This window comes from Enterococcus sp. 22-H-5-01, from assembly GCF_050310005.1.
Lineage (GTDB): Bacteria > Bacillota > Bacilli > Lactobacillales > Enterococcaceae > Enterococcus_A > Enterococcus_A hailinensis.
The window spans coordinates 2,005,343-2,063,013 of record NZ_CP189993.1 but is presented as its reverse complement, the minus strand read 5'-3'; the positions used below and the strand labels follow the sequence as shown (position 1 = coordinate 2,063,013).

46 protein-coding genes and 2 pseudogenes (1 of these 48 cut by a window edge) are annotated in these 57,671 nt (G+C 36.6%); 2 read left to right on the top strand and 46 right to left on the bottom strand.

Going from position 1 to position 57,671, the window contains the following annotated elements; translation table 11 throughout:
- From ACQKTA_RS10430 to ACQKTA_RS10395, 8 genes are all read right to left on the bottom strand, one after another.
- Positions 1-8,465 carry the 5' portion of a Cna B-type domain-containing protein gene (locus ACQKTA_RS10430; RefSeq protein WP_427813678.1) on the bottom strand. The gene continues 232 nt to the left of window position 1, outside the view, so only the first 8,465 of its 8,697 coding nucleotides appear in the window; its start codon is at positions 8,463-8,465; its stop codon lies beyond the left edge, outside the window.
- 232 nt (positions 8,466-8,697) lie between these two features.
- A complete protein-coding gene (locus tag ACQKTA_RS10425; RefSeq protein WP_427813677.1) occupies positions 8,698-9,603 on the bottom strand; it encodes a magnesium transporter CorA family protein in 906 nt (301 codons plus the stop codon).
- A 221-nt stretch (positions 9,604-9,824) separates the two neighbouring features.
- Positions 9,825-10,676 carry a PRD domain-containing protein gene (locus ACQKTA_RS10420; protein ID WP_427813676.1) on the bottom strand — a complete coding sequence of 284 codons (852 nt, stop codon included), beginning with the start codon at positions 10,674-10,676 and terminating at the stop codon, positions 9,825-9,827.
- A gap of 20 nt (positions 10,677-10,696) precedes the next feature.
- Positions 10,697-12,160, bottom strand: coding sequence for a glycoside hydrolase family 1 protein (locus tag ACQKTA_RS10415; RefSeq protein ID WP_427813675.1), 1,464 nt, complete (start codon positions 12,158-12,160; stop codon positions 10,697-10,699).
- Between the two features lie 43 nt (positions 12,161-12,203).
- Entirely contained in the window at positions 12,204-14,033 is a 1,830-nt protein-coding gene (locus tag ACQKTA_RS10410; protein WP_427813674.1) for a beta-glucoside-specific PTS transporter subunit IIABC, read from the bottom strand.
- A gap of 285 nt (positions 14,034-14,318) precedes the next feature.
- Positions 14,319-14,531 carry a DUF2922 domain-containing protein gene (locus ACQKTA_RS10405; RefSeq protein WP_332654372.1) on the bottom strand — a complete coding sequence of 71 codons (213 nt, stop codon included), beginning with the start codon at positions 14,529-14,531 and terminating at the stop codon, positions 14,319-14,321.
- A 20-nt stretch (positions 14,532-14,551) separates the two neighbouring features.
- Positions 14,552-14,752, bottom strand: a complete 201-nt coding sequence (locus tag ACQKTA_RS10400; RefSeq protein WP_332654370.1) for a hypothetical protein — start codon at positions 14,750-14,752, stop codon at positions 14,552-14,554.
- Between the two features lie 78 nt (positions 14,753-14,830).
- Positions 14,831-15,325 (bottom strand): helix-turn-helix domain-containing protein, encoded by a 495-nt coding sequence (locus ACQKTA_RS10395; protein ID WP_427813673.1) that lies wholly within the window; start codon positions 15,323-15,325, stop codon positions 14,831-14,833.
- Between the two features lie 254 nt (positions 15,326-15,579).
- Here ACQKTA_RS10395 and ACQKTA_RS10390 point away from each other — a divergent pair, with 254 nt between their 5' ends.
- A complete protein-coding gene (locus ACQKTA_RS10390; RefSeq protein WP_427813672.1) occupies positions 15,580-16,443 on the top strand; it encodes a GH25 family lysozyme in 864 nt (287 codons plus the stop codon).
- A 156-nt stretch (positions 16,444-16,599) separates the two neighbouring features.
- Here the strand turns inward: ACQKTA_RS10390 and ACQKTA_RS10385 are convergent, their stop codons facing one another.
- The 13 genes from ACQKTA_RS10385 to ACQKTA_RS10325 form a co-directional block, all read right to left on the bottom strand.
- Positions 16,600-17,184 carry a YczE/YyaS/YitT family protein gene (locus ACQKTA_RS10385; protein WP_427813671.1) on the bottom strand — a complete coding sequence of 195 codons (585 nt, stop codon included), beginning with the start codon at positions 17,182-17,184 and terminating at the stop codon, positions 16,600-16,602.
- Between the two features lie 31 nt (positions 17,185-17,215).
- Positions 17,216-19,111, bottom strand: a complete 1,896-nt coding sequence (locus tag ACQKTA_RS10380) for a BglG family transcription antiterminator (RefSeq protein ID WP_427813670.1) — start codon at positions 19,109-19,111, stop codon at positions 17,216-17,218.
- A gap of 54 nt (positions 19,112-19,165) precedes the next feature.
- The gene (locus ACQKTA_RS10375) at positions 19,166-20,608 is read right to left on the bottom strand and encodes a glycoside hydrolase family 1 protein (RefSeq protein ID WP_427813669.1); all 1,443 of its coding nucleotides are present in this window, start codon (positions 20,606-20,608) and stop codon (positions 19,166-19,168) included.
- 24 nt (positions 20,609-20,632) lie between these two features.
- Complete coding sequence (locus ACQKTA_RS10370) at positions 20,633-20,974, bottom strand: PTS lactose/cellobiose transporter subunit IIA (protein WP_427813668.1); 342 nt, start codon at positions 20,972-20,974, stop codon at positions 20,633-20,635.
- A 33-nt stretch (positions 20,975-21,007) separates the two neighbouring features.
- Positions 21,008-22,270 (bottom strand): PTS sugar transporter subunit IIC, encoded by a 1,263-nt coding sequence (locus ACQKTA_RS10365; protein ID WP_427813667.1) that lies wholly within the window; start codon positions 22,268-22,270, stop codon positions 21,008-21,010.
- Positions 22,271-22,273: 3 nt separating this feature from the next.
- A complete protein-coding gene (locus tag ACQKTA_RS10360; RefSeq protein ID WP_427814549.1) occupies positions 22,274-22,579 on the bottom strand; it encodes a PTS sugar transporter subunit IIB in 306 nt (101 codons plus the stop codon).
- Positions 22,580-22,831: 252 nt separating this feature from the next.
- Positions 22,832-23,146 carry a hypothetical protein gene (locus tag ACQKTA_RS10355; RefSeq protein WP_427813666.1) on the bottom strand — a complete coding sequence of 105 codons (315 nt, stop codon included), beginning with the start codon at positions 23,144-23,146 and terminating at the stop codon, positions 22,832-22,834.
- Between the two features lie 51 nt (positions 23,147-23,197).
- Positions 23,198-23,797, bottom strand: a complete 600-nt coding sequence (locus ACQKTA_RS10350; protein ID WP_427813665.1) for an alpha/beta hydrolase — start codon at positions 23,795-23,797, stop codon at positions 23,198-23,200.
- 94 nt (positions 23,798-23,891) lie between these two features.
- Positions 23,892-24,458, bottom strand: a complete 567-nt coding sequence (locus ACQKTA_RS10345; protein ID WP_427813664.1) for a VanZ family protein — start codon at positions 24,456-24,458, stop codon at positions 23,892-23,894.
- Positions 24,459-24,669: 211 nt separating this feature from the next.
- Complete coding sequence (locus ACQKTA_RS10340; protein ID WP_427813663.1) at positions 24,670-24,900, bottom strand: hypothetical protein; 231 nt, start codon at positions 24,898-24,900, stop codon at positions 24,670-24,672.
- A gap of 44 nt (positions 24,901-24,944) precedes the next feature.
- Positions 24,945-25,568, bottom strand: a complete 624-nt coding sequence (locus ACQKTA_RS10335; protein WP_427813662.1) for a hypothetical protein — start codon at positions 25,566-25,568, stop codon at positions 24,945-24,947.
- 33 nt (positions 25,569-25,601) lie between these two features.
- The gene (locus ACQKTA_RS10330) at positions 25,602-26,132 is read right to left on the bottom strand and encodes a hypothetical protein (protein ID WP_427813661.1); all 531 of its coding nucleotides are present in this window, start codon (positions 26,130-26,132) and stop codon (positions 25,602-25,604) included.
- Between the two features lie 13 nt (positions 26,133-26,145).
- The gene (locus ACQKTA_RS10325) at positions 26,146-28,311 is read right to left on the bottom strand and encodes a hypothetical protein (protein WP_427813660.1); all 2,166 of its coding nucleotides are present in this window, start codon (positions 28,309-28,311) and stop codon (positions 26,146-26,148) included.
- A 601-nt stretch (positions 28,312-28,912) separates the two neighbouring features.
- Here ACQKTA_RS10325 and ACQKTA_RS10320 point away from each other — a divergent pair.
- A complete protein-coding gene (locus ACQKTA_RS10320; protein WP_427813659.1) occupies positions 28,913-29,386 on the top strand; it encodes a DUF2922 domain-containing protein in 474 nt (157 codons plus the stop codon).
- Between the two features lie 32 nt (positions 29,387-29,418).
- On the opposite strand, the gene mgsA is transcribed toward ACQKTA_RS10320, so the two are convergent.
- From mgsA to ACQKTA_RS10195, 25 genes and pseudogenes are all read right to left on the bottom strand, one after another.
- Positions 29,419-29,844: a methylglyoxal synthase gene (gene mgsA / locus ACQKTA_RS10315; protein WP_427813658.1), complete on the bottom strand. Its 426-nt coding sequence runs from the start codon at positions 29,842-29,844 to the stop codon at positions 29,419-29,421.
- A 73-nt stretch (positions 29,845-29,917) separates the two neighbouring features.
- Positions 29,918-30,790, bottom strand: coding sequence for a UTP--glucose-1-phosphate uridylyltransferase GalU (gene galU / locus ACQKTA_RS10310; protein WP_427813657.1), 873 nt, complete (start codon positions 30,788-30,790; stop codon positions 29,918-29,920).
- Between the two features lie 78 nt (positions 30,791-30,868).
- Positions 30,869-31,939, bottom strand: a complete 1,071-nt coding sequence (locus ACQKTA_RS10305; RefSeq protein ID WP_427813656.1) for an acyltransferase family protein — start codon at positions 31,937-31,939, stop codon at positions 30,869-30,871.
- A pseudogene (locus ACQKTA_RS10300) lies at positions 31,923-32,074 on the bottom strand (UTP--glucose-1-phosphate uridylyltransferase); the annotation flags it as partial. The pseudogene ACQKTA_RS10300 and the gene ACQKTA_RS10305, both read right to left, overlap by 17 nt.
- A gap of 25 nt (positions 32,075-32,099) precedes the next feature.
- Positions 32,100-32,260, bottom strand: a pseudogene (locus ACQKTA_RS10295) (UDP-glucose 6-dehydrogenase); the annotation flags it as partial.
- A gap of 20 nt (positions 32,261-32,280) precedes the next feature.
- Positions 32,281-33,006, bottom strand: coding sequence for a 7-cyano-7-deazaguanine synthase (locus ACQKTA_RS10290; RefSeq protein ID WP_427813655.1), 726 nt, complete (start codon positions 33,004-33,006; stop codon positions 32,281-32,283).
- 753 nt (positions 33,007-33,759) lie between these two features.
- Positions 33,760-35,202 (bottom strand): flippase, encoded by a 1,443-nt coding sequence (locus ACQKTA_RS10285; protein WP_427813654.1) that lies wholly within the window; start codon positions 35,200-35,202, stop codon positions 33,760-33,762.
- Between the two features lie 8 nt (positions 35,203-35,210).
- Entirely contained in the window at positions 35,211-36,275 is a 1,065-nt protein-coding gene (locus ACQKTA_RS10280) for a sugar-transfer associated ATP-grasp domain-containing protein (RefSeq protein WP_427813653.1), read from the bottom strand.
- A gap of 83 nt (positions 36,276-36,358) precedes the next feature.
- On the bottom strand, positions 36,359-37,309 hold the full coding sequence (locus tag ACQKTA_RS10275) for an ATP-grasp fold amidoligase family protein (RefSeq protein ID WP_427813652.1): 951 nt from the start codon (positions 37,307-37,309) through the stop codon (positions 36,359-36,361).
- The gene (locus tag ACQKTA_RS10270) at positions 37,309-38,475 is read right to left on the bottom strand and encodes a nucleotide sugar dehydrogenase (protein WP_427813651.1); all 1,167 of its coding nucleotides are present in this window, start codon (positions 38,473-38,475) and stop codon (positions 37,309-37,311) included. Before ACQKTA_RS10270 ends, ACQKTA_RS10275 begins: the two co-directional genes overlap by 1 nt.
- A gap of 87 nt (positions 38,476-38,562) precedes the next feature.
- Positions 38,563-39,510, bottom strand: a complete 948-nt coding sequence (locus ACQKTA_RS10265) for an NAD-dependent epimerase/dehydratase family protein (protein ID WP_427813650.1) — start codon at positions 39,508-39,510, stop codon at positions 38,563-38,565.
- A gap of 47 nt (positions 39,511-39,557) precedes the next feature.
- Positions 39,558-40,484 carry a glycosyltransferase family 2 protein gene (locus ACQKTA_RS10260; RefSeq protein WP_427813649.1) on the bottom strand — a complete coding sequence of 309 codons (927 nt, stop codon included), beginning with the start codon at positions 40,482-40,484 and terminating at the stop codon, positions 39,558-39,560.
- Positions 40,485-40,495: 11 nt separating this feature from the next.
- Positions 40,496-41,590, bottom strand: coding sequence for an EpsG family protein (locus ACQKTA_RS10255; protein ID WP_427813648.1), 1,095 nt, complete (start codon positions 41,588-41,590; stop codon positions 40,496-40,498).
- An 8-nt stretch (positions 41,591-41,598) separates the two neighbouring features.
- Positions 41,599-42,561 (bottom strand): glycosyltransferase family 2 protein, encoded by a 963-nt coding sequence (locus tag ACQKTA_RS10250; protein ID WP_427813647.1) that lies wholly within the window; start codon positions 42,559-42,561, stop codon positions 41,599-41,601.
- A gap of 16 nt (positions 42,562-42,577) precedes the next feature.
- On the bottom strand, positions 42,578-43,477 hold the full coding sequence (locus tag ACQKTA_RS10245) for a glycosyltransferase (RefSeq protein WP_427813646.1): 900 nt from the start codon (positions 43,475-43,477) through the stop codon (positions 42,578-42,580).
- Entirely contained in the window at positions 43,474-43,695 is a 222-nt protein-coding gene (locus ACQKTA_RS10240; RefSeq protein WP_427813645.1) for a hypothetical protein, read from the bottom strand. The genes ACQKTA_RS10245 and ACQKTA_RS10240 overlap by 4 nt, the downstream gene beginning before the upstream one ends.
- Before the next feature lie 14 nt (positions 43,696-43,709).
- Positions 43,710-44,426 (bottom strand): sugar transferase, encoded by a 717-nt coding sequence (locus tag ACQKTA_RS10235; RefSeq protein WP_427813644.1) that lies wholly within the window; start codon positions 44,424-44,426, stop codon positions 43,710-43,712.
- Positions 44,427-44,447: 21 nt separating this feature from the next.
- Positions 44,448-45,215 (bottom strand): tyrosine-protein phosphatase, encoded by a 768-nt coding sequence (locus tag ACQKTA_RS10230; RefSeq protein WP_427813643.1) that lies wholly within the window; start codon positions 45,213-45,215, stop codon positions 44,448-44,450.
- 6 nt (positions 45,216-45,221) lie between these two features.
- The gene (locus ACQKTA_RS10225) at positions 45,222-45,983 is read right to left on the bottom strand and encodes a CpsD/CapB family tyrosine-protein kinase (protein WP_427813642.1); all 762 of its coding nucleotides are present in this window, start codon (positions 45,981-45,983) and stop codon (positions 45,222-45,224) included.
- A gap of 32 nt (positions 45,984-46,015) precedes the next feature.
- Complete coding sequence (locus tag ACQKTA_RS10220; RefSeq protein ID WP_427813641.1) at positions 46,016-46,816, bottom strand: YveK family protein; 801 nt, start codon at positions 46,814-46,816, stop codon at positions 46,016-46,018.
- Between the two features lie 15 nt (positions 46,817-46,831).
- Positions 46,832-47,677, bottom strand: a complete 846-nt coding sequence (locus ACQKTA_RS10215; RefSeq protein ID WP_427813640.1) for a hypothetical protein — start codon at positions 47,675-47,677, stop codon at positions 46,832-46,834.
- 15 nt (positions 47,678-47,692) lie between these two features.
- On the bottom strand, positions 47,693-48,295 hold the full coding sequence (locus ACQKTA_RS10210) for a class D sortase (protein WP_427814548.1): 603 nt from the start codon (positions 48,293-48,295) through the stop codon (positions 47,693-47,695).
- A 73-nt stretch (positions 48,296-48,368) separates the two neighbouring features.
- Complete coding sequence (locus ACQKTA_RS10205; protein WP_427813639.1) at positions 48,369-49,034, bottom strand: hypothetical protein; 666 nt, start codon at positions 49,032-49,034, stop codon at positions 48,369-48,371.
- Positions 49,035-49,758: 724 nt separating this feature from the next.
- On the bottom strand, positions 49,759-53,106 hold the full coding sequence (locus tag ACQKTA_RS10200; RefSeq protein ID WP_427813638.1) for a SpaA isopeptide-forming pilin-related protein: 3,348 nt from the start codon (positions 53,104-53,106) through the stop codon (positions 49,759-49,761).
- Positions 53,107-53,109: 3 nt separating this feature from the next.
- Positions 53,110-57,666, bottom strand: a complete 4,557-nt coding sequence (locus ACQKTA_RS10195) for a SpaA isopeptide-forming pilin-related protein (protein WP_427813637.1) — start codon at positions 57,664-57,666, stop codon at positions 53,110-53,112.
- Positions 57,667-57,671: the final 5 nt, after the last annotated feature.

Below are 57,671 nucleotides of genomic sequence, written 5' to 3'. Positions count from 1 at the left end.
TTGGGTAGCCCACCTTGCTCATCATCACTGATTTTCAACGTATTGATCAAGTCATAACCATCGATCGTACGTTCATAACCTTCGACTGTCGCTTCATCTATTTTATAGACATAGGCTTTGCCATTCGCATCTTTTATTGGCAGATTTTCAAATTTATAACGCCAATTCGTTGCTCGACCAACAACTTTTTCTGCGATTTTTTCATCATTTTGGAAAAGATACACAGTAATCGTATTTGGTCGTAACCTTGCGACATCGTCATTATCTTCCCATGTTTTCTGACCAGAAATATTTTTAGTGATCAATGTATTTTTTACATCCATCCCTGTTTCAGTCGGTCGATAATTCGGAATAACGCGATTGCCGGATTCATCTCTCAAGACTTCTTTCACTGAATACGTATAGGCTTTACCACTTGCATCGTATTCAATCAAGTCTTTGAAAGTATAGCGCCAGTTTTTTTCAGCAGTCGTCTCAGCAAAAACATTGTTCCCATCAGTGTCTTCGTAGACTTTACCATTTTGATACAATTGGACTTTAATCGATTCTGGTCTTGATTGATAAAGATTCTCTTGATCGTCCCATGATTTTTGTCCGCTGACTTCAATGGTATTCAATGAATTTGTGATCAACGCTGTCGAATTGTCATCAAAGTATTCTACGTTATCCGTGTAATTTTTCAAATTATCTGTCATTACTTCTTGGACAGTATATTCATATGCCTTACCATCTTTATCGAATTCAAGTAATCCATTAAATTCTGTTGCCCAGCCATTTGCTTCATTGAGCTCAGAAATGACTTCTTTTCCATCAGCATCTTTATATACTTCTTTATCTTGATACAGTTGGACTTTGATGCTTTCTGGTCGCGTTTGATAGGCATTCGATTGATCGTCCCATTCTTTTGTAACAACCTTTTTGATTGTCTGTAAAGTGTTCGTGATCACTGCTGTCGTAGTATTATCTTCCGGATCGTCGACTTTATTCGTATAATTTTTCAAGTTGTCCGTCATTACTTCTTCAACTGTGTACTTATATGCTTCGCCATTTGCATCGAATTCGGCTAATTCAGTGAATTTCGCCGTCCAATTATTTTCTTCATTCAGTTCGACGATTCCCGTTTTCCCATTCGGATACGTATAATCGAAACCATTTTGTTTCAATTGGACTTTGATCGATTCAGGACGCACCGCTAATTTATTACTTTGGTCGTCCCACTCTTTCGTGACTTCTTTTTCAATCAATTGAAGTTCATTTTTGATGGCCATTCCATTCTCAAACGATTGGTAATTCTTCAAGTAATCTGTTTGGATCTCTTTGACTGAATAGTTATATGCCTTTCCATCTGGATCAACTTCTGGCAGACCTTCAAAGCGGTACTTCCACTCACCTTTTTCATCTGCAGTTACTAGTTGAGTCACTTCTTTTCCGTCTGGATCTTCAAATGCCTTATCATTTTGATACAGTTGAACTTCGATTTGCGTTGGGCGGACTTGATAGCTATTATCACTGTCTTCCCAAGTCTTCATACCTTCTACGCTTGTTAGACGATACGTATTCGTCACCGTCAAATGCTGCGCATTTGCAGTGTAGTCAGGTTGGACGTTAGTTTCTTCGACTGTATACGTGTAAAGCTTTCCTTCTTTATCTTTTTCTGGGAGATTATAGAAGGTGTAGCTCCAATCATTTTTAGCTTCTTCAAGCGTAATCTGATAGTCTTCACCTTGACGATTTCGAATCATTTCGCCATTTTGTAATAACTGTAGTGTCACATCTTTACGCAAGTCGCTGCAGTACCCTTGGTCTTGCCAAACCTTATTGACCGTGATATCTGTTACTGACAGCGTATTGGTGATTTGTAATGAACCATCTTCTACGATGTAATCTGGACTAAGAATATCGTTCGGGTTGATAGCGATTTCGCGTACAAAGTAATTCATTAAGACGCCGTTTTTATTTCGTGCAGGTAATCCTGTGATATTCAACGTCCAAGTCCCAGTGTCATTGACTGGCTGGGTGATAACAAATTGTCCTAGACCGTTGTCATTTAGATCCGTTGTTACGAATGGTGCGGCATTTGCTGCTTCCGTTCCTTCTGCATAAGCATACAGTTGGAAACGAATCGCATTTGGTCGTGTGAAGAAATTATCCTCTTGATCGTCCCAGGTCTTGTGGACTTCGATCTCGACTTTATTAACTGAGTTCGTCAATATTCCTTCATTTTCTGCCACAAAATCTTTATCTGTTAAATAGACTTCTTCACCTTCTGAGTAGTGAAGATTTTCTTTCACTCCATAGATTGCTTCATTACCATCTGGTGTAACCGTTGGGAGATCTGTGAAACGATAGTCCCAACGACTAGCAGTCGTATTTCCTGTAATTTCCTGTGTCGTTTTGACTGTATCCGCTGCATCGACAAAAACTTCTTTGAATGGCTTGAATTGCCCATCGGCCATTTTGATCATCAATTCTAGTTCTAGATACTCCGGTCGCAAACCATAAAAGTTATTTGTGTCGTTCCAATGCTTCGTTCCAGTGATTTCTTTCGTCAGTAAACGATTGGTTAATTCTTTTTGGTCATTTTTTCCTTCGTAACCTGCGACTTGTGTTTCACGGATCGCATAGTCGATCGTCTTACCTTTAGCATCGTACCTTGGCAAATCACTAAATGTGTAGCGATACTGATCTGCATTAGCTGGATCTTTTTCCATTGTTGCAGTCACGGCCTGACCATTTTTTAGTACAACTTGATACTCATCTTGGCTATCCAATCTTGAAACCAATGTAACCACTAAATTATCAGGACGGATGCCATATTTGTTGCCATTGTCTTCCCATATCTTCGTTGCTGTAAAATCTCTTACAACTAATGTATTTTTTAGATTCATCGATGCTTGATCATTTTCTTGTACTACTTCAGAAGTGTAATTATCTGAGAACGCGACTTCTTTTACCGTATAAACATAATCATTACCGTTCTCATCGGCTTTTGGCAGATTCGTGAACTGATATGTCCATTGGTTTTTATTCTCAGGATTCTCATTACTTGATGTTACATCGATTGGTTTGCCGTACTCTTCATTATTTTGCAGTAACTGGACTTTGATTGGTTGACGTGTAGCGTATTGATTTTCTTGGTCATCCCAAGTTTTTGTGCCCTCAAGATCCACTGTTATTAACGTATTCTTTAAGTTAAAGGTGTAATGTGGAAAACCATCTTCTACAGTCAATACTTTATCGATAGAAGAATCATACCCGGCAGAACCGACGAACTCTTCAGTCACCGTATATTCATACTTATTTCCTTGAACATCAGTATACGGTAAGTCTGTTCTTCTTGCTTGCCAGCCATTTTCTGCTGTAAGCTCGATTGTTTCTTTTATTTCAGCTTCGGCAGCATCCGCAGTTTTACCCTCAAGGGTTAAAATTAGCTTAGCCGGCAATTTAATATTGTCAGTACCGATCCATTCTTTTTCAAAATACATATTTGTTTTGACGCGATTCGTCATTTGAATCGTTGGTATCACATAGTCCTCATCAGCTGGCTCTTCTGTTGTATTACCCAGTGCGATCCGACCGCTTTCAAAGACCGTAAAGACTTGTTTTCCATCAACGATATACTCTTGATTCGCTTTCGTTGCAACTTCTTCGATTTGATATTGACCGGGGCTTAAGGCACCAATCGTCAGATTTCCATTTGCATCAGTGAGATAAGTTTTCTCTATCTCTTTAGATCCTAAGTTTATTAGTCTAAACTCGATATTCTCCAGATTTTTTGAACTCAATTCTTTCTCATCGGTCAACATTTGGCCTGTTTTTTGTAATTTGATCGTCCCTGTAACTGGGAAATTACTGATATTAGCGACTAAATCACCATCATCATTGACTGTGACTGCCCCAGCAACCTGTTCCCAACCAGTGATTTGATCTTGTTCTACTACTCGATATGAATACTCGTTTCCATCCACGTCTTTCTTAGGTAGATTTTTAAACTCATATTTGAACTCATTTCCTGCAGTTGCATAAACAGTGTCGACTGGTGAGTAATCCTGATCATTTTGAGTTTTGCGTTGCAATTCGATCGTCACACCAGGGTAAGAAACGGCATTTTCTGTCTCCCAAATTTTTTGACCTGTTAAATTAATTGTTTCACCAGGAAAATTCTTAACAGCTAGATAAGTATTCCCACTATCATCTTCCCTTAATTCAACACCTTTACTTGCAGCATCTGCCTCATCACCTAAAATGATCGTACCTGAGCTATCGATTTTAATTTGGATCGCTGTCGCTGGAGTACCAAAACGAGATACCGTGTTGGATGGGCTGCGTGATTCATACAACCAATAGGTTCCACGAGGAATCAGTCGAACTTGAGCTTTCCCTTGATCTTCACCGTCACCTTCAGTGATGGCTTGTCTAATAGCCAGTGGACTACGGTTAGCATCTAATAATTTGAAAGTAGCACCATTTAACGCTTCACCTGTCTCAGCATCTAATTTTCTCAATGATACATTGAAGTTTCTGGCAGAACCAGTTACCCAGCTACCATTACCTTCTACTCCTGTATTGCTGTCTCCCGGAGCAGTCGTTGTTGCAGTACCTTCAATTTTGATCGTGTTTTTCACTTTCGTATTGTCACCATAGCCGACAACATTTACTCGATAATTGATAATCAATGGTTCTGTGATCTTCAGATCTTCTTTAAATGTGATCGTAAAACCATCAAGATTAGATGGACTCGTATCATATTCAAGGAAATAATCGACATTTCGAATCAATTCGCGTTCTGTATCTGCTACCCAATTATCGTCTACTTGCTGTTCTTTCGCGTAATAGATTTTTAGAGAGTTCGTTACTAATTGCGTTACTTGTACGCCCTCTTCGACATCTAATGTATCCGTGATTTTAGTGTTTTCATACGTTAGGCGGTTCCCATTTAGTACGACTGAGTAGTCTACATGAGCAACATCCGTACTAGATGCTGCATAACCGACACCACCTTTACGATTTGGTGTCGCTGCCCAAGAAAATGAAACTTTGGCATCGTTATCATCTTTAATTATCTTTCCGTCATTTCCAAATGTATACTCGGTAGTAGCCGTATTTAAATAATATGGTTGAATTTCACCAGTCAACTCTGTGGTAATTTTCATTCGTACGGGGTGGTCAATCGTTAATTGATGGTCTTTATTTAACGTATAAACTAGTTCACCATCTTGGAAAGTCAATTTACCATTTTCTTTGAATTGCTCCGTCATGTCCCCATTAACTTCTTTAGATGTGTCAACAACTTTTCGACCACTAGTATCATATTTCAATGCTTGAAAGACTACATGGCTCCATAAATCAGCTGTATTAAGACTTTGTTTGCTAGTTGCTACCTGCTCCTTACCATTTTCATCGGTACTGCCCGCTTGCAGAGGATCTTTGATGACTAAAGATTTCAATGTCTCCCCATAGGCATTAAAATCAAGAGTCCATTCTATCTTTTTGTCTTGGAAGTTTCCGACTCCTGATTTTGACTCGGCACTCCAAATCCTATCAGGAATGTTTCCATTAGAACTGCTCTTGCCCCAGTCTTCGCCTTCAGAGCTAAACAAATAGGCCGTATTAGTGAAATCATTGCCTGTTTTTTTATTTAAAGGAGTTGTCAATAATGGCTCTCCCTCAACTGTTCCAAAAACTTCTGTATTAAAGACATATTGCGTGTTGTGATTTATCGCAACATCATGGTCGATATTTTCAGTAAATCTAATCATAACACGTTGCGGATCCGCTTGCCCTCGACCAGTATTTTTATTCTCACTATCGATCAAAATGATCTCATACTGATTCTTATCTAAACTAGGTATTGAAATATCATTTTTTAGAGCCGCAAGTAATCGTTCCTCGTATTGGCTCTGGCTAAGTTCGCCTTCGTAATATGCAAAAGAAGCTGGCATAAAACCCTCAGGCAACACGTCGATCACATAACTGTCTTTAGTAATCGGGTTGATATTACTATAAACTGTGATACCAAATGCTACATTCTTTTCATTATAATCAATTGACTTTGTTTCTTTGACAATATTCGGGAAAGTATCTGTTTTTCCAGAATTAATTCCCATCATTTCTGCTGAGTTACTGATTTTAAAGGCGTAAGCATCGCTAGGACGATTGGGGATATCCTCCTTTTCCACCATTAATGTATAGGTGATAGTAATAGTACCAGTGATAGCTGTTTTAAATTGGATTTTAATTTGTCCATCTAATTCTTGGACCCAACTATAGTCAGTACCCTCAGTTAATGTATTAGTTCCATCTGTCACCGAAAAAGCATCTGCTTTCGGTATGACCATAGTACTTGTAATAAAGTCACCATTTGCGTTAATCCAACCAGCTTTTGGTATATCCATGATATAGACTGGATTATTACTATTTGCTGGGATCGTCAATTTTTGCTCATTCATCGTGATAGTATAACTTCCAAGCACATTTCCATTTTCATCGACTTTTGATGTACCTTGCTTTTGGAGCCACCCGGATTGCTTGACTGTCACAGTTTCTTCAGCTGTAATTTCCTTTAAACGAGTATCTTCTGTTAGATCTTTCAAAGTTACGTTATTCACATATTTGATATCACCTGCAGAAATATTTTGACCAGCATCTGTTGTTGCCGTTGTGTTGAAATTTGCTTTGAATACACCGGCAAATGTTTCTCCGTCTTTTCTTGTGATCGTTGCTTTCCAACCTTTTAAATCGTTGTCATTTTTTTGTTCATCGTCCCAATGAACAGCAGTTACTTTAACAGTGTATTCATCTGTATTTAATTTCTGACCGTCACCATCAATAAATTCCATCTGATCCAATTGAGCCTGTGTTAAAGTATGTGTTTTTGGGTTTTTTGGCAATGTATCTGACAGCTCTAACCCGGCAACTTGATTCCCTTCAGTATTGGCAATTACTGTCCAAGCAATATCTTTAAAAATAATATTTCCTTTATTATCTACTTCCGTATTCGGCAAGTTTCCTTCTTTGCTCAAGCTCATATCCTTTTGTAAACTAGGAAGTTCGATTTCACTCCGTGTTTCGTCATTTATTGGGATCTTTATAAGCGTATCTTCATCACCATAATTCCCTAAGGCATTTAGGTAAATGGTTGCTGTTCCATAACTGTCACTCGTATAGATAAGACTTTCTGAAAAGACCATCGTCATATAGCCATCACTTGACATTGTATAAAATCCAATAGTTTCAGATCGACCATTGACGATTCCTTTGATTGGTTGAGGTGTAGCTGTGGCTAAGAAAGAGACACCATTATTATTTAATTTCAATGTATAAAATGAACCTGCAGTAACAGGATTAAGATCAACTAGTTCAGCACCTTCTTCTGCCGGAAGTAATCCATCCAGCGCCCAAGAGAAAGTGATTTCCTGACCGTCTTTATTTGGGATGATTTCTCCATCTTCATCACCATTGATTTGAATCTCAGTAATGATCGTATTCCCTTTTACTTCCTCTAGACCTACAGTCATCTGATGATTATCATCACTGAACATTGACTTTAACTCATCGATACTTGTTAGATAAAATTTAGACTCTATATTATCCCAATCATGCCCTGCTGCACTTGGAATAGCTGTGATAACCAAATCATTGACACATTTTGCGTATGTTTCATTGACGATTGGCCCGTCCAGTTCTTTTAACTTAACGATAACAAAACTAACTTTCTTATCTTCACGGCCATCTGTATTGATTGTGTACGTATCACCTGATTTCGTAACTGTGACACCATTCACCATTGACCCATCAAGCGGCAACGCTGTTCCGATCGTATTCAGATCTAAAACATATAATGGATCTTGAATATCATATTCTAGAGAATTGATGTTTTCAATCATATAAACCTCTACATACGTGTCTGCATCTTGGTGCATAGTTCCAGTAATATCTAATGAGAACGTCACTTCTTTAATCTCATGTAGCACTCCCTTAGTGGTGGACGAATCAGGAGAGTGACTGAACTTCCCTGCATTGATAACCGTTTGTGCTTCCGCTAAATTTCCCTCAATCTTCTGTTCTTTAGCTGAATCAAGATTAGGTAAATAGCGAACGTTTTGCATCGCAAAAGTAGAATTATAACCTTCCGTCGAATGTTCACCATTCAAATCTATTTCTTCTAAAGCACGAGATTCACGTGATTGGTTATTTTCTGTCGTTTCTTCCGGTGGGGAATTCGATGATTGATCCGTTTCTATTTCATCTTCTACTATTTCATCCGATTCTTCTGGCGATAATGTTACAGAATCATCTTCTGAGACAGAAGAATCATTTGACTGCGAAGAGGATGGCTCAGATTCTTGTCTGATACTAGTTGTTGTCTCTGTCGCACTCAGTTCATTGGCAATTACGTTCAAAGGTAACGACTGAAGCAAGATTGTTAAAGTCGCGAAAAAAGTTAAAAATTTACTTTTTTTCATCTTTCATTTCCCCATTTCATATTAATAAAGTTTATTTATAGTTAAATTTTAACATCCATTTATTTTAATATCGAAATTTAAACTATTTTTTGTTTTTTTTGACTATTTAGAATCATCTAAAAATTTAAAATAAATTAATTTTATTATTTATGATAAATAGTGGTCTTGGGAGTCTACATAAAAAAAGAACCTCTATTCATTTACTTAAATGAATAGAGGTTCTTTTTTTAGTTCAACGCATCAATTTTCGGAAGACATATGCCAGTGCGAACCACAGTACGACGCTGACACCGATCGTGATCATCCAACCAGAAGCATTGTTTTCTAATGGCAGCGGCATGTTCATCCCAAAGAATCCAGTAATGATCGTCGGGATCGTCAATAAGACAGATAGAACAGTCAAGATCCGCATCGTATCGTTCAGATTATTGTTCAAGACATTGTTATAGGTGCCGGATAATTGCTGCAAGATTTGTGAAGACAATTTGGTCATTTCGACTAATTGCTGAGCTTCGATCATCACATCATCCAAGCCTTCTTTTTCTTCATCGGTCAGACGGCGATAAATGCCATGCGTTTTGATTTGTTGCACTAACAAGACATTTTGCCGAGAAGCCGTCACAAAATAGACGATCCCAGTCTCTAAGTCTGACAGTAATAATAAGTTTTGTTTGGTAGTTTTTTGTTTTAACAATTGGCTGATGCGCTTGCGGTCGCGATCCATCCCTTCAACAAATGGGAAATACTCGTCTGAGATGACGAACAAACAGCCAAATAAAAACTCATATAAACTACTCTCAGGATTGCGATCCAAATAATTTTTGAATTTGAAATACAAGTATTTGCTTTGTTGATTGGTCACGGTGATCAAGGTCCGATCCACTACGAGAAAAGTCATCGGTACTGTCTCATAATGGTTATCGATCTTGCGGCGATTTGGCACATTGAAGATCAGCATCAAAACATCATTGTCTTTGTCATAATCTAAATGGGCACGTTCATTTCTATCTAATGAGTACTCGACAAAATCACTGTCGATCCCATAATCCCGGTATAAATTTTTTAATTCATCTTTATCTTCCGCATCAGTATTGACCCAGCGGTTCATCTTATGATTGAATACTTCTTTTGTATACATGGATCTATCTCCTAGCTATCGTTTTATCCGTTTGCATTCTATCATAGAAAAGTTAAAATTACTGCTATAAACGTACAATTGTTATGCTAAAAATAGAAATTTTCGATTCTCCTTCAATCAGCAAAAAAAGAACATACCTAAGTATCTAATGCTATAAGAAATTTGTTTATTCATTTGATTTTTACACAAAGAAAAAAATCTGTACATTGCTGTACAGATTTCTATTTTTTATCGATCGCAGAGTTGTTCATCAAACGATTGATATGGACTCCTAAAAAAACAATTTCATTTTCAGGGATTTTACTCGCATATTCTTGATCGATATATGCTTTTACTCGCGTCGCAATATCCATCGCATTCGGATACAGATTCCACATTTGTCGATAGAGTCCTTCATCCTTTTCTTGAGTCAAATCGTTTAAGAAAAAACGATCAACAAAGAAGCGAACATGTGTGATGAAACGACTGTAATGAATTGAATTCGTATCTACATCTTGTTGGATAGAATATCGAACCAGATTGACAATCGTCCCAATCAACTTGGCTTTGCGTAAACCATCTTGATTCTCTTCATTACCGGATTGCGCATTAATTAAATGAAATGCGATATTCGATGCTTCTTCTTTCGGCAAAGCGACGTGATAGGTGTTAGTCAGTATTTCCATTGCCTGTTCAGCCACTTCAAATTCAGCGGCATAATAGTTTTTTATTTCCCAATACAATCGATTCGTGACACTCAACCCTTTTTGTTGCCGCTCAACGGCAAAATGAAGGTGATCAGATAAGGTTAAATAAATCGTTGAGTTGAGCGTATACGGCAATCGTGTCTCTGCTAGTTGTACGATTTCCTTCGTCATTTCAAAATATTCTAAAGGAATCTCATCTACTAATGCTGCAAATTGACTTGATTTTGTTTCAGTGATGGGTAAAAAGACTTGATCGATTTGGGTATCCGCGATTACTTCGCCAGCTTTTTTACCAAAACCGATTCCTTTGCCCAAAGCAATCATTTCTTGTCCTTGATTATCAACTAAAACAACACTTGAATTCAATACTTTCTTTATTTGGATCATGCTGCTACGCTCCTCAACAATTATTCAGCCAAACTCGCGCCATTTGTTGCAATCACTTCTTTATACCAATCGAAAGAATCTTTTCGAGAACGGTCATAACTGCCATTGCCTTCATCATCTGCATCAACATAGATAAAACCATAACGTTTTGAAACTTGCGAAGTCCCTGCACTAACTAAATCAATAGGTGCCCAACTCGTGTAACCAATCAAATCAACACCCTCATCAATGGCTTCTTTCATTTGTTGAAAGTGTGCTTTGAAATAATCCATCCGATAAGAATCGTGGATCTGTCCATCTTCAACGACATCGACAGCTCCCATACCGTTTTCTACAATCATCAATGGCACTTGATAACGATCATATAAATCGATCAAGGATATTTTCAAGCCTTTAGGATCGATTTGCCAACCCCATTCAGTCGATGGTAAATTAGGATTTTTCACTCCTAAAACAGTATTTCCCGGAGTCCGTTCTGCAAGTGGATCGCCGGATTCTGCCATCGACATATAGTAACTGAATGTTAGAAAATCGACGGTGTTTTCTTTGAGGATCACACGATCTTCGTCTGCCATATTGATCTTGATACCGCGTTTTTTCAAATTGCTCTCGATCAATCGAGGATAGGCGCCTTTAACCTGAACATCGGCATAAAAATTATTTTCTAAGTTTTTCTTCAAGGTCAATTCGACATCCAAGGGATCACAGGTTAATGGATAAGTCATCAATTTCGTGATCATACAGCCGACTTGATTATTCGGGTTGATCTCATGAGCAATCTTAGTGACTAGCGCACTTGCCACAAATTGATGATGCAGCGCTTGATAGATATCCTGTTCTTCTTGTCCCGCTGCGCTTTGTTCTGGAATGATTCCAGCAGTTGTAAAGGGATGACGATGGATACTGTCGATTTCATTAAAGGTCAACCAATACGTCACATAGTCTTTATATTCTTCGAAACAAACGGTTGAAAAACGGACAAAATCATCAATGACTGACCGATCGACCCAACCATTCTTTTTTAGACTCAACGTTAAAGGCATTTCATAATGCGAAAGAGTCACGATTGGTTCAATCCCTAAGCGTTTCATTTCTTTGAATACTTCTCGATAAAATGCGACACCCGCTTCATTTGGTGTTGTTTCTTCTCCGGTCGGAAATAGACGTGTCCAAGCAATCGATAATCGAAGTACTTTAAAACCCATTTCTGCAAACAAGGCTAAATCTTCTTTGTAGCGATGATAAAAATCGATACCACGACGTTTTGGATAGATCGTGTCGGATTCATCAGCCATTGCTTCTTCGACCGCAGCAACTGTTATGCCCATGTGCGCAGCAAAATTTTTCACATCAACGTCAGGTTTATACGTAGCAACATCGGCGACCGATAATCCCTTGCCGTCTAAATTCCAGCCTCCTTCGACTTGATTGGCGGCGATAGCGCCACCCCATAAGAAATTTTCTGGAAAAGTAGTATTCGTCATTGTGTTCGTTCTCCTTTAACTATCAGTATATTTTTATTTTTTACTAAAGTACTGGTGCAATTGAAAGGATGCCCGCTTCAGAATTGCCTGAAGTCGTTTGTTCAATTGGCTTGATCACAAACTCTTCTTTATTAGTAACGACACAGATGACCGTCGGATCGTATCCTAAGTCTTTGATTGCTTCTAAATCAAAATGGATCAACGGTTGGCCTTTTTTTACAACATCTCCAGCTTTTACATAAGCAGAAAAATGTTGGCCTTCTAATTGGACCGTATCAATCCCGATATGGAAAAGCAACTCTGCACCATTTTGTGTTTTTAAACCAATTGCATGATTGGTTTCAAACAACATTGTTACTTCGCCTGCTTCTGGTGCGATTAATTCTCCGCTATCAGGAATCACTCCAAATCCTTCACCGATCATCCCACTTGAAAAAACGTCATCATTGACTTCTGATAATGAAACGACTTGTCCAGTGATTGGTTGAGATAAAATTTCTGACTGTGTTTCAGGTGTTGTATCTTGTTCGACTACTTTATCTTTAAATAAGAAAAGGACAAAAGCGAACGAAGCTACAAACGATATGCCTAGTGTAACTAAAGCCCAAATTAAATTCATTGGATTTGACTCATCCACAAACATCGTGATACTTGCTAGACCAGGTCCGACTAAAGCAAATGCTTTGATAGCGAACAGTCCTGCGGTCGTTCCACCGATCAAGCTGGCAGCCATGACCCCGTACAATACACGCTTGTGCAAAATCGTGACACCATATAATGCAGGTTCAGTGATACCAAAGAGTGCAGAGATTCCTGCTGAGATTGCTGTAGAACGCAAACGTTGATCTTTCGTTCTGATAGCGACAGCAAAACATGCCCCTGATTCGGCGATATTATGTGCCAAAGAAGCAGGTAAATAAAGTAATTCTGCACCCATTTCTCCGATGGATGATACAGCATAAGGAATCATCGCTTTGTGCATCCCGGTCACGACCATCAATGGCAAAACTGCTGCCAACAAGCCTGTAGCGACCCATCCCAAATGTGCATATAACCAAACGATTGCTGCTGAGAAGACGGTCCCGACTTGAAAGCCTAAAGGCCCTAAGATTAATAAGGCGATCGGTACTGTAATCAATAAACTCATCATCGGTACAAAGAAAATTCTAATCGGTTTTGGAGAGAATTTGGTGAACCATTTTTCCATTTGAGAATAAAATAATACAGTTAAAATTGCTGGGAATACTTGTGATGCATAGGCGATATTTTCCAACCCAAAGCCCATAAACTTAGCGCCTTCAGTCAACATAGTTGTCATATCAGGCAAGATCAGCGCACCGACCGCTGATACGGCGACTAACTGATTGACCTTTAATTTATTCGCAGTCGTCATCGCTACCAAGATAGGCAAGAAGTACAGCGGTGCACCGCCAATCAAGTTCAATAATTGATACGTTTGACTTTGATTATCTAAAATTCCGATCAAGGATGCCAATAGCAACATTGATTTCAAGACACCACCACCAGCGATTGCTGGAATCAACGGTTGAAAAATCGAAATGATGAAATCAAGTAACACTGCACCAAAGGACTGTTTCTTTTTATTGGGAGCTTCACTAGTATCCAGTTGATGGCCTAAAACATTCATTACTTCGTCATAGACTTCCACGACATCATTTCCAATGATGACCTGGCATTGCACATTTTGACGAACACCAATCACGCCATCGACCTGTTCTAATTTTTCTTTTTGCGCTAAACTGTCATCTTTCAACGTAAAACGTAATCGCGTTGAACAATGTTCTAAATGAGAGATATTTTCTTTACCGCCAACCAATGCCACGATGGATTTTGCCGTTTCTTTTGTATTCATAAGTCATTCTCCTTATAATTATTTTTTCTTCGTCGGCCAAACAAAGAAAAAAAGCAGGCAGCACCTAATAAAACAATTCAAAATCCCTAGAGATTTCTTTGCTTTAATAGGTCCTGCCTGCATTACCAGTCACATGCCTGTTTATTAATTGAATGATAACACGCGTTCGTTGAAACCGCAACCATTTTTTTGTTTCTTTTCATTTTTTTTATTCAATCTAAAAAAATCCTCGGTCGATAGCTCTAAAAAAGCCCAGCGCTTTTCTTGCGCTAGGCCTTGATTGGTTTAAAAAATTTGGGTTTCGATCGTTTCGATGTATTTGGCGCCAGTGACTGTATCAAAGAGTTTTTTGCCGTCTTTTTCAAACAATTCTACTAGACACATCATTTCTAATTGGGTGCGGATCTCATCGTCGGATAGATTCCGATTTGGGTCAGAAAAATTCCATTGATGAGCTTTTCCATCATTGTTGGCAAAAGTAGCCGATAATTTCAGCATTGGTTTTCCTCCTTACTAAGTTATTTGCTGATGCGTGATTGTTGGGTCAAGACTACACTGTCTAAGTCGTGCTCGGCCGACAGATTAGCCATGATCTCTCCTAGCAGCAACACTTTTTCTTCGGCGGGGGCATCGATCACATTTGTAAAGTTGACATTGCGTTTTTTGCCTTCTTCGTTTTGCAGTTGGACTTGCAGCTTATTGCCTAATTTTTGGATCATCGCAAAACACTCCTTTCTTGTTTTTATAAACGTCGCGACGGTTTACACTAGTACTAACGAACCCTTCGTTTCAGATGTTCAAGAAGCTTCATCGTTTTCTGCCCAATGTTGGGCCAGTCGCTTTTTCCAATTGCAGACTGTTCCAGCACTGACGTGATAACGCTCGCGGATCTGCTGATACGTCAGTCCCTGTATTCGACTATAAAGAAAACGTTGCTCCCCTAGACTCAGCTTCGGCCACAGATGTGCAAGTTGATCGGTCCATTCGATATCATCCTCGGATAGGAGCGATCGTTCTTGCCAGTTGCTTTTTGCCCGTTGTAAAATTTTTTGCTGCCGTTGCTGTTTTCGCTGGGCATCGCACAAACGCCAACGTAAAAAATGATAGATTAGGGTGACTTGCTTACTGTGACAGTCTGCAAAACGCAGAGAATTTTCAAATAAGGCGATCCGTAAAATCTGTAGATAATCTTCGTAGTCAGGATTGCTGCTAAATACCCGGCAATCCCTCAAAACTTTCAGGCATAGTGCTTCGTATTGTTGGACAAATCGTTCTGCTTTTTCTGCGTGCATCTTTTAAGTCTCCTTTGCTTTTTGTATTTACCGGCGACTTAAAAATGCCAGAAAAGGCCATTACTTTCGAAAATGAATCATGCACTAAAAAAGATCATGATGCACCCTTTTTCTCGTAAAAGCCCGTCATAGCGTATACATAGTTCAGACTATCGAAACAAATAAGCAAGATTCGATCTGTCTTTTTGCCTGATCCTTTGGCAGACTATGGCCACATGATCATGTAATAAAAATAGCGAAAGAAGGAACGCATTATGATTATCGACATCAGTGAATGGCAACATCCCGACCAGATCAATTATGCCCAACTCGCCAAGCAGATCGACCATGTGATCGTCCGCATCCAGTATGGTTCCGCTTATTGCGACAAGTATTACCAAACTCACTTGCAACGATTCCAAGACTTGGGTATCCCGACGGCCGTCTATGCTTGGGTCCGCGGCACGAGTCAGGCAGACATGGCGCAAGAAGCTCGAACCTTTTATGAACGGGCAAAAATTTTTCAACCAAGTTTTTATTGGCTAGACGTCGAGGAACAATCGATGGCTGACATGCGCGGCGGCGTCGAAGTCTATCGGCAAACCTTGAAAAAATTGACTAATCAAAAAGTCGGCGTCTATGTCGCCCATCATCTTTACCGGCAATTCAATCTAGCTGTCGATCGATTCGACGCCCTTTGGCTGCCAAGTTACGGCCAGAATACTGGCAGTTATCAAGGTGTCGATCCAACTGTCAGTAAACAGTATGATCTGCACCAATACACATCCAACGGCCGTTTAGCAGGCTACAACGGTGTTTTGGATCTCAATCGGTTATCTGGCAAAAAGGCTTTGAGCTATTTCACTGGTAAAACTGGCAGCCCCGCTGCTTGGGGCATCGCTGAAAAAGGTTACTTCACTCTTGGGAGTGCCATTCATCTGCGTACGGCCCCCAGCACGAGTGCCCAAAGCATCGCTGTTTTACCCGCAGGTTCCGTCGTCCAATACGATGCCTTCGCTCATGAACAAGGCTATGTTTGGATCCGCCAAAAACGCAGCGATGGGACTTATGCTTATCTAGCCACTGGAAAATCAGATGGCAAGAAACGGACCGATGCCAGCTGGGGAATCTTTAATTAACGCAAAAAAATAAGCGGTGAAAGGAAAAATCCTTTCACCGCTTATTTTTTATTTGTCCACGCGCATGAAACCTCAGTTGGTCGGCATATAGTAGCCATCTATATAAAAATACCATGAATTAGTAAAATCATTACTTTAAAACTTTATTATTCTCACTTATTTTACTTTGACTTTTGAATCAACATTATCTATAGAAATTATTTTTATAAAAGAAAGAAATAGCTGGATCATAGGTCCTAGTAAAAAAATTGCAAAAAGCGTTCCAATTCCCACTACTCCGCCTAAAAAGAATCCACTTACAACAATTATAAAATCCATTGTTATTCTACCTTTTTGTAAAGAAACATCGAATAAATCACAAATACAAAACATTATTCCCTCTAAAGGACCAGATCCCAAACCTCCAGTTAGATAAACAGCAGTTCCTAATGCTATTAAAATAAAACCGAGGAGAGTAATAATAAGATTGTTGTGAAAAAACGTAATAGAATTAATCATCGACGCAGTTATATTGATAATTTCACCTACTAGTAAAGTATTGATAATACTCCCTATTCCTAACATTCTATGATTATAAAGAAAAGAAATCAGTAAAAATAACAAACTGATTATTTGACTCCATCGTCCAAAAGGGATTGTTGAGTGATTCATCAATCCTAAAATCAATGTACTAATTGAGTCAAAACCTTGATTAGCTATCACAACTGTCTCAATTCCAATTCCCATTAAAATTGTTCCCATAACTACTAAGAATAAACGACTCAAAAAATTCTTATTCATCAACATCTACCATTGTTTTTAAACGCAAAATGAATTCTTCGTAATCTTCACTTTTACTCAATAATTTGGTATTGACTGGTTCTGAAACAATCTCAATGAATTTCTCAAAAAAATGGTTGAATTCATCTGCTTCTTCTTTGTTAATTGCAATATAAGCAATTAAACTGACACTGTTTTCAGCCCATACTAGTGGTTCTTGTAATGTCATAATAGCTACACCGCTTTTTAATGCTTCTAACTCTACTGAATGTGGAACTGCAATCCCCGAAGGAAAACTAGTGGGAGACATTCGTTCTCTTTTTTCTACTCTTTTTAAAAAAATAGAATCTACAAATCTCTCATTTACCATTCTTTGATTGATTTGTTTACGGATTTCAATTGGTTTTAAACCTACGGGATCAATTTGATTAAAATACAGTTCTGGTAAAATAAATTTTTCAATTGCTTGATACATATGCCGTTTTTCTTTTTGAGACATTAGAGAACGGATTCGATTTTCAATTTTTTTAGCATCTTTATTGGTCAAAAATGGATGAATGAAAACTGCACCATCGTGTAAAGAAGCTAGAGATCGATCAGTTGTTAATACTAAATCACAAATTGTATGCACTACTTCATCCTTTTCTTTAACAGAAATATTGATAAGTTCTCCAAAATAATCTTCAAGCTGTTTTCTTAGTTTTTGGCCGATATCATGATAATCGTTTACAACTAATTGAATCCTTATTTGATTATTGAAATTCTTTTGTGTCTCAAGAAAAGAACCAATATGTAAAGCAATAAATGAAATTTCATCGTCATTGAACCAAATATCTAGTTTATCTTGAATCAAAGAGGAGATATAAATGGCCAAATCATAAATTAACGGATAAGCAGTTTTCAAATCTAGTAAGTTGCTATTACGTGTGAATGTTTCATATTGAGATCGATAGTATAGACTCTGTAGATGAATCGCTAATTTATTAAAAAAATCTTCGTCGTGTAGATCAACTAAATATGTTTTTCCTACCTCTTCTAAAACATCATTTAGAGCAATAATTATTTTTTGATTAACAAAATTAGAAAGTTTCTGTCTATCATTTTTCGCCAACGACTCATTTTGTATTCCAATAAATAATAATGATAATTGTTCTATTTCTGCCTGAGAAAAATAAATATCATATTGTTGTATTAATTTATTACTAATTTCTTCAGCAATCAAAAACTCATTACTATTTTTTATATGTCCATCATTTTTTTTATTCTTTAAATTATGTCCCTGACGAATACGATCAATACTAATAGCAAAATGTAAAACAATATTATTCAAAGAGTATTGATTAATTTGTATATTTTTTTTAGATAATACATCTTTAATCGTCACTTGTAGCTTTTCGAGTGAAATATAACCTATCATTTTTTGGATACTGATTTTTAACTTTTCTTGAAGATCACTTTCGTTGTATAAAAGAGAAATAATATAACGTCTTTTTGCTCTTTCTGGCCCTATCAATTTAACATGATTTTTTTCAATGATTATTTTGATCGTATCATTTGTTATCTCTTTCTTTAATTGCTGGATATCACTTTTCAAAGTAGATTCCGAGATAAATAATTTTTCTGCTAGTTCATAAAAATCAATACCCTCAGATGAATATTTCAAAAGTTCTAAAAATATACGGGACTTCCGATCTTCAGTTTCATCTGATTTTATATCTATTCTCATATTCAATTGGTAACCTAAATGGCTTGTCAAAATAAGGCCAGGATTTTCCTCATTAATTTGGACGATACGATTACGAATTGTGCGAGTCGTATAGTTACTAAATTCGGCTAATTCTTTTGAAGTAACCCAACGTTTCATTTTACTCAAATAATCAACTAGCTCTTTTTCCTTCTTAGATAGCATTTTTACACCTCCATACAAAGAAAAGTTGATCTAAAAGATCAACTCTTCAATTGATTATAGAAATTCTCCATTTGATTCAATCACTTTTTTATACCAATTAAAGCTATCTTTTTTGATCCGTTGTCCAGTTCCATTTCCCTCATTATCTAAGTCAACAAATATAAATCCATATCGTTTTTCCATTTGTGCAGAAGAACAACTAATAATATCGATTGGTCCCCAAGCGCAATAAGCGATTACATCTACGCCATCATACATTGCTAGTTTCATCTGTGCAATATGTTCTGATAAATAAGATATTCTATATTCATCATGAATTTGTCCATTTTCTAGTTTATCATACATACCGAAACCATTTTCGGCGATAATGATTGACTTATGATAACGATCCCAATATTGTGACAGCGAATTATACAGACCTTGCGGATCAACCGCCCATCCCCAAGGATTAGCTTTCAAATTAGGATTAGGAGTTACCGATGATGGCTTCATCGTATTCTTAGAAGCATCTACCATTTGTGAGTAATAATAAGATAGTCCCAAATAGTCCATAGGATAATTTTTCAACAATTGCTTATCTTCTTCCGTAATTTCTAATCGAATATTATTTTCAGCAAAGTAATTTAATGCATATTGCGGATACTCCCCCAAAAATTGGACATCTGTATAGAAATACTGCATCCGGTTACGACGTAAAGCCAAATTGACATCATCGGGATTACAAGAATATGGATACGCTGTACAATCAGCCATCATTGTTCCAACCATCATCTCAGGATTAATTGATTTAGCATATTCAACTAATTGTGCACTAGCTACAAATTGATGATGCACAGCTTGGAAACTAGCTTCTTCATAGTTTTCAACAGTATCATACGGAATCGCCGTCGAATTGAATGGTTCAAATTGAATTAGATTAACTTGATTGATTACAATCCAATACTTAACTTTAGATTTGTAACGTTCTAATACTACTTTTCCATACTTAACAAATAAATCGATTACTTTACGATTATTCCATCCGCCGTATTTTAATGTGATTCCTACAGGTGTTTCATAGTGCAAAATAGTAATTATTGGCTCCATATCTAGCTCAATAATTTTATCAATTAAACGATCATAATATTCCAATCCTTTTTCGTTTGGTTCATCTTCTTCACCAGTTGGAAAAATGCGGGTCCAATCAATAGATGTCCTAAAGGTTTTAAATCCCATCTCACTAAGTAATTCTAAATCAGATTCATAGGTGTGATAAAAGTCAATCCCATAACGTTTTGGATAATATCCATCAAGATCCTCTAAATTCACTTTAACGTCTGCTAAAGACATTCCTTTATGTTGTTCTTCAGCAATTTCAGCATTGCTTTTATTTGGATAATATTTGTGTAAGTCGGCGAGACTTACACCTTTCCCATCTATTTTATATGCACCCTCAGCTTGGTTTGCTGCAATTGCTCCTCCCCATAAAAAATCTTTTGGCATTTGATAATTTTTCATCAATTTTCCTCCTTATATGATTTACTATTTATGACTAAATGCTTCAAATAAACGAATCAGATGTTCGCCAATTAATATTTCACTTTGAGCAGTCATTAGTGTATCTTGCGCATGGCAGAATAAAGTTGAATAACGTATTTGTTCACCTGATGCTTCTAACTGTAAGGTATTTGTTTGCAATCCATGAGCAATTACAATTTCCTTACGCGCCGCTTGGACTTCTTTTTTCGCTTTGGAAAAATCCTTAAATTCTAAACTTTCTAGTGAGTGGACTAGATAATCTCGAGCATTTCCTGCATGAACTAAAATGTTCATAGATAACTGATTCAATTGATCATTTTCCTCTAAATACTCTGCCTCTTTCATATAGAACCTCCTGTGGAATCGTTACTTGTTTTTTTATTGAACTACTTCTGCTTCTTCATCTAATATGTCTTGAGCTTCTTGTTTTAATAGCGAATTGTCATAAGCCTTAAAGAATGGTAAAAAGATTAACCAAGTAATGACAAAAATTAATAAACATACAATAACAGCACGCCAATCTTGAGTGGCAAAATAAGAAGTAAATGGATATGGCATATACCATAATAAAAACGTATTAGATGGAATATTTACTAATCCTAATGACATGGTTACATAAGCAATTGACGGAACAATAATGCTATTGATCCACATCGGTACCATCAGATATGGATTAAAAGCGATAGGTGCACCAAAAACTAATGGTTCATTGATGTTAAAGATAGATGGAATAATTACAGCTTTCCCTATTGCTTTTAATTGGGCTGATTTACTTAATAGCAACATCATCACAGATAAAGCTAATGTAGCTCCTATCCCCCCCATTGAAGAAAAAGCGTAACAAGTTTCTTGGGTTGCGATATTTACTGCATGTCCACCGTTAGACACTGCTTCAGCGTTTGCAGCTAGTCCTGACATATACACTGGATAAATAACCGGCATCATAACCCAACCAGAAATACCAAAGGTATATAAAAATACTGGGATGAAAACAGACAATACAAACCCTGGATAAGATTGTACAATGCTAGCTAGGGGACTAAAAACTAATAAAACAACATCGAAAAAATCTATTCTAAATTGAAATGTAATTAGCCAACCAACAAATAATATAAAGGTTATCGGCAGTAAACTGTTAAACCAGCCAACAACGAAGTCGGGTATAGGAGTGTCTTCGCTAAAGAAAGAGTATTTTACTGAAAAATTCATCACAAATCCGACAAATAGCCCTGTAATCATTGCTAAAAACATTCCTGTAGCCCCGAAGCGTGAAAGAATAAATATTGCCTCACCATCAGTTGTCATGGTTGGAAATAATAGCATCATAAATAGTACTAGTGCAGTCGCTCCAGAAATTAGCTTTTGACCTCCAAATCCTTTTTTCTCCATTAAGTAATAAGGTATTAAAAAAGCGACTACTAAAGCGTACATTCCAAATGAAAAATTACTAATCATCGAAAAGTCGGGCATATCACTAAAAAAATTTTTTAATAAAGAAACAATTGTCACTAATGATCCAACAAAAACTAACGGTAACGCGATCATGATTGAATCTTGAATAGATGATATCCAAGGATTTTTTACTATTTTATTTACTTTAGGTGCAAAGGAATTCGTCATAAAACTCATAATTTTATTCATCAATTAGTCCTCCATTTTTAAAATCATATCTAAAGCCTTTTCTCCATTCAACGTGCCATATACTGTTTGAGGAATCACAGCTGCCTTAACTTTTTTACCTTTTATTTGTTCTTGAAGATCATTCAACATATAAGATAGATGAGGACCAATCAACAAGTAATCGATTTCATTAATACGATCATCTAACTGAGATTCGCTTGCTGCCTTTACGCTCACATCAATTTTTCTTTTTTTTGCTGCTTTTCTAATTGCTGCTGCCATGAAACCACTAGATGCACCAGATCCACAAATTAATAAAATATTTTTCATTTTCTTCACCACTTTCTTTTATTTACAAGTTGATTATAGGAAATTCTCTAGACACTCTCAAACTAACTTTTTTCCTATAGATGGGAAAAATACTTAAGTTATTATTGACCCCTTTCTGAATAGATATATATAAAGTTAAAATATGGATAGTCAACGTATTAAAGATTTATTATTCTTTCTTAAGTACTGATTATCTTTAATTAACGCAAAAAAATAAGCGGTGAAAGGAAAATTCCTTTCACCGCTTATTTTTTATTTGTCCACGCGCATGAAGCCCCAGTTGGTCGGCATATAGTAGCCATCTACTGTCATGTCCGACAGATTGCTTGAGACCAGCTGCCCCGTGATGTGATAAATGCGTCGAGCTTGCCGCTCAGCGCCGCCAATTTTTGCTAACAACCCTTCCAGATCGTATTGTCCCATCAAAAAGTAGTGAAACTTATAGCCCTTCAAGCGTTCATGAGTGATCGCTCCTTCAAAGGTCAATAATTTTTGTAATTCTTGATCAGTAAACACGAGATCCGTTGGTGTCAGCGTCAAACCTTTGTAGTCAAATGAATCTGCCATTTCGTTACCGCACCCCTTCGACTTATTTTACCACATCAAAAAGCAGAAGCACTACTCTTTCAGCCAAGCCTCGGCTGACTGGACTTCTTCCATCAATAATTGATGGCCGCCGTTGGTGTCTGCTATCGTTAGTGCGGCCCCGCGTTTGTCAAAAGCATCGGCCAAGTCCTTGAAGGACGTCTCACTGACGATCTGATCCCGCCTGCCGCCATAAGAAGCCCAGACTTTTTTGTCTGACAGATCAAAAACTTTGGTGTGCACCCCTAGCGACATCGGATGGAAAAAGATTCCTTGCGTTAAGGACGTTTGACGTTCCAATAACAGATGAGCCGCGATATTCGCCCCGTTTGAGTAGCCCACAAGGATCCACTCCGCTAAATCGATGTCTTTTTCTGCACTGATCCGAGTGATCTCTTTTAATAACTGATCCGTTTCTTTTTCAAGACTGACAAAATCAAATTGATTCAAACCATTGCGACGAAAGAAACGATTCATCCCATCTTCTTTTACCTGACCTCGTAAAGACAAAATCGTACTGTCGGCATCCAATAACCGCGCCAAGTCGATCAAAGAAGTTTCATCACCGCCTGTGCCGTGCAACAAAATAAATTTTTTGCCGGTTGGTTTTCCTGCTTGATACAAATACTTCATCACTAGCCACCTCGCTTACTAATTGTAAGTTACCATGAACAATCCATCGATTCAATTTTTTTGTTTCAGCTAATAAAAAAGCAGTTAGCTGAGCCTAACCGCTGATTCGTGTTCGAACTTTTTGACACAAGAAGTAGCCGATCATACAGCCAAGGAAATTCGTGATGATATCCCAAATATCAAATGTTCCGATATAAAAGACGTATTGGATCGTTTCGATTCCTAAGATCGTTACCAATGCGATCACAACAGCTTCGATTTTGCTCGCACGAAAACCGTATAAAAAGCCCAACGGAATAAAATAGCCCGTATTCAAAATCAATTCAATGACCTGCTGCTTATTGTTAAGATACAATTCAAATGGATTCAAATTAAAGGAATGATACAATCGGGCTTTGGTAAACAACATGATGAACAATAATAAAATATAACAGCTGTAAAACAAGTACAGATAAACATTCCACATCTTACGCTGTTCCCATTGCCAGTAAAACAACCACAAACTCAAAAAGATGAACAGCCATAAAGCCTCATCCGTATATTCAAAACGCTGGGCCACCCGATACAAACGGGGATAATTTGCTAAAGTCGGCGTAACCAAGTAATAGACCATCCCATAACTTGCGACCAACGAAACGATGCCGGCGATGATTTTTTTCATACCAATCTCCCCCTTTTTATCCATTATACGAAACGAACCTTATCCCTGCATTAAAAAGCCCAAGTTCCCAAGAAAAGCTTAACGAACAGTTGAATAAATGACCCATCTTTCTTACTGTCATTTATTTAAAAGGATTTTTGACATAAAAAAGTCTCAAGGAAAGCAATCACTGATTGATTTCCTTGAGACTTGTAAGTAAGGCTCTAGATGCTTACTCACTAATTTTTTTTAATCGGTAACAAACCCAAACAATACCACACAGTACCAACCCTAACCAAATAAAATGAGTGTTGAAGCTATCATTTGTCTGAAGTAATTTTCCTGTGTATACTTCTTGTTCCGTCATCAGCTTTTCCTTTGGTATTTGTTCCTTAGGCTGCGATGATGGGGGTGTTTCGATCTGTTGGTTCAAAATACCTGTCACATCTACTTCTTGTTCCAAATGACTTCCTCCTTTTGATAAGAGGGCTGATTTGAATTACATTCTTACCAAGCAGTTGGTTTGAACGTTAATCCTAAGTTATAGTTTTCTGTGATTTGCGAAGTTACATCAGCGGCAGTGAATGTCCCTGAATAATTGAAAGTTAAATCTGTTGCGTTCCCTACAGTGCCACCTGAAGTTAATCGTCCGTCAACATTTGCAAGTTCACCTAAACTAGTTGCTGTAGCGATCCCTGCTGTCCCGCTAGTAATCACTGGAACAGAAGCGCTATTCAATGATGATGTTAGATTAACATTCAAACTATTGACTTTAGAAATATCTCCTCCTGTTACTGTTGAAGCAAAGCTTGATGCAGTAACTGTTACTGGACGTCCAGAATTATTTTTGATTGTATAAGTAGGTGATTTTACAGTTCCCGTTCCAGGCATACTGTAGAATAATGTTTTACTGGGTACTGTTACATTGACCCAATCAGTATTTCCTTCATCGATTCCGCCATCGGGATCTGTATTATCTGCTCCTAAAGTACCATTGACTGGAATAGATGTTCCAGCTTCTCCATTGACTATTTTCGTTCCATCACCATTATCTGTTTCCGCTGCTGAGACACTTAGCGCTAATCCAAATGTTCCTAAAATTAATGCGACACTTGTTATCCACTTTTTCATAGCATTCTCTCCTTCATTATTGCATTATTTATTTTATTCAACCACTAAGGTTAGAATCGAGTTAACTTGCCCTTGTTTCTTTTTCGTATCAGGATTATAAATATTGAACGTTGCCGTAGCATCGTATGTTCCTGGACTCAACGTTTTACTCAACGTTGCTTCAGTAATTTCTTCTCCTGGGTTTATCGCTCCAGATTCATATACCTTGTCCCCATTCCCATTAAGATTCACGACTACATTAACAGGTTGTTTATTGTTAGGAGGATTCTGAATCGCTAAATTCCCTTTCATCGTATCTTTAGAAAACGTAGCTTTTGAAACGATTTTCATATTGAACTCACTTTTATCGACGGCTTGTTGGGCATAATTAGCAACTTCTTTCTCCGTCATTTTTGAAGCATCTTTTCCATCTGGCAAAAAGTCACCAGCGACGACTGTTGCTGGGGTTGTGTTTGACTTGAAATAGTCATAAACAAAATACCCACCAATACAAATCAATAAAAATAGTAATAAAAGAAGAAGCTTTTTTTTCTTTTTCTTTTTCTTTTTTTCTTCTTCAACCATGTAAACACTCCTTTTATGAACTATTTTGAATAGTAAAATCTAATAGATAATTCACGTTTTTTATATGATTGAAATGACCAGCATATGCACCAGTTAAGCTGAGTGCGGCGCTACTGTCTGTTTCAAAATAAGGTTGTAGAATTAAAGTACCCGTCGGATTCGCTAAAGACCAAATCGTATTACTATTACTAAGCTTCGCAAGTACATTCAATGTTAATAAATTTTCACTGCCAACCGAGAAAGAATCCACTAATTGGATACTTTCGTCAGAACCATCCCCAGTAGTAACACGAGTCAAACTGATTGCAGTAGGGGTATTACTATAACTAACTATTCTATAATCGGTCGCATCATTTAGGATTTTTGACCCAGGACTTGTAAAGCCTAAACTGTTAGAAAATACAGTTGCCGTATGCTTAGGAACATCCACTTGGGTCTCGTACCACGGTGTCGAAGCTATATTTGAGCCAGAAGTAGCTGTTACTCGTCCATAAACATAATAGTTCATCGCTAATAGATCATTGATCGTCCCAACACCGCCACTTCCACTAGCAGCAACAGTTTTTACACCACTAGGTTTTGTGCTGCTCTTAAAATCGGTCGTCAAACCACTTTGATCCAAGATGTTATTGGCAGAATTATAATATCGTTTTTTTGACACCAGGTATTCTGTTTGATAGACCCACCCACTCGGCAAACTACTAGAAAATCCACTCACAGAAGCTGTTATCTGACTCTTCTTATCACCGACATTACTACTTCCACTCACCCCGCTGATCGACATAGCAGGTTGATAAGAAATGATATTTTGATTCGTTAAAGATGCTGTAAGTGAATTTGGCGGAGTCACGATCGATGAACTATTTGTATTACTTGTTGATGTTGACAATACTTGATAGACATTCGTCCCTGCATTCGTGAATTTTAATGTACCACTGCTAAAAGCTTGATTAGCGAAATTACTTCCCGTTTTAGCAAAATTAACTGTACCTGAGTCGGTTGCATTCACATTGAAAGTACCTAAATCCAGTGGTTTTATTCCAGTGGTTATATCAGCAGAACCACCACTAGCTACATTCATCGTAGTTGTTCTTGAACTGTTATCATTAATTTGATTAATACTCCCAGTTCTTGATGCATACGATTTTCTAATTGCTAATTTAGCATTTTCTCCAATATTAAAAATATTATTATTAGTTCCATAAAATACATAGGGCTTACCTGATGTCATATCAAATGTAGCATTATCACCTAGATTGATAGTCATTGAAGAGCTAGGCCAAAAATCAGCCCATGCATCTCCACTATTATTTTTAACAGTCGTCGTACTATTTGCAGCAAAATTAATGGTAGAATATCCTTCAACAAATTCCCCACCATAAGAACCGGAGGCATCTACTGATTGGTTAAACGTATTTACGCCACTAAAATTTAAGGTATTATTGCTTTTACCTTTGTCAGCGTAGAAAGGCTGTGCGCCATTCGTAATATTGTAAGTTACATTCTCGATATTCACTGAAACATTTGAAGCCCCAGTGCTTATAATGCCGTAATACGTATTGTTAGGATAAGTAGAATTCCCATAATTCATATTTTTGATCGTTGCAGATACTCCCCCAGTATTCACTTGAAGCAGAGAACTAGTCCCATAACTAGCTGAGGTATATAAAAGCGAGTGGTTATCGCCATCAATCACTGTATTTTTGCTAATAATAAAAGCATCAGAACTTGTATAAGTAATATCCGTTAAAAACTTTATAGTTAGTGGATCATTTTTGGTGATATTTCCTGTTGCATCACTAGTTGGTTTCGCCTGATTGATCGCTGCTTTCAATTCAGCTGAAGTAGAAACTAAGTAAGGATAAGTTGTTGTACCATTTTGAAATACATCCGCTGCTATATTTATTGTATTTTCAGTGCCAACTTCTTCTGCAGAGTTATCCGAGGTACTTATTGAGGTGCTATCTGTGCTACTGGAAGAGTCTGTGGTTGCCTCTTCTAGTACTTTACTATCACTAGATAATGAAGGAGCTTCACTAGTAGAATCTTCTGAACTATTTTCCCCAGAAGACAATGCACTATCCGAACTAACTACTGTACTCGATTCAGAAGCATACATCGGTGGAGGAAGAACAAAACAATAAACAATAATAAAGGGTAATAAAATTTTTTTTATCATTTACTTTGATACACCTCCAGCACTATTTTCTTTAGTAGTTTTCAGTCGTTATTAAATTTCAAAAAATATAAATATGACCAGTTATTTTAAAAGAAATGAAATTTAGATAGCAGCAAGATTATAATAACCTAATTTTAGCACGTTTTATTCATATTCTCAATTATTTCATCGCTTAAATAACTAAAATAACGCAATTGTAATTTCATAGACGTTATAATCAACTGTTAAAAGTCGTTATAAGTTTTTTTTTCACAATTCAAAAAAATTAATTTTCAATTACTAATCGTTTATTATTAATCCTAATATCACACTATTTTCGGTAAATATAATTAAATCAATACTATATTGTGAGCTAATTATTTAAAAAATAAAAAACAAAGGATTTTTTCATTAGTTAATAAAATAGGGCTATTTTAATTGTCGACATTCAGTTAATATATTCTTTTAGATATTTGCATAATAACTTTGCTATCAAAATCGCTAGACCCCGCATCTCTACGTTCTTCTCCTAGCAATCTCCTATAAAATAAGCAAGATTGTCCTTCGCTCTTTTCCTGAAAAGCGAGTATCTTAAAGCTATCAAAGACAGGAGGGATCGACCATGCTTGCTATCCATACCCCAACTCATAACAAGATCACGACCAAATTAGTCGCGATTTTCTTAGATAGCACCGGCAAAAAACATCAATGGACCTATGCGGATGTCGATCCCAGTCTGTCGCCTGCTCAGCTGCGGACTTACTGTGAACAGATCGCCCAATTAGACCTATTTGAAAAAGATGGCATCCTATTATTTACCAAACTTGTCCGGGCCAAACTCGTGACGACGATCGAGACTCCGATCTTTGAGCTGAAAGATACACCTGATCAAAAATTTCCAGCCGACTCCTCGCCAATTAACTCACTATCCACTGCGGATATTCAAATAAATGACTCACCCATTAGATCCTTGATCGAAAGAATGTTGACCACGATAAATAGGATCACTAAAAGACGAAAATACAGACTACCTGCTTCAGGATTTACGAAAAAAAAAGCCAGCGGCAATCGCGCTGACTTTGATGATCTTATTTAATTTTGACTAAAACAAAATTCTCTGCGTTTCGCCTATTCCCAAGCAATCGGACGATTATCCGTCTCATGCACGATCTCGCGAAAGTCAGCGAAGCCCGCTTCCAGCCCACGAATCAAGATCTCTGCTGTTCCAATATTGGTCGCTAAAGGAATCTCGTAAACATCTGACAAACGGATCAAAGCCGTCACATCTGGCTCATGAGATTGGGCTGCTAGTGGATCCCGCAAAAAGATCACCATATCCAGCTCATCCTCGGAGATCATCGCGCCGATTTGTTGGTCGCCACCTAGAGGACCTGATTTGAAGCGATGAACCGGCAATCCAGTTGCTTCTTGGATGCGGCTACCCGTCGTACCCGTAGCGAACAATTGGTGCTTTTCTAAAATATTTTTATACGCAAGCGTCATTTTGACCATCAAGTCTTTCTTACGGTCATGAGCAATCAATGCAATTTTCACGAAAAATCCCTTCTCTCTTCTTGATTAAGAATAACTGATAATAATCATTGAAGACAAGTGATTCGACGATATCCTATAAAGTTTTCGCTAGTTCTTTCAGATATCTACGCAAATCACTGCCGATTTCAGGGTGTTTCAAGCCTAATTCAACATTCGCTTGGACCATGCCCAGTTTATCACCAACATCATAGCGCTTCCCTGTAAATTGGTGAGCAAACACGCGCTGCGTCTTGTTCAGCGTATCGATCGCATCCGTTAACTGGATCTCATTGCCGGCACCTGGTTGTTGATTTTCCAAAATTTCGAAGATCTCTGGGCGTAATAAGTAACGACCGATGATCGCCAAATCACTTGGCGCTTCTTCTGGTTTTGGTTTTTCCACAAAGTTTTTCACATTGTACAAGCCTTTACCTAGTTGTGACTCAGGCGCAACGATCCCATATTTCGACGTCTCCTCATGTGGCACTTGCATCACAGCGATCGTCGAAGAATTCGTCTTCTCATAGTTATTCATCAATTGCTTTGTTAGCGGTACTTGATCGAACATAATATCATCGCCCAACATCACGACAAACGGTTCATTTCCGACAAACGACTTCGCCTGTAATACCGCATGGCCTAAGCCCAATGGACGACTTTGACGGATGAAATGTAAGTTGATGTCCGTCGTTTCTTCCACTAACTTCAACAATTCATGCTTGCCTTTTGCGGCTAAGGTTTGCTCCAACTCAAGATTCGCATCAAAATGATCCTCGATCGGACGCTTAGCCTTACCCGTCACGACCAAAATATCTTCGATCCCAGAAGCCTTCGCTTCCTCTACAATAAACTGAAACGTTGGTTTATCAACGATCGGCAGCATCTCTTTGGCAACAGCCTTAGTTGCCGGTAAGAAACGGGTACCCAACCCAGCCGCCGGAATGATTGCTTTACGAACTTTTTGCATAGAAAATCCTCCAATAAACTATTAGTTAATCGCGTTTGAAGATATCACGTGTTTAAAACTTCAAAAAATATTATATACTCAATTAATTAGTTTTCGTTTTTTACCTTTCCCAAGAAAAAATGGAAAATACTTATTTATGATAATAGCAGCTACAGATGAAACAATCGTAACTAAAATCAAAATTAGCAATGCCGGAAACATTTCATGACGTACCACTTCATTTTCTTGACGTAATAATTTAGCAATAACTACAATAACAATCCGCTTAATTGGGTCATGGACAGCCATTATTACTAAAGAATTTATTCCTAAAAAAGATAAAACTGGTAAATTTATTCTGTTTAGAATTAATGCTAGACTAAATATCAATACTATTCCTGCAGCAGCTCCTAGAATGAACAGTAGCAGATTACCATAAGAATTATTCATCATATTGACTGCATCATGATTAAAATAATGCGCAATCCATATTCCAAATAAACCACTGAGAAAACCTATAAGTAAGTATATATTTTTAGTATTCTCTAATTCTTTCAAGTCACCAATTTTATATTTACGAATTATATATCCTGCGGTCATACATAATTGCCCACCGCTAAAGGCAATTGATAATTCAAAGATTTTAGGTTCATTTATTTGAGAAATAAGCAAAAATACAAAAATGGAAGTCAATCCCATGATAAAGCCATGGTTATTAGTGATTTTAACCAAAAAAAATACAAAAAAATATGAAAATAAGATTGCTACAAGAAACCATAGAACAACATTATAAATAAAGCTTGCTCCAACATATGGTATAAATATATTTAATAAAGCCTTCATTACTGGGATTGATTGATCTCGTAAATGTCTTTCAATCATTGCCCACCAAATAAATGATATTATACTAAACACCAAATACGGAACAAGTATTCCCTTAATTTTACTAGATAAAAATTGAATGGCATCCTTAGTTTCTAAATTTGACAATAATAAACCTGAAATAAAGAAAAATAAAGGCATATGAAATATATATATATAGTCAGAACCATACCCAATATGACCTAAAATAACTAATAAAATACCTAACCCTTTTACATAATCAATGTATCTTATCCTATTCCTAATGATGTTAATTCTCCTTCCGAGTAGCTTCAATATCAAATTCATCCGCTTCTATTACAATAAACCGAAACGTTGGTTTATTAACAATCGGTGGCATCTCCTTGGCAACAGCCTTCGTACCGGTAAGAAACGGGTACCCAACCCAACCGCCGGAATAATCACTTTACGAACTTTTTGCATAGAAACTCCTACAATAAACTATTAGTTAATCGCGTTTGAAAATATCACGTGTATAGACTTTTTCTTGAAGTTCAGGTTCAAAACGATTACATCTGAAACTAATTTAAATTCTTCGAAATCCTTGATTACTCTTGAATGGAAAAATTCTTCACCATCTAAGGTAACTATTTCGATTCCCTTCGTTTTACACAATAAAATTAAATAAATCACACTATGGTTAATCGCTTAAGTATCGCACGCTCAATTCTATTATATTTCCCATGCAACTTACTAGGAACTCGTCTGCCTAAGCCTTCTTCACGAGTATATTTACAAGGATTACAATATCCACAAGGTTTACGTGAACGAGTAGGATTGAAGCAAAACCAAGTCATTTCCATAATATGATCAAAATTATTATTTTTAGCAATTTCTCCCATTTCAATCTTGGTTAGATCTAATAATGGAAAATGATAATATTTAAAAATACCGTAATCACTATTATACATATCTTTATCTAATGCATAATAAAAATCTTTTTCTTCATTTATAGGTTTAATATAATTTCTAACAAAGTACTCTGCATTATCATCCTTATGGATACTTAATTCTAAGTTGTTAATATTATTTTCCTCAGAAAATCGAGCGAGCCAATCGTATTGACTACCCATAAATGATTTTTTTGTAAGATTATTAAATTTATTTGTAATTTCGTTATTTTCACTAATTTCTTCGATTCGAATTAAAACGGGTTCTGCTATTAAACCTTCAGTATATGGAAAATCTCTATAAATATTTTTCTTAATCTTTTTCATGGTTTCTAATTCAACACTATTTGATGATCTATTTGAATCGATAATATAAAATGGTTGTACTGAAATCTTTTTTATAATAACTAAATCACAAATTCTGAATGTTGAATCCCAACCACCGGTCCATAAAATATTTTTCATTTTTTCTCCTTACCATTAATCAATAATTTAATTTTATCCATTTAATATGCATGTGTGACAATATCATAAGAAAATAATCAAACTTAATTCAAATAGATCACTAGTGTATATAGAAAGGAAAATGTTAAGTTTGCAAGAGTGCTTGCTAAAAACATAATTCTTTCTGTATGGTACACATTTTAATTTATCATTACTAAAATAGATACAGCGATTCATACCTCTCAATTTACTAACTTCTACTTTATAAATTTTGTTTTGATAAGCCTAAATGCCTTCTTCATAATATCAATAATAATACTAAGGTTAGGATTCTTTCGGATGGTAATCCCTTAAATCGATACTGTTAAATAGTAACTTTTGTTTTCTTCATGATAAATGAATTTGGCAAATCATTGAATGGTTTATTTGCTAGCGTACATAGTAGTTCAGTTATTTTAATTTTCCCAACTATTTTATTAATGTTCGACCAAATAAAGCTTTAATCAGAATCAAAATATATTCTATGATGTTTACTATGCCCACTTTATTTTCTATAGAGTTTTCTGACCTATCTATGTTCCATTCCCATTTAATAATTTATATTAATGAAATTTTTCCAGACACCGCAAAAAACTAAATTCGCCACCTAATTTCAAAAATGATTCACAAATAATCCTAGAAATATCCGCTGAATAATGTGGTTCTGTTGAAATCAAACCATAATCAATATTCATCCAATTGTCTATTTTTATCGATACTGTTTTTATTATTAAATTAGCTTTTTTTGAGTCCCTTTAATATCTTAATTAACGGATTTACTTTTAGAAGAGTGACTAATACAAAATAAGTTACTAATCCAAGGATAGATTGAATTATTGTTGTTCCAGGCGTAGCACTCATTTTATTAGTTGCAAGTTTAATTACAGTTAACATGACAATGCTTGCGAACAAAATTTTTGTAACAAATTTTAAATCATATCTAAATGATGTTTCTTGATACAACTTAATCAATCGATATCCTGTTACTAATAACTGTGATGCCAAAGTCGCCACTACTGAACCATATATTCCAAATAGAGGAATTAATATCAGATTTAAAGTAAAACCAGAGATTGCACCGCAAATTAATGAGATATTTAATTCTTTAATTTTCCCTCTTGGGATTAGATACTGTCGATTTATTGCTGTTCCTAACGGAATAATCATAATTAACGGAGCTAGAAGAGGCGTTATTACTTTTACAAACTCAAATTTTTCTCCAAAAAACCAAGAAACAATTTTTTCATTGGTAGCAATAATACCGAACATTGCAGGAATCGTAACGAAGAGATTAAGATATAAAGAAGTCTCCATTAATCGAATCATCTCTTTCTCTTCTCCCTTTTCATTGAGATTAGTTAACTGGGGCAACATCACCGTATCCAGTGTTCCAATAATAGCAATAAAAATTGTTGAAAGTTTTTGCGCATTTGTATAATAACCTACTAGTGTGGTAGAGCCTAAAACACCTAAAAGGGTAGTATTCATTGTAGTGTAGAATTGCACAGCAATTTTTCCAATAAAATAATTAAGAGCAGGAAATAGATGCATAAAAGCACTTTTTATATTAACTCTTACAAAGGTTATTCTATTTTTAATAAATCCCCATAAAATAACTTGTGAGAGTAATGTACTCGATGATTGTATATAAAAGTATTTTGACAAATCGTTTGATTCTTTTATAAACAAAAGAATCAAAATGAAAGTAAATAATTTGATAATTGTATTGGCTATGGCTATTTTTTTAAAATCTTCAGTTCCTGTGTAAAACCAAGTAATATCCAAAAATGTTCCTATTATCACTAGTGACTGTATATTATAAAATTCAGAATATCTCATAAAACGTGTAGCAAAAAAGAAAATTATTAAAACTATTGAAGCGATAATCATATTAAAAACTTGAATTTCCCAAAATCGTTTAGATAAATCATAAAAATTGTCCCTTACTCGTGCAATTTCTCTTGCAGCATACACTGCCAAGCCTAATCCCGCCACCATAACAAAGTAAGATGTAATAGAATTAACATAGCTATATATTCCCAATTCTTTTGGACCTAAAGCTCTGGACACTACGGGTACAGTAATAATTGGCATGATGATAATAAGAACTTGGTATAAAGACTGGTAAATAAAATTAGACGCTATTTTTTTCAATTTATTAACTCCTATTTCAATCATATACTTTTTTACATTTTTTTACTTAAGTCAAAAAGTATTTCATCAGTATATTCACCAAATATCGGACCATTATCTATTTGACCTAATTTAATTCCAGGACCACCTAAATTTACTTCAATTAAAATCGGTTTATTTTGCTCATCAATAGCAATATCCCAAGCAATAAAACGCATTTGTGAAAATTGCTGATGGTTATTTTTAATTAATTTGAGGGTTTCCTTAAATGAAGGGATTTTTATATTCGCAAATTTTTCTTTTACTTCGTCTGATGTGAAGAATTTTCCAAAAACATCACAAGCAATTTTTTTAGTTGTTCCTTCTTTATCAATTCCAACATGTAATCCCCCGGAACTTGCGTTATCAAGCCTAGAACCTTTACGTCCAAATCTCAGTGAAGATGACAATATGATCACTTCTCCATCCTGTTTTAAATAACTAAATATTCTTAAAGTATTTATGGAAGATGGATTAATATTATTTAAAGATGCATGTTGCTTTAATGGCTCTTGAACAATAAAGTTACTCCCAAATCTTCCCTCTAAAGAATCAACTGATATCTCATTTATATTAGTTAAAAACTCTACATCTTTTCCTCCAGATTTTCCATCCAATGCTTTCTTCACTACAATTTCTGGATAATTCATCAACTTTTTATACATATTATCCTGAGTCACGAGTTTATTCTTGATATAGTAAAAACCATTTATACACTTTACTATTGTCTTAGGCTGATCAAAATTTGGAAAAAAAACTTCACATACATTTTTATCACCGTATGCAGAAACTAAATTACGATTATTTAATAATGGTAAAATTTCTAAAAAAAATAAGCTTTCTGGTAAAAAATGGACATCCTCTATGCCCGTGACATTTTTATAAAATTTGAAAGTATTTAAATCTTTTTTAATAGGAATTTTAAATTGTTTATAATAACTTTGTATTTCTTTTTTAAATTCATTGGATAACGGTTCAACATTTTTTTTAATACTAACCACTTCTATCCAATGATTGACATCCTTCCTTAATTTATGTTTCGCCCTTATTTTTTTTAAATTATTTAATATTTTCTGCATATTTGTCATTCCTTAATAATAGTTATTTGAGAACTATAAGCCCTAAAGTAGTAATAGATTTAATAACTTGAGGATATTTTCCCTTAACTAATTCCGCTTAATTCTAGCTGTTCTCCAAGTTTTGAATCTAACTTTTCCTCATCTCTCAAGATACTTAAAAATCCATTTGCAGGTGTAAATGTCAACTCAGTAATCTTTGGAGCTCCATTAACATCATTAAAATCCACTCTAACTACTGGAAAATCTTTTCCAATTATTTTAGACACATGTATCAAATCTTCCCAATAAGTTGGAATTGAAATATTTTTTTTATAATCTCCATCATCTGAACGAATCAAATTTAAATTAATGTCAAAAAATAATCGATAATGTTTTTTGTGTCCAGTTATCACATCATTGTCTTCACTTTTTTCCCCATTTTGACTTATTGTCCAATCCCACTTAATAACTTGGATAAACGCAACTTCTCCTGACACCATAAAAAATCTGTATTCATCACCTAAATCTAAGAATGGTTCACAAATAATCTGAGGTATAGCTGCTGAATAATGGTGCTCTGTGCTCAAAGCTCCAAAGTCTGTATTCATCCACTTATTTAATAAATCTTTTGTCTTTACAACGTCTAACTTATTTTTATTTTTAACGATCAAGTTCATCCCACTTGCATTCGTCTTTTTTAATACAAACTGATCAGGTAATTCTTGCAAGCATAATTTATTGATATCATCGATAATCTTTATGTAAGGCACACTGTACTTGCTTAAATTATTTTCCGCTAAATACTCATGTAGCGTAAATTTATCTGCCGCTAATATAACTTTTTCATTTTTAGGATATACAAATAATTTTAAATATTGAATTTTTTCAGATAGCTTTACAGGGTGTTCTAAGTTTAATGAGTATTTATAAAATCTCTTATACACAATCCTTGTATAAAGAATTGGATATTTTTGAATAAATTTAATTTTACTTTCTTTGTATAATGGAAATAATAGACTAGATTTCAGTATTTTTTTTATTTTCAAAACAATCATTAATCCCTTCCAAATATATCTCTTGTGTAGACTTTTTCTTCGACTTCTTGAAGTTCTGGTTCAAAACGATTAGTGACGATCACATCTGAAACTAATTTGAATTCTTCGAAATCTTTGATTACTCTTGAATGGAAGAATTCTTCCTCGTCTAAGGTTGGTTCGAAGACAACGACTTCGATTCCTTTTGCTTTCAAGCGTTTCATGATGCCTTGAATCGAAGAATAGCGGAAATTATCTGAATTAGCTTTCATCGTTAAACGATAGATACCGACAATTTTAGGATCTTTCGCTAAAATTTGTTCAGCAATAAAATCTTTCCGTGTCGTATTCGCATCAACGATTGCTTTAATGATGTTACTTGGCACATCTTGATAATTAGCACAAAGTTGCTTGGTATCCTTAGGTAAGCAATAGCCGCCATAGCCAAATGATGGATTATTGTAATGGTCACCGATACGCGGATCCAAGCCAACGCCTTCAATGATTTGCTTGCTATTCAAGCCATGCGATTCCGCATACGTATCTAATTCGTTGAAGTATGCCACACGTAACGCTAAATACGTATTTGAAAATAACTTGATTGCTTCTGCTTCAGTAGAATGCGTTAACAAAATTTGAGCATCTTTATCTAAAGCATTTGCTAAAAACATATCCGCAATCTCTTGTCCACGTTCTGAACATTCACCCACGATAATTCTTGATGGGTGTAAATTGTCATACAAAGCCCGACCTTCTCGTAAAAATTCAGGTGAAAAGATAATATTCTCTGTACCATATTTCTCTCTTAATTCATCTGTATATCCTACCGGAACAGTTGATTTGATGATGAATGTTGCATCTGGTCGAATAGCCAATGCTTTTTCGATCACATCTTCTACAGTAGAAGTGTTGAAGTAATTTTTCTTTTCATCATAATCTGTTGGTGTTGCAATAATCAAATAATCACCGAATTTAACTGCAGATTCAAAATCTTGGGTAAATTCAACATTCAAATCATCGCGTTCCATAAATTCATGGATTTCTTTATCTTCCAATGGAGATTTTTTATTATTAAGCATTTCAATTTTCTCAGAAACAATATCATACGCTTTTACTTGTTCTTTTTGTGCTAATAACAAAGTGTTGGCTAAACCAACATAACCTAAACCAAAAACTGATACTTTCATTACTAATACCCAAAATTAAATTGACTTCAATGTTATAATCAATTTTATTCCTTTCAAACTAAAGTTTTTAATCAGTTCACAACTACATTATTGAAACTTTGCTTTTAAATAGTCGTTCATTCCAGTCACGATATCAAATTTAGGATTAAATCCTATTTTTCCTAATTTTGTGATATCGGCTAATGATTCCTTAATATCGCCAGCTCTACTTTCTTCATAGATAATTGGAAGATTGATTTTTAAAATAGAACTTACAGTATCAATTAAACAGTTTAAAGTTGTTCCAGTACCCGTTCCTACATTATATTGAGTTCCTAAACTATTATCTGAAGTAGCTACAATTATTAATGCATCTAAAACATCTTCAATATAAACAAAATCTCTAGATTGTTCTCCATCACCGTATATTGTAAAGTGAGCAATTTTACCTTCTTTAATTTTTTTAAAATTATCTACTATAATTGATATCACACCACTATATGGAGAACTAGAATTCTGATTTGGTCCATAAACATTGAAAAAACGAACCGCACTAGTGGGAATACCATATAAAGAGTAATAATCTAAAACGTATTGTTCTGCCGAAAACTTATCAATTGCATAAGGAGTCAAAGGACGGATAACAGATTCCTCTTTTTTGGGTAGTGTTTCTTCATCTCCATAAACAGCAGCCGAAGATGAAAATACTAACCTTTTCAAATTTTTTTGATACTCTCGGCATAATTCTAAAAGCATCAATACACTATCAAAGTTTACTTTATGCGTATCTAATGGACGCTCAACCGAATCTGCGACACTAGCAATGGCAGCTAAATGAAAAATATATTCAAAATTATTTTCTTTGATTAGTTTAGTCATTAAATTTTTATCTGTAACAGAACCTTGTACAAAATAAATATTTTTGCTCTTGTTTAAATTATTTACGTTTCCCATTGAAAGATCATCGATAATATAGACAATATAGTTTTGCAATAATCTATTAGCTAACGAAGAGCCTACAAATCCCACTCCACCAGTAATTAGTACTTTTTTCATTATATCCGCCTTCCGAATTAACTTTTATTATTTTAATTAAAAACATTTCATCCAATTAATTCTATGCATAATTTTAAGAAACTTAATAAGCACTCTTTATCTATTTCTTTAAAAGAAATATTAGCAAAAAATAATTTTAAAATTAATTTTAAATTATTTTTTTTACTAATAGATTTATCTACGTAACCTTTCAAAACAATATTTATAAAAAAACAGTTATAACTTTTTTTATCAAAATATTGTTTCCTGTTTTTTAACCACTTTTCAAAATATGGTCCTCTTCTACCTTGTGATACTTTCTCTGGACCATCAGAATAGTAATAGGATAAAGGAGTTCTTACTTGTATAATATCAAATTTATTTTCATATCGAGCTTTCAGTTCCCAATCCCAATCTTGTAGCTGTGGCAAGCCTTCTGTAAACATGCAAGAATTAAATAACTCTTTATGTGCAAAAACTGTAGATGTTTGTATAAAACCTTGTTTTCTACCATTATGGGTATAAAATAAATACTCACATAAATCAATGTCATTATTCCAATTTTTTCGAGGTAAAATTTGGTTTTTTTCAGGCATTAAAACAGATGTAAAACAGAACGTTTTCTTAGACTTTGATCCTAACTCTTTTAATGTCATTAGCTGCTTTTCTAGCTTATTATTTACCCATTCATCATCATCATCTAAGAGTGCTATCCATTCGCCAGTACTATTCTCAATGCCTATATTTCTAGCTCTAGAACCTCCAACTTTATTTCCTGTTTCTATGCATTTAATTTCACCTAAAAAATCTTTATTTTCTTTTTTTATTTTGTCAATAACTTTCTTGGTACACTGAGACAAACCATCTATAACTACTACTATTTCAATATTTTTATGTGTCTGCTTTAATACACTTCTAATCGATCTATTCAGAAAAATATCATTCCAATTATCTTTTCTATTAAAGGTCGGAATTACTACACTTATTGTATCCATCAAACTATCTCCTACCAGAATAAACTATATGGTACTATTTCATTAATATTGCTTAAAATTTGTGCTAAAAAAATAACTATATAAATGGGTAATGAAAAATATATCAAAATAAATTCGCTATATACATTGTTCAATAATCTTTTTGAAATCAACTTGTATACATTGGGGATGAAGACAATTGCATAAAAAGAAAACATAACTTCAATTCTAGAAATCAATAGATTGTTGTAAAATATGACTCCAATAACTACAGCAATAATCATTGCAGATATTTGAACAGAAAAAATTTTTTCTTCAATTTGAATTGTTGAATAGGGAGCACGATAAAAAATGAATAGAGCTAATAATACGAAAAGATAGAAGAATGTAACGAATATTTTTTTACCTTCTCCCACATCACTAATTGAATATTGTCCACCATTAAAATACATGATATATCTAGGGAAAATTATTAAAAATAGCTTAATAAAAAAAGAGTAACCGGTCATTCCTATGGTTGAGATTATAGCTAGAAATATATACTTTTTATTAGTCCAATTAATCCTACATAATATTTGATACACCAGTCCAACGATTGCAGTATTGTGTACTCCAATGGCTAATATATTTAATAATAGTGAACTTTTTTTCTTTCCATTGAATAAAAAGCATACTGAAATTAAGCATAAAGAAATCGCTATAGATTGTCTGGCAGCGGTCAAATTATAAGCATAAAAATATAACGTATAATATAAAAACAGGCTAAATAGAGGATTTTTCGACATTTTACGTATGAAATAGGCATTAGCTATAATAATAATTGCACTATTAGTAATAGTTACCACCTGTACATTTGTCGTAATCATTGATAATAATTTATTGTATACATCGTAAATAATAGAACCATCCGAATTATTTATGACCGTCAAAATATCTTGATTAGAAATTCTAGAGAATATACGCTCATAATTTGATACATCCATTCCTACTGTATTAGCTCTGAATATTGCGATCATAACAAGTATAGATACTAAAAATAAGTATAAAAATCTTTCTACATTATTTTGCTTAACAGAAAAAAATAAAGTGATTATTAAAATTGATAATAAAATTATATATATAACCATTGTTTCTCCTATCCAATAGTATTCAATATTTTTTTTGTCATACTCCCTCCAAAACAAATAAATATTTTAGCAAATTTCGTTTTAATTCTAGATTGATTAAAAATAGAAAATTTTGAATTTGAATATTTAACCTTATTCCATAAAATTTTGTTCTGCTCTTTGTTTTTATTTCCATCAATTTGTTTCCAAACATTTAAACAAGCGCTCATTGCTCTCATATATGCATACTCAGTTAATGAAGGATAATTGCTCTCAACAAAATGTATTAAATTATCGGTAATTTCTACAATGTCCATCTTTTTTGCATTAAAACTCTCATTACTAATACTATTACTCCTATAAACATAAAAATAATCATTTGTATTCGTTAAACTTATTTTGTCACATAGATCAAACAATTTGTATATTGTATCTAAATCCTCGTATACCATTCCTAGTGGAAATCTAATACCTTCAAAAAGATTTTTGTCATATAATTTTCCACATGCATTTGTGTCAAATTTTTTTTGTATAAGCATTTCTTTTAATGCTCCTTCTACATCAAATAATTCAATATTTTGAATACTTTCACTCGGTATATTTTTTAAATATTCATTCACCATATTCAATTTAGAAATGCTTATCTGAATATTTTCTTCGAAAGTTATTCCTTTATACAAATTATATATATGATTTTCGCCGAGATAGTCGTCACTATCAATAAATGTTATATATTTTCCTGTCGCATAATCAATGCCTACATTTCTCGCATCAGATAAACCACCATTATCTTTATGAATTACTTTTATACGTGAATCTTTATTTGAATAATCATCACAAATAAAGGAAGACTTATCTGTCGAGCCATCATTTACTAAAATTATTTCCATGTTTTTAAACGTTTGCAATAAGAGTGAATTAATACATTTTTCCAAATAATTATCAACATTATATACCGGAACTATTACACTAATTAAATATTCTTTATTCATTTATAACTATCCCTCATTACTTTTTTGTTTGACTAACGTATTTAGAGTACATCTTTTCTAACTCATTCACTGATTCACTGATTTCATAACCCGCTTCACGAGCACTCTCTAAATGGCTGAAACGTTTCTTTGAAGGTTTGACAACATGCTTTGCCCACTCAGTAACATTTTTCTCTAAATTAACTTTTTCATACAATTCAGTAATATTAACATCTTCAGGAATCATCGTAGATCCGAGTACGGGTAGTCCAGAAACTTGAGCTTCAATAGCAACCATTCCTAAACCTTCGTAATTTGAAGGAAATAAGAAAAAGTCCATAGCTTGATAATAATTCTGTACATTAGGACTATTTGGCAAAAATAGCACGTTATCAAAAATCTTCATATTTTTAGCATGCTCAATCAATTCTTCTTTCATCGACCCGTCCCCAACAATCAAAAGCTTAGCATTTGGATGAGTTTTCTTAACTTCAGCAAAAACATCAATAACAAATTTTTGATTCTTTTGCCAAACTAATCGACCGATATTTCCAATCACAAAATCAACTTCAGAATAATGTAATTCTTCTCGTATTTTTTTACGAACGGTTTCATTATATGCAAATTTTTCAACTGAAATTGCATTTTTTAAGACAAATAATTCGTTATTGGCCACTTTTTCCCCAAAAAGCCATTCACCAGCATATCTTGTCGGACTCATGTAATGCGTAGGATAAATAGTTGAGAAAAATCTCAAAATGTATTTCATAAGATTTTTTTTATATTCTCCTGGTGCAGCAGTACTATGATTGTGAGCAATGCGCACAGGAATACGACATTTTTTTGCTACTCGTAATGGAATTACACTTAAAGAGTTGATATGAGAATGAACAATTTTATAGTTATTTTCAACGAAAATTTCTTTCAAATCTTTCATATAAGAGAAGACTTGTTGGTATGGATGTACTCGATAGATTCTTCCCCCATGTTGATAATTTCTTCTTCAGGGACGGAGATAGAATCTTCATCTATAATAAAATCAAATTGTATTTTTCTTTTATCAATGTGACGATAGTAATTCATGACCACCGCTTCCACACCACCGCCAATCATTTTCCCCATAATCATCGCAACTCTAATTGGTTCTTCAGGCATAAATATCCTCTTTCTTAATACGCCCCATCTGGCTTAATCATTACTTTGATTGTTCTTACGATCAGTGAAATATCATAACGGATACTCCGTTTTTGGATGTATTCGATATCGAATTCCACCATCTCATTGAAGTGCACATCGTTTCTGCCGCTGACTTGCCATAACCCCGAACAGCCTGGCTTGACCAACAGACGTTGCATGTCATACTGTGTATATTCTGCGACTTCTCGTTGCAACGGCGGTCGTGGACCGATCAGACTCATATCGCCTTTGATCACATTGATCAATTGTGGTAATTCGTCCAGGCTGGTCTTGCGGATGAATTTACCGATCTCCGTTACTCGCGGATCTTCTTTCATTTTGAACATCGCACCCTCGACTTCATTTTGATCTAGTAGTTTTGAAAGCTTAGCTTCGGCATCGACGCACATCGAGCGGAACTTATACATCGTAAATAGTTTTCCATCCCGACCAACCCGTTTCTGTGCGAAGATCACTGATTTATTCGGTTCTTCTTTGTGGATTTTGTAAGCTACCCAAGCAATCACCGGCGAGATGAAGATCAAGCCCAAAGAAGCTAAGACGATGTCGATGAACCGCTTGCCAAAATCATAAGCTTTTCTTCTTTTGATTTTTGATTTATCTAGCCAGATCAAACGCGTAGAACCTTGACTAGAAAAGGGTTTATTTTCAAGAATGATTTCTTCTACTAAGGTCTTTTCACTTTTCATCGCTAACTCCTCCAACCATTTTTACTTAAAAAATTTAAAGCATGTCTCTTTCATCTCCTGATAGGCCGGTCGTGTGACTGGATCGCCATTGACGAGATCTCTCGCCATTTGATCCATCGCTGCCACCATTTTTCGGCCGCCAATTTTTCGGATTTCAGCACAAGCTTCTTTCAAATAAAACGAGCGTTGTTTTAAATTGTGTGCATCAGAGGCCACCATATATAGCATTCCATGTTCTAGCATTTGTCTGGCGGTCTTTTTGATCTCTTTTCCGAATACTCCGACGATGCTTGGTGCGGTCAATTGGGTCAAGACTCCCATCTCTAAAAACGGTATCAATCGATTGGGCTCGGCGCGAAAGCCGGCATTCCGTTCGGGATGAACAATCACTGGTGTGTGTCCTTGACTCAATAAGCGGTAAAAAAGTTGTTCGGCATATTCTGGGATCTCATTAGTGGGAAATTCGATTAACAGATACGTGTTATTTAGATCGGTGAACAGTATTTCACCTTGTTCGATCTCTGACAGCAGATATTCTGTTAAGCGAATTTCCTGTCCTTCTAATAAGGTCAGCTCGATTTCCCGTTGATCCAGCTCTAGTTGCAGCTGATCGACAGCTGGGATGACTTCACTTGCGAGGTTATTGAACTTGCCATTGTTGTGATGCGGTGTGCACATCAGATGAGTGATGCCTTGATCGACGGCTTTTCGAGCCATCGCCAAACTATCCTCTAATGTCGCAGCGCCATCATCGACACCTGGCAGGATGTGACTATGTAGATCAATCATCTAGTCTCACTTCGTTCCTTCCGTACCATAATAATAGTAGGATTCGTCACTTTGCTTCTTGCCGTTATAGACCACACCAATGATTTTAGCTTTCACCATATCTAATAAATGCTTCGCTTCTTGGATTGCTTGTTTATTGGTCTTACGTTCACGAACAACGAGGATCGTCCCATCAACATACGAGGACATGATCTGTGCATCAGTCACGGTTACGACCGGCGGCATATCAAAGATCACGAGATCAAAAGATGCGGCCAATGTATCGACCAATTCTTGCATCCGTTTTGAAGCCAATAATTCAGACGGATTCGGTGGTGTCGGACCACTTGGGAAGAGATAAAGATTTTCAATATCGGTCTCAACTAAGCGGCTGCCGATTTGATTATCCCCCTGAGCCAATTCTGAATGGCTTGCATTATGATTAGTCAAAAAGCTATCATTTGTGGCATTCGCTTCAGTCAGATAGTTGCTTAGACCATTAACGTTAGGAACACGGAAACTTAGTGCCACGTTTGGTTTCCGCAGATCGGCATCGACTAACAGGACTTTACTGCCGGCATTGGCAAAGACTACCGCCAAGTTCGCCGCCGTCGTCGTCTTACCTTCAGAAGGACCAGATGAGGTCATGACTAATGTTTTGATTTTTTTATCAGCAGAAGAAAACTCGATATTGGTCCGGATCTTCCGATATTGTTCAGCTGCGGTCGAAAAAGGATTGATCGCAGCGATCAGATTAACAGGCGTGATGCCTTTATTTTTTTTGGCCATCTAAGATTTTGCACCCCATTCTTATTTATCGATTAGACCCGTCTACGCTGACGAGTGGTCGTTTTTCGATTATGATCGTGATTGACTGTTTCGTTATTTGGTTCTTGCGGTGTCGCATCGGCAGTGACACGTGATTTAGACAATTCTTTTTTGCTGACTTCTGATACTTGACCTAAGATCGGCAATTCTAAGACTTCGGCGATAAAGCGTTCGTCTTTGACTGTCTTGTCTAATAACTCGATCAAGAAAGCTAAACCCACACCGATCATCAAACCAACTACAGCACCGATCAATAAGTTCAATTTATTATTTGGGAAGATCGCACTGGATGGCACGACGCCTTTTGAGGTGATCGTCACTTTATTGACGGCTAAGACATCTTCGGCTTTTTGTTCGAAGACCATCGCTGTCGTATTGGCGATCGTTGCCGCTTTTCTTGGTTCTGGTGATGTCGCCACGATTTGGAACATTTGAGAATTTTGTGATTGTTCCACTTCGATCATATTTTTTAATTCGCTGTTTCTATACGTGTATTGGTATTTGTCGCTTAATTCTTTTTGGACCGCATCGATCACGACATCGCCTTTAATCATATCTTTATAGGTATTGATCATCAGTACGTTGCCGTTGATGTCATTTTGTAAATTAGTATTCGCTGCCTCATTTTGTGTATTTTGGACGATCAATTGGGCAGCAGAATCATATTTAGGTGTAATCAAAAAGAATGTGACACCTGCTGCGATTCCGATCCCAGCAATTGTCATCATAATAATAAGCAATGCTTTCTTCTTGAGTACTTGGAATAGTTCTTCTAAACTGATTGTTTCTTCCATAGTCATTTCCCTTCATTAGTGACCTTTATGTAATTTTTTGTTACGCATGTATTCGCTGATCAAGACTAACAGGATCGCTAAGACGATCAAGAGCACGCCAGCAAAGACAAAGGTCAAATCAAACGCCGTGACATAGCCAGTCACAAAACGGTACAACCCTTCAGATGAGATCCCTAAACGATTGATGACACCGCTAAAATAAATAATTGCTGGTAAAACCAAAAGCATCAGGCCAGCACCTAAGATCGGTATGCTGCTCCAGCGGACTCTTTGATGTCTCATCCGGACCATCAAGATCAATCCAATGAAGACGAATAAAAAGGCCACGCTCATGATGATCAAGATCAATGTCAACGCTGATTGGAAGGCCATGACTTTTTGACCATAACTTAATAGATAAGGAATCTCGATGAATGATGAATAATTCTTCGATGCATTTTCAGCCAGATTATTCAGATTGGTTTGGGTCGTTTCATCGATCGTAATATTTTTTTGTTGTGTGTATTGTTGGACATTCGTTAAGATTTTTTCTTTCAACTCGTCCTGTCCTTGGATTTTGAAAGGTACATCGTTGTAGATACTGCGAATGTAATTGTCCACATTAGTCGCGACCGTCTTTTCAGTAACGACATCGGCCAATACTTCCGGTGGGATATTACTACCCCGACCGACGTCTTGGATACTATCGGTCAAATCTTTGCGGACTACTTCTGTATAATTGGTGCTATGGACTTGGCGGATCATAAAATCTTGATTGAACAGCGTCAATCGGATACAGATCAAAGCAACGGAAGCAAACAGGAGCAAAGACCCGACAAACGCTAAGATCCACCGAGGTATAATTCGTGTTCTGTGACTCATCCTGGGGCTTTCCTCCTACTCGTCTGCATTGATCATCGGTCCAGAGACAAACTCCGCGACGGCAAATAATCGTTCATCCGTCAATCCTAGACTATCTAGTGGATAGCATGTATACAGGATCAAACGACGATCATTGCGTTGATAGATCATGTTGTCGATTTCTTTATCATTTTTATTGCGTACATCTAATTTGGTGATTCGGTACGTATAATTACCATAAGTCGTTTGGATCTCGATCTCATCACCTACTTGAGCAGCGCCTAGCTTGCCGAAGTCATCGACATTGTGACCACCGATCAACGACGTCCCGATCTCACCCGGATATACCGAACCCATAAATTGGCCGGCCCCTTTGCGTAAAATTTCATCGGTATCTCCGAAATATAAAGGAACATCCATTTTTAACTTTTCTATTTTTACTTTCCCATAAAGCTGACCTCCGACTGGATAGTCGACCTCACTCGATGGCAATTCATCGTTGGTATTGGTTTTGACTGATTGGTTATCTACAGCAGTGAATGACTGTTCTGTAGCTTGAAAATCGGGAGTATCTGTCAATAGAAACACTTGAATAGAAGAAGTCACGAATTGGATCACAGGTTTTCCTATCACATACATCAAAGAATAACCGCAAATTAGAAAGATGATTGGGGTGACCAAGGTCACCCCAACCCTCTTCAATCTAGAAGATTTATGCAATCTTCTTACGTCCTACTACTGCTGCACCTGCTGCAACAAGTAATAAGCTTGCGAATGAAATTGCACTAGCAGCGTATGTCGCGCCAGTTTGTTTCACTGCACTACCTGATGAATAGACAGTACTTGTACTTGGCTTAGATGCCGTAGTACTAGAACCATTATTGGCAGCACTATTACTTGCTGATCCATTATCTGTATCAGCAGTGCCTGAACCATTAACATCTGGATTAGTTTGGACGATTGAGAAACCACCTGGGTGGAACGAGATCGACAATCCTAGGATATTAGCCGCAGCTGTGATGATATCTTTCAACTGATTCGTAAGATCTGCCGGTAACGCTTTTAGCAAGTCCTCGATCGAATTAATATTTGAAACATCAACTCCTGAACTTGCAATCAACGCACGTGCTTGTTGGATTTTAGCGATCACTTGGTTCGCTTCGCTGGCTGAGATATCATTTTGTTTCAAATGATTCTCCGCTTGCGCGATATCAGACGCGCGTAGGTTAAACGTTTTCCCTCCAACAGAAACTCCTTGGTTCAACTCATCTAGGATTCTTTGCTCATCGGCAGTGATCGCTCCAGCTGCTTGCGCTGTTGGTGCGAAGAATAAAACGACTGCGACAAGTGCAATGATTCCACTTACAACTTTCTTCATTTACATACCTCCCTTGCTCATTATTTTTGTTACAAGTATCACATATTAGCAAAAAAAACATATTTTCCTTGCTTTTATTAGTATACTGACAAATTCAAAAAAAAACAACGAATTTCAAAATTTAATTTTAATAAAATAGGACTTATTTATTTTACTAAAAAACATTATATTATTTTTTAGTTACTATTATATTAACAATTGCGATTGACAATCCACAAAATATATTAGTTAATTCCTGGATTTCTACTAATATTGTTCTTAAATATTTTATAAAACGAAATAAACAGGCATTTTTGACGATAATTCATTTTGTTTTTGCGAAATATCCTGGTCTATTATTTTTTTGCAAATCATCATTAGTGCCGTCGAACCCATTTATTGATGCTTACCTTTCTAGGGTGTAACGGTTTCAAAATATTGTTAATTGATATTTTATAATTTAATTATTCTAAAAATTAAATGTGTATTATTTTATAAAATTACAATAAAATTCAAATAATCATTCATTATGAGAATTTCATGATAACGTTTTACTGAATATACTATTTTTTCAAGAACAAACATTCCTTTTTAGTATAATTATAAATAAATAGAAAGTAGCTTACCTTTATAACAATTTTGTTTTTGAGAAGCTAAATTTATTGTTGCACACAAAAAAAGCTCGGTCTGTGTCGCTTTCGCGTTTCACAGACCGAGCTTTATCTTTTGTTTCTATTTTCCGTAGCTATTTACGTCTTTTTCGCCAGACGATCAAGCCGATCACTACTATTATAATGACTCCGCCGATGATCGATAAGAAGCGGGCTTTTTCTTCACCCGTTTTTGGATAATACCATTTATGCGATCCCCCACTATTGGTTGGCAGCGTCTTAGTATTTTTCGCGATCACTTTTACAGTCTCTAGTTTGCCTTGATGACTGGCCGCAATCGTGAAGCTGATCGTCTTCGTCGCTAACTGATAGCCAGTCGGCGCTTTGATTTCCTTGAAAGTGTATCGACCTGGGGCAAGTCCATTCACCGTCAATTGACCTTTTGCATTTGTAGTCAGAGCTGCTTGGATAACTTTTTGATCGTCATCTAGCAATTGGAATGTCGCTCCGGCTAAAGTTTTATTCACATCAGCGCTATCGACCTTCGTCAACTCGACACTTCCTTGATAATTCTCAAGCGCGCCTAATTGAGTTGCGGTCACTTTACCTGGCTGAGGAGTAACTGTAAATTTGTGTGCTGTCGTGTCTAAGACATAACCAGTTGGTGCTTTGACTTCTTTCAACACATAATCGCCAGCACTCAATCCTCTAGCAACTAATTTACCATTTGTTCCAGAAGTAATGATCGTTTGTGTCTTCCCTGCTTCATCCGTTGTCGTGATCGGATCAGCTAAATCATCTGCACGGTACAATTTAAATTCAGCACCGGCTAATTTTTTATCTCCGCTGACTTTGGTTGCCTCGATGAAGCCTTGATAGTTTTTCATATCGACAGAAACACCTATCGCTTGATTGTTCTCAACGACGAAATAGACTGGTTGACTATTGAGCAGATAATTGTCTGCCGTTTTCGTTTCGATCAATTTATAGCTGCCGTTCTCTAGTGCTAAATTGCTTAAATCAATCGTACCGTCATTTTGCGGACTCAAATGCTCTTTGACTAATTTTCCATCTGTCGAACCATCATCGTAATACAACGCAAATTCTGTCTTCGTTACATCTAGATCACCATTTGGTTCGCCATCAGTCTTTTTGAAGTCTATTTCTTTACGTCCGTTTTGGAAGTCACCAGTATCGACGATGTACTGACCCTCTTCGATCGTATTCAAATACCCTTCTTCATCGGTATACGTATTGTCCGCTGTTGAATTTTCTAAAACTTCCGGTGCACGTTCAGGAATCACGACTTTCACTGGGAAAGTATTGACTAGATAACCTTTCGGTGCCGCGGTTTCTTTCACGTAATAGGTTCCTGGTGCCAAATCATCAAATTCAACCATACCCGTTTGATCAGAAACTATCTTGACAGGCTGTTGATCGCTGAAATCTGCTTTTGTATATAAGGTGAATTCAGCTCCTTCAAGGCCGATGACTTGATCGTCATCCTCGATCGAAGGTCCAACTTTATGCAGTAAGATCTTTCCGCGATAATTTTGCACATCGCCTTCGATTTTTTTCACTCCCGGATCGCCAGCCTTTTCAGCTGGAACCGTAAAGGCCAATTCTTTACCTGATAAAATATAGTTTCCTGTTGCGCCCGCTTTATTAGAAGAATCTGTTTCAACAAAACGATAGTCTCCCGGTGCCAGTCCAGTTACTCGGACTAAGCCATTCTCATCAGAAAGAGCTGTTTTTCCTGCGACATCTTTGCCATCCGCGTCGATGACTTTAAATGCAGCACCCGCTAATGGATTACCTTGGTCATCGGTCTTCGTTAATTCAGCCGACCCTTGGTAATTGATCAATTCTTGATCTGCCGAAATAATTTCTGGATCACCTTCGAAGCGATCAGGAACGATGACCGAAACAGTGTCTAAATTTTTGATATAGCCAGCTGGTGCTTTGATTTCTTTAAACGTATACGTATCTGGGGCTAAGTCTTTAAAGACGACCTCACCATCAGCATTTGACGTTTGGATTTCGCCATCTCTCACTTCATCGCCGGCGCTATTCAATAAGACAAATTCAGCACCCGCTAATGGGTTGCCGCTAGCATCATTTTTGACTAACTTCACTGCGCCTTTATAATCTTTAAATGATGCTTTGATTACTTGGGCTTTTGGTTCGCCTGCGGCTGAATTTGCGATCTCAAATGTTACCGTTTGAGTATTGATCAAATAACCTGTTGGCGCTTCGGTTTCTTTGATCGTATATTTACCTGGTGAAAGTTTATCGATTCGGACTAGGCCGTCAGCATCGGAAGTTCCCGTGCCCGCTTCTTTTCCTTCACTATCATAAATAGTAAAAGTGGCACCCGCTAATGCTTGATCATCAGGACCGACTTTTTTCAATTCTAGGCTGCCTAAGTAATTTTTCAAGCTTAATTTACCATCCTCATTACTTGTTACCACGGTCGGTCTGCCTTCTGCTTCGGTTGGGATCGTGAATGGCACTGTCGTCTCATTGACTAGATAGTGATCATCTTTTGTTGCAACTTCTTTAAAATAATAGTCTCCTGGTGCTAAACCAGTTGCGGTCACCTTTCCGTCGGCATCAGATTCGATACTGTCGGTCGTGACTTTTTGATTATCTTTTGTATAAACAGCAAAGCTTGCGCCGGCCAAAGCATTAAAGCTGTCGTCTGACTCAGATTCGGCTTCTTTATAAAGCTGAGCAGCACCTTGATAGTTTACATTTTGATCGTCAGTGATCTCAATGTTTTTGACTGGCGGATTACCTTCAATCTCTTTTTCTATATTAAAAGTAATTACTTTAGTATTCAATAAATACCCAGTTGGCGCTGTTTTTTCAATAAAACGATAATCTCCTGGTGACAATTCTGTCGCGTGGACGGTACCATCTAATGTATCAGAAGTAAATAAGCCGTCCTCACCCGCACCGTTGACTTTATCCGTGATAGCTGTCCATTCATCGTCTTTTTTGATTTCTAATTGATACTTCGCTCCTGGCAATCCATGCCCCTTTTCATCGACTTTTTGGAACTGTGCGCCTTCTTCGTAATTTTTATACGGCGTTTGTTCATCGATGACTTGCTTTTGATCTGCAGAATTGATCGTTACAGCAGTATCACTTTGATTCGTCGCTGGCGTGGTAAAGCGAGCGACTTGTTCATTTTGGATATAACCTGGTGCCGCTTTGGTTTCTTTAAAACTATAAGTCGTGCTTGGGTCTAAGTTTTCAAAGGTGAAGTAGCCATCCTCACCTGAAGTGACTTCCTCGCCGATTTTATTCGTTCCGCTTGCATCATACAATTGGAACTTCGCACCAGCTAGTGCCACCGTATCTCCTTGATTAAATGCATGTCCATCGACTTTCATGAAACGAGCATTTCCTTTATAGTTGATAAAGTTTTCGCCGGCATTTAATTCGATCGTCTCAGGTGCTTGATCCCCTTTGCTCACTGGTTAGATCGCAAAGCTGAACTCCGTACTATTTAAATAGTAGCCATCAGGAGCTTGGCTTTCTTTTAGTTTATATTTACCTGGTGCTAAGTTTTTCAGATTCAACAAGCCATCGCGATCAGTGACATAAATTGATTGATCGCCATAATCGCTATAATCCTCTGAATTTAATTCCGCCCGTTGTAGTTGGAAATGTGCTCCAGACAATACCTTCCCGGATTCATTAGTTTTCTTCAAGACAGCTGAACCTTGGTAATCTCTTAATTGCAAGACACCATTAGCCACTGCTTGATCATTTACATACACACTGCGGGAATTATTATCATTCTTCTTGATTTCAAAATTGATCAAAGTTTGATTGATTTGATACCCCGTTGGAGCGACCACTTCTTGGATGCGGTATTGACCATCTGCCAAACCAGAAAGATCCATGCCATTCGTTGTCGGAGTAAAGCTGCGAACAATCGCATAATTTGGATTTTCTTTTGTCCATGTATTGCGGAACAAAGTAAACAATCCACCGGCTAACGCTTGACCATTCCCATTCGTTTTTTCAAAGACGACTTTGACTGGTTGGTTTTCGATCTCGGTGATTTCTGTACTATTATTAGTATTCACCGTTACCCGTTTTCCATTCAATAGTTCATCTGGAATCGTATAGCCGTCAGGGGCTTCGATCTCTTTGACGTAATATTCATAGAGCGAGCTGGTTGCGATCAAATTCCCGAAAGTCGTCATCCCTTGGCTATCAGTCGTTGTTTGATAAAGTACAACGGATTGATTTGTTTGGGTATTCTTACGGACTAATTGTAAGACCGCTCCCGGTACGACTTCATCCTTGCCATTGACTTTTTGGACAGTGACTTTGCCTTTTGTCCCATAGGCCGTACCACTGGAATCTTGGATCCGGACTGAGATCGTCCGTTGGGTATCTTTTCCTGGCAATTCTTTGCCTTCACTCGAGATTGTTGCATTGTTCGTGACATTTTCTGTTTGCGAAGTGAAGTTTGGTTCGGACGCATAGGTCAATACATACGGCTTCTCGATCACACCAGTCAAATCACCATTCGAATCGTCTTTCTCCTCGATCTTTGATAAGTCGACTACAAAGCTCTGCTGACCAGTTGCTGGATCGGTCGTGACCTTGACTGTATATTGATCACTCGGCACTTCTTGATCTGGTTGAACAGTCGTCGCATTTCCTGACCCGGAATATTTTCCAGTATATAATTTGAAATTTTCTTTTAAGATCTGGTTGGCACTTGGTGTATCCGTCACTTTAACATTCGACAAGAGTGATTGGTTCGGATTGATGATCAGTGACCAATTGATTTGATTTGTATTTGCATCGTATGATCCATTTTTCAACGCCGATTGCCCACCAAATGCAATCGATACAGAAGCCGACAATTGTTGGTCTACGCCGGCGATTTGAACAGTCGCTGTATTGGCATACGTTGCTTGATCATAGACGATCTTTCCTTTTAATGAAGTCTTGAATTGTATTTGATAAACCTTAGGTGAATTGGAAGCATCCCAACCAGGGATAAATTCACCTTGACGACCAAACTGTAATTCTAAGGTTCCTTGATCGTCTTCCCCGCCTACAGTAGGTTCGGTCACCGTCAAATAACTTTTCCCGACTTGGTTGCCGCTATAGTCAGCATCGGTTGTCGCTACAAAATTGCCGCTTCCATTGATCGTGCCGCGTGTGACGTTCAAAGAATCTTTGACATAAGATTGATTCCCTGTGATCGGGTCTTTTAGATTAAAGACAGAGACACCTAGATTATTGTAGTTCGTTACGATCGTCCATGTGATTTCTTTGGTCACTGGATTGTAACTGCCGGATTTCATTCCTTGATTGGCTTCTTGGGTACTAGTAGTGAAATCCTTACTGCTGCTCGAATCATAAGGAACATCATTATTGACAAAATTGACTTTCATCGTATTTCCATACTTCAAGGTCGTATCTGGATTAGGTTTTTGATCACTAAACTGATTGTAGTTCACATAGTAACTCATTTGGAACTGATGACTCGTCTTAGCATAGCCATTTTGGAAAGTTACCGTAAAGTTTTTATATCCTCTGCCAGATTCATTTACATTCAATCGAACGACATAATCCGCAGTCTCTGGATCACCAATACTTTGAAGATAAGGTGTTCCATCTGCTTTTAATAAGATAAATGCCCCTGTCAGTATTCGATTGTTATCATTGACATCGCGGATCAAAACACCCGCATCTTCAGTAGTAGGATTTTTTACTTTGAACGGTACACTTACATACCCATCTTCTGTATGATCCATCGTATCGGTAAAGACGGCATTGTCCATCTCATATTTATTCTTATTGATATCGATCACATAATTCGCCATCTTACTTCCTGGATCGACGGTTGGTTTGTTTTTGATGACCACTTGCTGCGATGGCCTTTCAGTGATCGTTGTGGTAGGCGGCAAATGATCTGTTTTCGCCGTATTTGTCACTTGAACTTGATTGTTCGCCGAACCTGATACGATCTTGTTTACTTTAGATTTATAATCGATATTGATCGCTTTACCTGCTTGGACATTGTTTTTGAAGCGAATCGTAAATGGATTCGTCGTCGTGTCGATCTCATAATCAGCTGGATCGATCACTGAACCTTTGACAGCATTGCCGTTGCTATCAAAATTGACCGTATACACACTGAAGCTAGCTGGATCGATGGTCATATTCGTATACGTATCTGAAATGACCGTATCATTGGCTAATTCTTTTTGACCATAATTGTAACGAATCTGCCAACTATAGATTTGATTAAGACTGTCGTACCCAGTCCGAACTTTTTCTAGCGCCTTCTTATAATTCAATTGAACGGTCGCTGAAGCATCCAAACTTACATTTCCGGCTGTCAACGTCACATTATTTGTGATTGGGATCGTTCCGCCATCAGTCGGTTTGAATTCATCCTTGATCGTCGTAGCATAAACGATTCGATATGGACGATTGATCGTTGTATTGAACTTGATCGAACCATCATCTTGGACCGTATATGAACTAGGATCCAATGGCGTTGTCCCTGTTCCTGTCACATTGCCATTAAAATCAACGGTCAATGGATAGACAGTCACTGCACCAGTTTCGTTTTTATTAAAAGTTACTTGTTGTGGAAATTTTTCAGTGACTACCGGCTGATCTAAAGTTGCATAGTCTTTGTTGAAATCAACTTCCCACGTCACTTTATTCGGGTTATTGGCTTTATCCGTATGTCCTGCTTTGCTGATAGATGTACCACTCGTCGGCTTGATCGTCACCGTATAAGGTGGAAGATTAGTCTTACTTGGATAAATGATCGTCGTTGTTCCCGGCTGAGTGATTTTTTGGGTATCAAAGTGGACATCGGCATCCACGCTACCTCCTTCTGGCGGTAAAAAGTCTTGGTCGGCTTGTTTCGTGAAAGTGATCCGTATTTTTTGTGTTGCGACATCGAATTTATAAGTTCCATAAATCGTCCCATCGCTATCTGTCAGATTCCCTTCAGGTGAGGGTGCTTCGATTGCTAAACCTGACGGCATATCCATCTCATAATAATCCCCTGGAACCATTTCGACCCGTACTGCTTCTGGGATCGCAAAATTCAACTCAAAATGAATCTCCGAATTGATCGTTGGCGGATTAGGTTTAAATGTCAATTGACTATCGGTCAAAAAATTATCCCCTGGAGCATATTGGGTGAATAATTCATCGATCGCCCCTGCTTCTCTAGGTTCTTCTGCCGCTCGACTGGCTTTTTTTGTTGCTTGTTTCGTCGTTGATTCACTGCTTGCAGTCGTTGATTCGTCACTAGAACCACTTGTTTTTTCCGAAGTCGATTCAGCCGTCTTTTCGGTCGCTGTACTTTCACTGCTCGTTGTTTCACTAGCCGTATTAGAACTTTCACTTGTTGAACTGTCGCTCGTTTCTGGTAAAGCTAATTGAATTAATTTCTCATCTGCTTGATAAAAAGTCACGTTCTCGTCCGGGCCGCGTGTGATCGATCCCAATAGAATCAATTTGAAACGATTTTCGCCCTTTGCTAACTTATTGAAGTTCAACGTATATTGGATACGGTCAGCCTTTGTTTCGACTGCATACGTTCCGATCGTTTCTTTTGCTTCATTTAAAATGACTTTTGCATCGTCTTTGATTTCAGCGGGCACAAAATTTTTTGTCGTCTCAAAAGTGATCGCTGAGGTATTTTCAGCTGAACTATCCACTTTGCCGATCAATGTCAATTCCGTTTGGTGCTCTTCTGTCTCTTTCAACTTACTTTTTTTATCGATCGTAAGTTGATTAGTGACCTCCGTGCTCGCTTCTGTTGTACTGCTCGTAGAATCCTCTGTTGTCTTTGAACTTGAAACAGCTGTCTCTGACGAAACAATTGATTTCGGGTCACTGGCTACTGATCCAATTGTTTTTGTTGTACTCGTCTGAGTACTTGATGGAGTGGTAATTTCTACAGCTGTCCCAATTACCGGTGATGCAATGCTCCCCACCAATGTGAACAACATTGCTAAATTTACCCATTTTTTCATACCGC

Bases quoted from the DNA above. Each gene is read 5' to 3' on its own strand.
- ACQKTA_RS10425 (WP_427813677.1), bottom strand. From the start codon at position 9,603: ATGTATACAAAAGAAGTATTCAATCATAAGATGAACCGCTGGGTCAAT.
- ACQKTA_RS10420 (WP_427813676.1), bottom strand. From the start codon at position 10,676: ATGATCCAAATAAAGAAAGTATTGAATTCAAGTGTTGTTTTAGTTGAT.
- ACQKTA_RS10415 (WP_427813675.1), bottom strand. From the start codon at position 12,160: ATGACGAATACTACTTTTCCAGAAAATTTCTTATGGGGTGGCGCTATC.
- ACQKTA_RS10410 (WP_427813674.1), bottom strand. From the start codon at position 14,033: ATGAATACAAAAGAAACGGCAAAATCCATCGTGGCATTGGTTGGCGGT.
- ACQKTA_RS10405 (WP_332654372.1), bottom strand. From the start codon at position 14,531: ATGCTGAAATTATCGGCTACTTTTGCCAACAATGATGGAAAAGCTCAT.
- ACQKTA_RS10400 (WP_332654370.1), bottom strand. From the start codon at position 14,752: ATGATCCAAAAATTAGGCAATAAGCTGCAAGTCCAACTGCAAAACGAA.
- ACQKTA_RS10395 (WP_427813673.1), bottom strand. From the start codon at position 15,325: ATGCACGCAGAAAAAGCAGAACGATTTGTCCAACAATACGAAGCACTA.
- ACQKTA_RS10390 (WP_427813672.1), top strand. From the start codon at position 15,580: ATGATTATCGACATCAGTGAATGGCAACATCCCGACCAGATCAATTAT.
- ACQKTA_RS10385 (WP_427813671.1), bottom strand. From the start codon at position 17,184: ATGGGAACAATTTTAATGGGAATTGGAATTGAGACAGTTGTGATAGCT.
- ACQKTA_RS10380 (WP_427813670.1), bottom strand. From the start codon at position 19,111: ATGCTATCTAAGAAGGAAAAAGAGCTAGTTGATTATTTGAGTAAAATG.
- ACQKTA_RS10375 (WP_427813669.1), bottom strand. From the start codon at position 20,608: ATGAAAAATTATCAAATGCCAAAAGATTTTTTATGGGGAGGAGCAATT.
- ACQKTA_RS10370 (WP_427813668.1), bottom strand. From the start codon at position 20,974: ATGAAAGAGGCAGAGTATTTAGAGGAAAATGATCAATTGAATCAGTTA.
- ACQKTA_RS10365 (WP_427813667.1), bottom strand. From the start codon at position 22,270: ATGAATAAAATTATGAGTTTTATGACGAATTCCTTTGCACCTAAAGTA.
- ACQKTA_RS10360 (WP_427814549.1), bottom strand. From the start codon at position 22,579: ATGAAAAATATTTTATTAATTTGTGGATCTGGTGCATCTAGTGGTTTC.
- ACQKTA_RS10355 (WP_427813666.1), bottom strand. From the start codon at position 23,146: ATGGCAGATTCATTTGACTACAAAGGTTTGACGCTGACACCAACGGAT.
- ACQKTA_RS10350 (WP_427813665.1), bottom strand. From the start codon at position 23,797: ATGAAGTATTTGTATCAAGCAGGAAAACCAACCGGCAAAAAATTTATT.
- ACQKTA_RS10345 (WP_427813664.1), bottom strand. From the start codon at position 24,458: ATGAAAAAAATCATCGCCGGCATCGTTTCGTTGGTCGCAAGTTATGGG.
- ACQKTA_RS10335 (WP_427813662.1), bottom strand. From the start codon at position 25,568: ATGAAAAAGTGGATAACAAGTGTCGCATTAATTTTAGGAACATTTGGA.
- ACQKTA_RS10330 (WP_427813661.1), bottom strand. From the start codon at position 26,132: ATGGTTGAAGAAGAAAAAAAGAAAAAGAAAAAGAAAAAAAAGCTTCTT.
- ACQKTA_RS10325 (WP_427813660.1), bottom strand. From the start codon at position 28,311: ATGATAAAAAAAATTTTATTACCCTTTATTATTGTTTATTGTTTTGTT.
- ACQKTA_RS10320 (WP_427813659.1), top strand. From the start codon at position 28,913: ATGCTTGCTATCCATACCCCAACTCATAACAAGATCACGACCAAATTA.
- galU (WP_427813657.1), bottom strand. From the start codon at position 30,790: ATGCAAAAAGTTCGTAAAGCAATCATTCCGGCGGCTGGGTTGGGTACC.
- ACQKTA_RS10305 (WP_427813656.1), bottom strand. From the start codon at position 31,939: ATGAATTTGATATTGAAGCTACTCGGAAGGAGAATTAACATCATTAGG.
- ACQKTA_RS10290 (WP_427813655.1), bottom strand. From the start codon at position 33,006: ATGAAAAATATTTTATGGACCGGTGGTTGGGATTCAACATTCAGAATT.
- ACQKTA_RS10285 (WP_427813654.1), bottom strand. From the start codon at position 35,202: ATGATTGAAATAGGAGTTAATAAATTGAAAAAAATAGCGTCTAATTTT.
- ACQKTA_RS10280 (WP_427813653.1), bottom strand. From the start codon at position 36,275: ATGCAGAAAATATTAAATAATTTAAAAAAAATAAGGGCGAAACATAAA.
- ACQKTA_RS10275 (WP_427813652.1), bottom strand. From the start codon at position 37,309: ATGATTGTTTTGAAAATAAAAAAAATACTGAAATCTAGTCTATTATTT.
- ACQKTA_RS10270 (WP_427813651.1), bottom strand. From the start codon at position 38,475: ATGAAAGTATCAGTTTTTGGTTTAGGTTATGTTGGTTTAGCCAACACT.
- ACQKTA_RS10265 (WP_427813650.1), bottom strand. From the start codon at position 39,510: ATGAAAAAAGTACTAATTACTGGTGGAGTGGGATTTGTAGGCTCTTCG.
- ACQKTA_RS10260 (WP_427813649.1), bottom strand. From the start codon at position 40,484: ATGGATACAATAAGTGTAGTAATTCCGACCTTTAATAGAAAAGATAAT.
- ACQKTA_RS10255 (WP_427813648.1), bottom strand. From the start codon at position 41,590: ATGGTTATATATATAATTTTATTATCAATTTTAATAATCACTTTATTT.
- ACQKTA_RS10250 (WP_427813647.1), bottom strand. From the start codon at position 42,561: ATGAATAAAGAATATTTAATTAGTGTAATAGTTCCGGTATATAATGTT.
- ACQKTA_RS10245 (WP_427813646.1), bottom strand. From the start codon at position 43,477: ATGAAAGATTTGAAAGAAATTTTCGTTGAAAATAACTATAAAATTGTT.
- ACQKTA_RS10240 (WP_427813645.1), bottom strand. From the start codon at position 43,695: ATGCCTGAAGAACCAATTAGAGTTGCGATGATTATGGGGAAAATGATT.
- ACQKTA_RS10235 (WP_427813644.1), bottom strand. From the start codon at position 44,426: ATGAAAAGTGAAAAGACCTTAGTAGAAGAAATCATTCTTGAAAATAAA.
- ACQKTA_RS10230 (WP_427813643.1), bottom strand. From the start codon at position 45,215: ATGATTGATCTACATAGTCACATCCTGCCAGGTGTCGATGATGGCGCT.
- ACQKTA_RS10225 (WP_427813642.1), bottom strand. From the start codon at position 45,983: ATGGCCAAAAAAAATAAAGGCATCACGCCTGTTAATCTGATCGCTGCG.
- ACQKTA_RS10220 (WP_427813641.1), bottom strand. From the start codon at position 46,816: ATGGAAGAAACAATCAGTTTAGAAGAACTATTCCAAGTACTCAAGAAG.
- ACQKTA_RS10215 (WP_427813640.1), bottom strand. From the start codon at position 47,677: ATGAGTCACAGAACACGAATTATACCTCGGTGGATCTTAGCGTTTGTC.
- ACQKTA_RS10210 (WP_427814548.1), bottom strand. From the start codon at position 48,295: ATGTATGTGATAGGAAAACCTGTGATCCAATTCGTGACTTCTTCTATT.
- ACQKTA_RS10205 (WP_427813639.1), bottom strand. From the start codon at position 49,034: ATGAAGAAAGTTGTAAGTGGAATCATTGCACTTGTCGCAGTCGTTTTA.
- ACQKTA_RS10195 (WP_427813637.1), bottom strand. From the start codon at position 57,666: ATGAAAAAATGGGTAAATTTAGCAATGTTGTTCACATTGGTGGGGAGC.